General features: G+C 63.7%; 51 protein-coding genes and 2 tRNA genes (2 of these 53 running past the window's edge). 25 read left to right on the top strand and 28 right to left on the bottom strand.

Annotated features, from left to right (window positions below):
* On the top strand, positions 1 to 456 hold the 3' portion of the coding sequence (locus tag LDH74_RS18335; RefSeq protein WP_226040117.1) for a TraB domain-containing protein. It extends 303 nt beyond the left edge of the window; the window shows 456 of its 759 coding nt (coding positions 304–759); its start codon lies off the left edge, out of view; it ends in the stop codon at positions 454 to 456.
* Between the two features lie 21 nt (positions 457 to 477).
* Here LDH74_RS18335 and LDH74_RS18330 read toward each other — a convergent pair whose 3' ends face one another.
* Positions 478 to 2,163, bottom strand: coding sequence for an aldehyde ferredoxin oxidoreductase C-terminal domain-containing protein (locus LDH74_RS18330; protein ID WP_226040116.1), 1,686 nt, complete (start codon positions 2,161 to 2,163; stop codon positions 478 to 480).
* A gap of 155 nt (positions 2,164 to 2,318) precedes the next feature.
* Here LDH74_RS18330 and LDH74_RS18325 point away from each other — a divergent pair, with 155 nt between their 5' ends.
* The gene (locus tag LDH74_RS18325; protein WP_226040115.1) at positions 2,319 to 2,912 is read left to right on the top strand and encodes a DUF2391 family protein; all 594 of its coding nucleotides are present in this window, start codon (positions 2,319 to 2,321) and stop codon (positions 2,910 to 2,912) included.
* A gap of 75 nt (positions 2,913 to 2,987) precedes the next feature.
* Positions 2,988 to 3,401, top strand: a complete 414-nt coding sequence (locus tag LDH74_RS18320) for an EamA family transporter (protein WP_226040114.1) — start codon at positions 2,988 to 2,990, stop codon at positions 3,399 to 3,401.
* Positions 3,402 to 3,535: 134 nt separating this feature from the next.
* Here the strand turns inward: LDH74_RS18320 and LDH74_RS18315 are convergent, their stop codons facing one another.
* From LDH74_RS18315 to LDH74_RS18305, 3 genes are all read right to left on the bottom strand, one after another.
* On the bottom strand, positions 3,536 to 5,416 hold the full coding sequence (locus LDH74_RS18315) for a cation:proton antiporter (RefSeq protein ID WP_226040113.1): 1,881 nt from the start codon (positions 5,414 to 5,416) through the stop codon (positions 3,536 to 3,538).
* Between the two features lie 189 nt (positions 5,417 to 5,605).
* Positions 5,606 to 7,552, bottom strand: a complete 1,947-nt coding sequence (locus LDH74_RS18310; protein WP_226040112.1) for a long-chain fatty acid--CoA ligase — start codon at positions 7,550 to 7,552, stop codon at positions 5,606 to 5,608.
* 201 nt (positions 7,553 to 7,753) lie between these two features.
* Positions 7,754 to 8,674, bottom strand: coding sequence for an MBL fold metallo-hydrolase (locus tag LDH74_RS18305; protein WP_226040111.1), 921 nt, complete (start codon positions 8,672 to 8,674; stop codon positions 7,754 to 7,756).
* A gap of 157 nt (positions 8,675 to 8,831) precedes the next feature.
* On the opposite strand from LDH74_RS18305, the gene LDH74_RS18300 reads away from it, so the two are divergent.
* On the top strand, positions 8,832 to 9,986 hold the full coding sequence (locus LDH74_RS18300; RefSeq protein ID WP_226042561.1) for an ATP-binding protein: 1,155 nt from the start codon (positions 8,832 to 8,834) through the stop codon (positions 9,984 to 9,986).
* Here the strand turns inward: LDH74_RS18300 and LDH74_RS18295 are convergent.
* A complete protein-coding gene (locus tag LDH74_RS18295; RefSeq protein ID WP_226040110.1) occupies positions 9,983 to 10,906 on the bottom strand; it encodes a cation diffusion facilitator family transporter in 924 nt (307 codons plus the stop codon). The two genes, LDH74_RS18300 and LDH74_RS18295, sit on opposite strands and share 4 nt — an antisense overlap.
* Before the next feature lie 357 nt (positions 10,907 to 11,263).
* Between LDH74_RS18295 and LDH74_RS18290 the strand changes: the two genes are divergently transcribed.
* The 4 genes from LDH74_RS18290 (at position 11,264) to LDH74_RS18275 (ending at position 13,449) form a co-directional block, all read left to right on the top strand.
* Complete coding sequence (locus LDH74_RS18290) at positions 11,264 to 11,671, top strand: CrcB family protein (RefSeq protein ID WP_226040109.1); 408 nt, start codon at positions 11,264 to 11,266, stop codon at positions 11,669 to 11,671.
* A 5-nt stretch (positions 11,672 to 11,676) separates the two neighbouring features.
* On the top strand, positions 11,677 to 12,147 hold the full coding sequence (gene crcB / locus LDH74_RS18285; protein ID WP_226042560.1) for a fluoride efflux transporter CrcB: 471 nt from the start codon (positions 11,677 to 11,679) through the stop codon (positions 12,145 to 12,147).
* Positions 12,148 to 12,292: 145 nt separating this feature from the next.
* Positions 12,293 to 12,868 carry a magnesium transporter gene (locus LDH74_RS18280; RefSeq protein WP_226040108.1) on the top strand — a complete coding sequence of 192 codons (576 nt, stop codon included), beginning with the start codon at positions 12,293 to 12,295 and terminating at the stop codon, positions 12,866 to 12,868.
* The gene (locus tag LDH74_RS18275) at positions 12,868 to 13,449 is read left to right on the top strand and encodes a magnesium transporter (protein ID WP_226040107.1); all 582 of its coding nucleotides are present in this window, start codon (positions 12,868 to 12,870) and stop codon (positions 13,447 to 13,449) included. The genes LDH74_RS18280 and LDH74_RS18275 overlap by 1 nt, the downstream gene beginning before the upstream one ends.
* A gap of 176 nt (positions 13,450 to 13,625) precedes the next feature.
* On the opposite strand, the gene LDH74_RS18270 is transcribed toward LDH74_RS18275, so the two are convergent.
* Positions 13,626 to 14,834, bottom strand: a complete 1,209-nt coding sequence (locus LDH74_RS18270) for a potassium channel family protein (protein ID WP_226040106.1) — start codon at positions 14,832 to 14,834, stop codon at positions 13,626 to 13,628.
* 120 nt (positions 14,835 to 14,954) lie between these two features.
* On the opposite strand from LDH74_RS18270, the gene serS reads away from it, so the two are divergent.
* Positions 14,955 to 16,334, top strand: a complete 1,380-nt coding sequence (gene serS, locus LDH74_RS18265; protein ID WP_226040105.1) for a serine--tRNA ligase — start codon at positions 14,955 to 14,957, stop codon at positions 16,332 to 16,334.
* A gap of 345 nt (positions 16,335 to 16,679) precedes the next feature.
* Here the strand turns inward: serS and LDH74_RS18260 are convergent, their stop codons facing one another.
* Positions 16,680 to 18,866, bottom strand: coding sequence for an elongation factor EF-2 (locus LDH74_RS18260; protein ID WP_226040104.1), 2,187 nt, complete (start codon positions 18,864 to 18,866; stop codon positions 16,680 to 16,682).
* A 279-nt stretch (positions 18,867 to 19,145) separates the two neighbouring features.
* Between LDH74_RS18260 and LDH74_RS18255 the strand changes: the two genes are divergently transcribed.
* From LDH74_RS18255 to LDH74_RS18245, 3 genes are all read left to right on the top strand, one after another.
* A complete protein-coding gene (locus LDH74_RS18255; RefSeq protein WP_226040103.1) occupies positions 19,146 to 19,901 on the top strand; it encodes a DUF5781 family protein in 756 nt (251 codons plus the stop codon).
* A gap of 148 nt (positions 19,902 to 20,049) precedes the next feature.
* Positions 20,050 to 20,748, top strand: coding sequence for a hypothetical protein (locus tag LDH74_RS18250; protein WP_226040102.1), 699 nt, complete (start codon positions 20,050 to 20,052; stop codon positions 20,746 to 20,748).
* Positions 20,749 to 21,055: 307 nt separating this feature from the next.
* The gene (locus LDH74_RS18245; protein ID WP_226040101.1) at positions 21,056 to 22,924 is read left to right on the top strand and encodes a hypothetical protein; all 1,869 of its coding nucleotides are present in this window, start codon (positions 21,056 to 21,058) and stop codon (positions 22,922 to 22,924) included.
* Between the two features lie 3 nt (positions 22,925 to 22,927).
* Here LDH74_RS18245 and LDH74_RS26485 read toward each other — a convergent pair whose 3' ends face one another.
* From LDH74_RS26485 to LDH74_RS18205, 9 genes are all read right to left on the bottom strand, one after another.
* Positions 22,928 to 23,053 (bottom strand): hypothetical protein, encoded by a 126-nt coding sequence (locus LDH74_RS26485; protein WP_255680801.1) that lies wholly within the window; start codon positions 23,051 to 23,053, stop codon positions 22,928 to 22,930.
* Between the two features lie 302 nt (positions 23,054 to 23,355).
* The gene (locus LDH74_RS18240; protein WP_226040100.1) at positions 23,356 to 23,964 is read right to left on the bottom strand and encodes a 30S ribosomal protein S7; all 609 of its coding nucleotides are present in this window, start codon (positions 23,962 to 23,964) and stop codon (positions 23,356 to 23,358) included.
* 2 nt (positions 23,965 to 23,966) lie between these two features.
* Positions 23,967 to 24,395, bottom strand: a complete 429-nt coding sequence (locus tag LDH74_RS18235; protein ID WP_004267302.1) for a 30S ribosomal protein S12 — start codon at positions 24,393 to 24,395, stop codon at positions 23,967 to 23,969.
* A 253-nt stretch (positions 24,396 to 24,648) separates the two neighbouring features.
* Positions 24,649 to 25,074 (bottom strand): NusA-like transcription termination signal-binding factor, encoded by a 426-nt coding sequence (locus LDH74_RS18230; protein WP_226040099.1) that lies wholly within the window; start codon positions 25,072 to 25,074, stop codon positions 24,649 to 24,651.
* Positions 25,075 to 25,077: 3 nt separating this feature from the next.
* The gene (gene rpoA2, locus LDH74_RS18225; RefSeq protein WP_226040098.1) at positions 25,078 to 26,271 is read right to left on the bottom strand and encodes a DNA-directed RNA polymerase subunit A''; all 1,194 of its coding nucleotides are present in this window, start codon (positions 26,269 to 26,271) and stop codon (positions 25,078 to 25,080) included.
* Positions 26,264 to 29,191, bottom strand: a complete 2,928-nt coding sequence (locus LDH74_RS18220) for a DNA-directed RNA polymerase subunit A' (RefSeq protein ID WP_226040097.1) — start codon at positions 29,189 to 29,191, stop codon at positions 26,264 to 26,266. The genes rpoA2 and LDH74_RS18220 overlap by 8 nt, the downstream gene beginning before the upstream one ends.
* A 3-nt stretch (positions 29,192 to 29,194) precedes the next feature.
* Positions 29,195 to 31,024 (bottom strand): DNA-directed RNA polymerase subunit B, encoded by a 1,830-nt coding sequence (gene rpoB, locus LDH74_RS18215; RefSeq protein ID WP_226040096.1) that lies wholly within the window; start codon positions 31,022 to 31,024, stop codon positions 29,195 to 29,197.
* A 3-nt stretch (positions 31,025 to 31,027) separates the two neighbouring features.
* Entirely contained in the window at positions 31,028 to 32,608 is a 1,581-nt protein-coding gene (locus LDH74_RS18210) for a DNA-directed RNA polymerase subunit B'' (RefSeq protein ID WP_226040095.1), read from the bottom strand.
* Complete coding sequence (locus tag LDH74_RS18205; RefSeq protein WP_226040094.1) at positions 32,609 to 32,836, bottom strand: DNA-directed RNA polymerase subunit H; 228 nt, start codon at positions 32,834 to 32,836, stop codon at positions 32,609 to 32,611.
* A 327-nt stretch (positions 32,837 to 33,163) separates the two neighbouring features.
* On the opposite strand from LDH74_RS18205, the gene LDH74_RS18200 reads away from it, so the two are divergent.
* The 4 genes from LDH74_RS18200 to LDH74_RS18185 all read left to right on the top strand — a co-directional run bounded on the left by LDH74_RS18200 (position 33,164) and on the right by LDH74_RS18185 (position 36,474).
* Positions 33,164 to 33,236 (top strand) — tRNA-Asp (locus tag LDH74_RS18200).
* A 265-nt stretch (positions 33,237 to 33,501) separates the two neighbouring features.
* Positions 33,502 to 33,574 (top strand) — tRNA-Asp (locus LDH74_RS18195).
* A 161-nt stretch (positions 33,575 to 33,735) separates the two neighbouring features.
* Complete coding sequence (locus LDH74_RS18190; protein WP_226040093.1) at positions 33,736 to 34,149, top strand: group I intron-associated PD-(D/E)XK endonuclease; 414 nt, start codon at positions 33,736 to 33,738, stop codon at positions 34,147 to 34,149.
* Between the two features lie 201 nt (positions 34,150 to 34,350).
* Positions 34,351 to 36,474 carry a bacterio-opsin activator domain-containing protein gene (locus tag LDH74_RS18185; RefSeq protein ID WP_226040092.1) on the top strand — a complete coding sequence of 708 codons (2,124 nt, stop codon included), beginning with the start codon at positions 34,351 to 34,353 and terminating at the stop codon, positions 36,472 to 36,474.
* A gap of 598 nt (positions 36,475 to 37,072) precedes the next feature.
* Here LDH74_RS18185 and LDH74_RS18180 read toward each other — a convergent pair.
* From LDH74_RS18180 to LDH74_RS18160, 5 genes are all read right to left on the bottom strand, one after another.
* Positions 37,073 to 37,843, bottom strand: a complete 771-nt coding sequence (locus LDH74_RS18180; protein ID WP_226040091.1) for a protein-L-isoaspartate O-methyltransferase — start codon at positions 37,841 to 37,843, stop codon at positions 37,073 to 37,075.
* A 56-nt stretch (positions 37,844 to 37,899) separates the two neighbouring features.
* Entirely contained in the window at positions 37,900 to 38,535 is a 636-nt protein-coding gene (locus LDH74_RS18175) for a protein-L-isoaspartate(D-aspartate) O-methyltransferase (protein ID WP_226040090.1), read from the bottom strand.
* A gap of 144 nt (positions 38,536 to 38,679) precedes the next feature.
* Positions 38,680 to 39,333: an HVO_0476 family zinc finger protein gene (locus LDH74_RS18170; RefSeq protein WP_226040089.1), complete on the bottom strand. Its 654-nt coding sequence runs from the start codon at positions 39,331 to 39,333 to the stop codon at positions 38,680 to 38,682.
* A 163-nt stretch (positions 39,334 to 39,496) separates the two neighbouring features.
* The gene (locus LDH74_RS18165; protein ID WP_226040088.1) at positions 39,497 to 40,078 is read right to left on the bottom strand and encodes a hypothetical protein; all 582 of its coding nucleotides are present in this window, start codon (positions 40,076 to 40,078) and stop codon (positions 39,497 to 39,499) included.
* Positions 40,079 to 40,255: 177 nt separating this feature from the next.
* Positions 40,256 to 41,212: an aminopeptidase gene (locus LDH74_RS18160; RefSeq protein ID WP_226040087.1), complete on the bottom strand. Its 957-nt coding sequence runs from the start codon at positions 41,210 to 41,212 to the stop codon at positions 40,256 to 40,258.
* Between the two features lie 249 nt (positions 41,213 to 41,461).
* Between LDH74_RS18160 and LDH74_RS18155 the strand changes: the two genes are divergently transcribed.
* Both LDH74_RS18155 and LDH74_RS18150 read left to right on the top strand, forming a co-directional pair.
* Positions 41,462 to 42,475, top strand: a complete 1,014-nt coding sequence (locus LDH74_RS18155) for a type II glyceraldehyde-3-phosphate dehydrogenase (protein ID WP_226040086.1) — start codon at positions 41,462 to 41,464, stop codon at positions 42,473 to 42,475.
* Between the two features lie 74 nt (positions 42,476 to 42,549).
* A complete protein-coding gene (locus LDH74_RS18150) occupies positions 42,550 to 42,951 on the top strand; it encodes an Hsp20/alpha crystallin family protein (protein WP_226040085.1) in 402 nt (133 codons plus the stop codon).
* Between the two features lie 55 nt (positions 42,952 to 43,006).
* Here LDH74_RS18150 and LDH74_RS18145 read toward each other — a convergent pair whose 3' ends face one another.
* The 3 genes from LDH74_RS18145 to LDH74_RS18135 all read right to left on the bottom strand — a co-directional run bounded on the left by LDH74_RS18145 (position 43,007) and on the right by LDH74_RS18135 (position 45,174).
* A complete protein-coding gene (locus tag LDH74_RS18145) occupies positions 43,007 to 43,873 on the bottom strand; it encodes a RimK family alpha-L-glutamate ligase (protein WP_226040084.1) in 867 nt (288 codons plus the stop codon).
* 328 nt (positions 43,874 to 44,201) lie between these two features.
* Positions 44,202 to 44,732, bottom strand: a complete 531-nt coding sequence (locus tag LDH74_RS18140; protein ID WP_098724819.1) for a 50S ribosomal protein L16 — start codon at positions 44,730 to 44,732, stop codon at positions 44,202 to 44,204.
* A 208-nt stretch (positions 44,733 to 44,940) separates the two neighbouring features.
* Complete coding sequence (locus LDH74_RS18135; RefSeq protein ID WP_226040083.1) at positions 44,941 to 45,174, bottom strand: MarR family transcriptional regulator; 234 nt, start codon at positions 45,172 to 45,174, stop codon at positions 44,941 to 44,943.
* Between the two features lie 232 nt (positions 45,175 to 45,406).
* On the opposite strand from LDH74_RS18135, the gene LDH74_RS18130 reads away from it, so the two are divergent.
* The 3 genes from LDH74_RS18130 (at position 45,407) to LDH74_RS18120 (ending at position 48,494) form a co-directional block, all read left to right on the top strand.
* Positions 45,407 to 46,582: a CBS domain-containing protein gene (locus LDH74_RS18130; RefSeq protein WP_226040082.1), complete on the top strand. Its 1,176-nt coding sequence runs from the start codon at positions 45,407 to 45,409 to the stop codon at positions 46,580 to 46,582.
* A gap of 80 nt (positions 46,583 to 46,662) precedes the next feature.
* A complete protein-coding gene (locus LDH74_RS18125) occupies positions 46,663 to 47,691 on the top strand; it encodes an ABC transporter ATP-binding protein (RefSeq protein WP_226040081.1) in 1,029 nt (342 codons plus the stop codon).
* The gene (locus LDH74_RS18120) at positions 47,691 to 48,494 is read left to right on the top strand and encodes an ABC transporter permease (protein ID WP_226040080.1); all 804 of its coding nucleotides are present in this window, start codon (positions 47,691 to 47,693) and stop codon (positions 48,492 to 48,494) included. The genes LDH74_RS18125 and LDH74_RS18120 overlap by 1 nt, the downstream gene beginning before the upstream one ends.
* Positions 48,495 to 48,811: 317 nt before the next feature.
* Here LDH74_RS18120 and LDH74_RS18115 read toward each other — a convergent pair whose 3' ends face one another.
* Entirely contained in the window at positions 48,812 to 49,327 is a 516-nt protein-coding gene (locus LDH74_RS18115; protein WP_226040079.1) for a metallophosphoesterase, read from the bottom strand.
* 157 nt (positions 49,328 to 49,484) lie between these two features.
* On the opposite strand from LDH74_RS18115, the gene LDH74_RS18110 reads away from it, so the two are divergent.
* Positions 49,485 to 50,429, top strand: coding sequence for a cation diffusion facilitator family transporter (locus tag LDH74_RS18110; RefSeq protein ID WP_226040078.1), 945 nt, complete (start codon positions 49,485 to 49,487; stop codon positions 50,427 to 50,429).
* 35 nt (positions 50,430 to 50,464) lie between these two features.
* Here the strand turns inward: LDH74_RS18110 and LDH74_RS18105 are convergent, their stop codons facing one another.
* Complete coding sequence (locus tag LDH74_RS18105) at positions 50,465 to 50,884, bottom strand: hypothetical protein (RefSeq protein ID WP_226040077.1); 420 nt, start codon at positions 50,882 to 50,884, stop codon at positions 50,465 to 50,467.
* A gap of 169 nt (positions 50,885 to 51,053) precedes the next feature.
* Here LDH74_RS18105 and LDH74_RS18100 point away from each other — a divergent pair, with 169 nt between their 5' ends.
* Positions 51,054 to 53,204: an ATP-dependent DNA helicase gene (locus LDH74_RS18100; RefSeq protein WP_226042559.1), complete on the top strand. Its 2,151-nt coding sequence runs from the start codon at positions 51,054 to 51,056 to the stop codon at positions 53,202 to 53,204.
* A gap of 10 nt (positions 53,205 to 53,214) precedes the next feature.
* On the opposite strand, the gene LDH74_RS18095 is transcribed toward LDH74_RS18100, so the two are convergent.
* Entirely contained in the window at positions 53,215 to 53,715 is a 501-nt protein-coding gene (locus LDH74_RS18095) for a 2'-5' RNA ligase family protein (RefSeq protein WP_226042558.1), read from the bottom strand.
* A 68-nt stretch (positions 53,716 to 53,783) separates the two neighbouring features.
* Positions 53,784 to 53,978, bottom strand: a complete 195-nt coding sequence (locus LDH74_RS18090; RefSeq protein WP_226040076.1) for a hypothetical protein — start codon at positions 53,976 to 53,978, stop codon at positions 53,784 to 53,786.
* 85 nt (positions 53,979 to 54,063) lie between these two features.
* On the opposite strand from LDH74_RS18090, the gene LDH74_RS18085 reads away from it, so the two are divergent.
* Positions 54,064 to 55,227 carry a hypothetical protein gene (locus LDH74_RS18085; protein WP_226040075.1) on the top strand — a complete coding sequence of 388 codons (1,164 nt, stop codon included), beginning with the start codon at positions 54,064 to 54,066 and terminating at the stop codon, positions 55,225 to 55,227.
* Between the two features lie 773 nt (positions 55,228 to 56,000).
* Positions 56,001 to 56,871 carry the 5' portion of an argininosuccinate synthase gene (locus LDH74_RS18080; RefSeq protein WP_226040074.1) on the top strand. 362 nt of this gene lie beyond the right edge of the window, so 871 of the gene's 1,233 nt are visible here — the first part of the coding sequence; its start codon is at positions 56,001 to 56,003; its stop codon lies off the right edge, out of view.

The following is a 56,871-nucleotide window of genomic DNA, read 5'->3' as shown; positions in this document are numbered from 1 at the left end:
GAGCTCGAGACCGATATCGCGCTCATCGACGAACCGATCGACGAAATCATGCAGGCCCTCTCCCGTCGGCTCGGGCCGCTGACGATCCCGAAAACGATGCTCCGGATGCAGTCGATGGGACCCGAGGAGTACGCCGATCAGATGCAACTGCTATCGCTGCCGTTCGAGGAGATCACGAGCGGCGACGACGTCCAGCCGGCGATCGACCACCTGCGGCGGCTCCTCCCCGAAGTCGCGGCCGTGCTGATCGACCGGCGCGACCGCGCCATGGCGGAGCGACTCCACGCGCTCCGCAGGGAGGGAACCGACGTCGTCGCGGTTATCGGTGCCGGCCACCACAACGGTATCGAACGACGGCTCGAGGAACTCGAGTCGGCGAACGCGGACGGCGCGTCGGCCGCGACGGTTCCGATCAGAACGCCGGCTCGGTCGGTGACGCGAATTCCGATTCAGTGAGAACGCGATCGGACGGTCCGGTCAGTCGTCGGCCGGCGCGCCGTGGCCGCCCTCGAACGCCGCGTCGGGGACCGTCCCGTCGTCGTTCCAGCCCCGTTCGTCGTAGTACTCGGCCAGCCCCCGCTCGAAGTCCGGGATCTCGTAGGGCAGAGTATCGTCGCCCCGGTCGAAGCCGCGCTGGTTGTTGAAGTGACGCTCGAGCGTGACGACCTCGCCGCCGAGTGCGAGCAGTTCCTCGTAGTCGGCGTCGAGCAGCGTCTCGAGGCGCTCGTCGGTCACGAAGTCACGCGAGAACTTACAGAGGACGGCGCTGTCCTTGATCGCGTTGATGTTCTCGAGTTCGACGACCTTCGGCGGTTTGTCCTCGAGGCCCTCCTTGTCGAAGGCGTCGTCGGCGTCGACGAGCGGGTACTCGTAGGGGTAGAACTCGGCGTACATGTGGTCGGCACCGCGGTTCGACGTGGCGAAGGCCAGTCCCTGCCCGTTGAGGGTGCGGCCGTCGTGGGCGGCGAACTCCATGCCCTTGACCGACCAGTTCTCGACGCCCAGTTCGTCGTGGATGCGATCGACGCCCTCCGCGAGCGTGTCGCCGACGCCCTCGCGGTGGGCGATCTTCTCGACGAGGTCGTGGATGAGGTCGGCGTTGCCGAACTCGTCCTCGCTGGCGAGGTAGGCTGCGACGGTGTCGCCCGCCGAAATGGTGTCCAGCCCGTACACGTCGCACAGCTTGTTCGACTTCATCAGGTCGACGATATCGTCGATGCCCGAGTTCGAGCCGAAGGCCATCAGCGTCTCGTACTCCGGGCCCTCGGTCTCGAGGCCGGACTCCTCGTCTCGCGTCGGCAGTTTGCACGCGAACGCACACGACGAGCAGGTCCCCTTCTTGTACTTCTTCTCCTCGACGCGGTCGCCGCTGATCCCGTCGATCCCCTCGAAGGAGAGTTCGGAGAAGTAGTAGCTCGGCAGGGCCTCGACCATGTTCGCGTACTCCGCGACCGAGGTGGTCCCCTGCGCTTTCATCGGATGCTCGGCCTGGGCGGCCTCGCCGTGGATCTCCATCTGGAGCGGCGGGATCTCGACCTCGCGGGTCGAGTCGCCGTCGAAGGTGATCGCCTTGACGTTCTTCGACCCGAGGACGGCACCGAGGCCGCCGCGGCCGAAGGCCCGTTCCTCGGAAGTCATGATCGAAGCGTAGCGGACCCGATTCTCGCCCGCGGGGCCGATGACCGTCGTGTGCTCCGAGCCGAGGCCGTGTTCGTCCTCGATGTACTCGCAGGTCTCGGGGACGGTGGCCTCCTCGAGTTCCGGAACTGCCTCGAACTCCACGCCCTCGTCCGTAACGTGGACGATGACCAGTTCGTCGCTCGAGCCGATGATCTCGACGGCGCTGTAGCCGGTCCCGGTGAAGTTCCGCGAGAGGAAGCCGCCAGCGTTCGAAGAGAGCAATCCGTCAGTAAGCGGCGAGACGCCGGTCGCCGACATCCGTCCGGTGAAGCTCATCGTCGAGTGCTGGAGCGGCCCCGTCGCGAAGTACAGCCGGTTGTCGGCCCCCAGCGGATCGGCGTCGAACGGGATCCGATCGTGGGCGAGTTTCGTCCCGAGCGCACGCCCGCCGATAGCTGATTCGAGGACGTCGTCGATCTCCTCGGTCTCGGCCGTTCGCTCGCCGACGTCGATCGAACACAGCGGTCCTCGTACGTGTTTCATAGTACCATACTGGTAGGTACGGCCGCAAAACGGTGTCGGTTTTTCGGGCGTGTCCGACCGGTACGAGCGGATTCGAACGAGGTTCGAAGACCGGCTGTCGGCGGCATCGACAGCGGTGGACTGGCTTTATCTATTCGTGGCGTCTGGTCCCGTGCATGTCGCGGCCGGATCAGCCACTCGAGGAGACGACCATCGACGACGTGTACGAGCAACTCGAGACCCTCGAGGAGACGGTCGATACGGCCGACGAACGGACGGAGGTCCACCGGACGATGCGGCTGGTCAGCCGGCTCTCGCACAGTCCGACGGTGGAGAAAGTCATCACCGGATTCACCCGGAAGGACAAGGCCGAGGCGTTCGTGGGCAGCGTCATCATCGGGTTACCGATGCTGGTCGAGGACGGCGTCGCGAGCATCGGCGCGTTCCTCGCGACCCACCCGGCGCTGTTGCTGGTTAACCTCGTGTTTACGGCCGCGCTCGTCGTCGGCATCCTCTACGTCGCCGACTTCCGGGAGGTCCAGATCCACAATCCCTACTTCGGTCTGATCCCGCGCCGGCCCGTCTGGGTGTTGCTGATCGCGTTCGCGACCGCGTCGGGGTTGATGACGCTGTGGGGCCGGGTGTCGTGGGACGAGCCGTGGGTCAACCTCTGTCAGGTGTCGGTCGTCTTCACCGCGATGGCAATCGGCGGCTCGCTGGGCGACATCCTCCCCGGCGAAGCCGAGCACCGGCCGTCGAACGAAGCCTGAGCTGCGGTCGCGGCGGCGACGGGAGACGCTCCTCGCGAACGGAACGTTTTTCGGGATCACGAAGAAGCCGCACCCATGGTCAGCACGGCAATTCTGTTCGCACTCGCCGCGTTGCTCCTCTACGGGGGCTGGGCAGTGGCCGGTGGCGTCGCGACCCGATCGCTCTCGCCCGTCAACGCCGTCTTCCTCTCGTACGTCGCGAGTCTCGTCATCGCCGGCGGCTACGTGCTCTCGCTTCGCCGGCCGATCACCGGAACCCGGGTCGACGTCGGCTTCGCGCTCGTCTCCGGCACGTTCCTCGCGGCCGGCTCCATCTGCTTCTACACCGGGCTCGCCCGCGGAAACATGGCCATCGTCTCGGCGGTCGCCGCGCTCTACTTCGTGGTCCCGGCGATCGTCGGCGTCTTCTACTTCGACGCACAGCTCACCGCGACGAACGTGGCCGGGCTGGCGCTCGCGGTGGTCGCTGTCGGACTCGTCGCGACCTGAGCTCGACGCCGCCCGCTCGAGTCGTCGGAAACGGGCTCGAGCGTGCGTTACTGGACGAAAACTGTGGGGTTGCCGAGCCCTACGGACCGAACGTCGCGCCAGTGTCGACTGCGTAACGGAGAATTCGACGGCGACTACACCGGCGTTCCGCACTGTTCGATGGCCTCGCGAACCGCCTCGGTCCGGCCGATGAGCGTGATGTGATCGCCCTCTTGCAGTACGACATCGGCGGACGGAACTTCGTTGGTCCCGTTCCGACTCACGAGCGCGATGAGGACGCCACCCGGGAGTTCGCTGCCGACATCGACGACCGTCTTTCCGACGAGGGACTCGTCGGTGATCTCGACCTCCTGGACGTCCCCGGAGCGACCGAGTTCCGACATCCAGTTCGAGAGCGCGGGCCGTTCGATCACGTTGTCGATCGCCCACGCGGTCGATTCGGCGGCCGAGATCGTCTCGACGCCGAGATCCTCGAACGCCGACGCGTTCGACGGGTTGTTCGCGCGGGCGATCACCGTCTGAACGTCGAAGTTCGACTGCGCGAGCTGTGCCACGAGGAGGTTCACGTCGTCGTCGCCGGTTGCCGCGACGACGATCCGAGCGTTCTCCGCGCCGGCCTCGCGCAACACCTCGACATCGGTCCCGTCGCCCTGACGGGCGGTGAACCCGTCGTTGCGAAGGTCCTCGAGGGCCGCAAGGTCCTCCTCGATCAGGACCACGTTTTCGCCGCGCGCTTCCAGTCGTTCTGCCAGCGAGCGGCCGACGCGGCCGCCGCCGATGATGAGTACACGCATAGGTATCACGTCGAGTTTCTCCGCGATCTGCCGGGCCAGGCCGCCCTCGAGGACGACCGTCACGAGGATAACGAGGAAGACGGTTCCGACGAGCAGGTCCGCACCGGCAGGGTTCGTCGGTGCCGCCTCGGTCTGCAGCCGGATGGCGAACAGGGTCGCGACCGACGCCGGAATGATCCCCCGCGGGCCGACGGCGCTCATGAAGAGCGTCTCGCTGAACGTAAATCGGCCGCCGCGTGCCGAGAGGAAGACCAGGAGCGGCCGCAGGACGAGCATGACGATCGCGACGACGGCCACGCCGCCGAGCCCGAGTGCGAGCAGCTGATCGAACTCGAGCAAGGCCGCGAGCGTGATGAAGACGAACGAGAGGACGAGCAGCGTAATGTCGCCCTTGAACGCCTCGATCTCGTCCTCGTAGGGGAGATTGGCGTTTCCGAGGATCAGCCCGGCCGTCGCCGCGGCCGCGACGCCCGCCTCGGCGAAGACGTAATCGGCCGCGCCGAAGGCGATGATCGCCCCCGCCAGGGTGAGCAATCGCGCGTTCTGCGGCGCGTTGTCGGGCGAGAGATCGACGTACTGGAGGAGGGCCCAGACGGCAGCCGCGACGACGACGCCGACGAGCAGCCCCGTCCCGAGTCGCTCGGCGAACAGTTGCAGATAAACGTCCGCGTTGATCTCCTGGATCGTCATCGACTTGAACAGTACGACCGCGAGGATCGCCGCCGTCACGTCGTTGACGATCCCCTCCGTCTCGAGGGTCGCCGCGACCCGGTCTCGGACGGGAACGACCTTCAGGATCGGCGTGACGACCGTCGGGCCGGTCGCGATCAGCAGCGCGCCGATCAACAGCGCGATGTCCCAGTCGGCCTCGAGAAAGAAGCGGACCGCACCGGCGGTACCCAGAAACGCGATCGCTGCCCCGATCGTCGTCAACCGAAACACGGCCGTTGGCGCTTCCTTTATTTTGCTGATCTTGAGGTGGAACGCCCCCTCGAAGACGATGATGGCGACCGAGAGCCCGACGATCGTCGAGAGGCCGCTCTCGCCGAAGGAGCCGATGGTCAACACGCCGAGTCCTTCCGGCCCGATCGCGACCCCGGACGCGATGAGAAAGAGGACGCTCGGAACGCGGAATCGGGCCGACAGCAGCTGCGAGATGACGCCGAGTCCGACAATCGCAGCGACCAGTATGAGTAGATCGCCGCCGCCACCCGCCGTCATAGTCGTCTCTGGCGACCCGGGGGCGATCGATGCCACGACGCTACTGCCATGTCCATTCGTCTCGACAGAATCACTCCAGTGGGTTAACTCCTCTGAGAAACGGCCACAACGTGGTCGATACGAGTCCCCAGCCGTCACTCCCGATCGGGTCCGCGAGGGAGCGACGGCCGGCCGTCATCGCACCGGAAATCAGTCGTCCTCGTAGATCCGATTCGCGCGGTCCTCGAACCGCTCGAGGATGACCCGGCGCTTCTTCTTCATCGTCGGGGTGAGCATGTCGTTTTCCTCGGTGAACTCCTGGGGCACGAGTTCGAATCGCTTGATCGTCTCGTGTTTCTCGAAGTTCTGGTTGACCCGGTCGACCTCCTGCTGGATGTGGTCGCGGACGCGCTCGTCGTCACACATCGCGTCGGGATCGTCGGGCAGGTCGATCCCCTCTTTCTCGGCCCACTCACGGACGTGCGCCGTGTTGGGGACCAGCAACGCGCCGATGAACTTCTCGCCGTCACCGACGACCATCGCCTGCTCGACGACCTCGCTCGCGGCGAAGGCGTCCTCAAGCGGACCGGGCGCGACGTTCTTCCCCGTCGAGAGAACGATGATCTGTTTGATTCGGTCGCGGAACTCGAGGTAACCGTCGGGCCGCAGGTGGATGATGTCGCCGGTGCGGAACCACCCCTCCTCCGTGAACGCGCCCTGCGTCGCGCCGGGCTTGTCCCAGTAGCCCTGCGTAACGTTCGGTCCCTTCACGAGGAGTTCGCCGACCTCGCCGGGGTCGTCGGCGAAGGCCTCCTGATCGGCGACGGTCTCGTCGACTGTCACGTCGACGTTGACCAGCGGCGCGCCGATCGTGCCGATCTTCACGGCGTCCGTCGGATTCGTCGAGACGACCGGCGAGGTCTCGGTCAGGCCGTACCCCTCGTAGATGGGGAGTCCCATCGCGTGGTAGAGCCGACAGAGTTCCGGCGAGAGGCTCCCGCCGCCGCTGATGAGCAGTTCGATCTCGCCGCCCAGCGCCTCGCGGACCGTCGAGAAGACGAGTTTGTCCGCCAGCGCCTGTTTGGCCGTCAGGATCGGCCCCGGGGAGTCGGCCTGCTGATACTTGACGCCGACGTCCGTGGCCCACTCGAAGATCCGCTCTTTCGCGCCCGACTCGCTGGCCTGCTCGCGGATGCCGTCGTAGATCTTCTCGTAGACGCGAGGCACGCTCGTCGCCGTCGTCGGGCTGACGGTACTGAAGTCCTCCTGCAGCGTGTCCGGACTCTCGGCGTAGGCGACGCAGGCACCGCTCGCGAACAGGACGAAGTGACCGGCCGTCCGCTCGAAGACGTGCGCCAGCGGCAGGTACGACATCGCCAGCGACTCCTCGTCCAACGTCGGGACGTCGTCTCCCTTGTCCGGGCGCGGCGCGAAGCGTTTCCGGATACCGTTGACGTTCGACCGGAAGTTCTTGTGAGTCAGCTGCACTCCCTTGGGCTGGCCCGTCGTCCCGCTGGTGTAGATCAGGCTCGCGAGGTCGTCCAGCTCCGTCTCCTCGATTCGCGCCTCGTAGGCCTCGAGGTCGAAGGTCTCCTCTCCGCTGGCGTAGACGTCGCCGAGAGTGAGGATATCGTCGCGGTCGTCGTAGCCGTCGATTTCGTCAATCGAGACGATGAACTCGAGATCGAGTTCGTCCTCGACCGCGAGAACGTTCTCGAGCAACTCCTCGTTCTCGACGACGACGCCGTCGGCGTCGGGATCGTCGAGCAGGTACTCGACCTGATCGGGCGAGGAGCTCGTGTAGACGGTGGTGATGACCGCGCCGGCGGAGAGCAGTGCGAAATCGCACTGGGCCCACTCCATCCGGGTGTTCGCGAAGAGACCGACCCGATCCCCCGTCTCGACCCCTAACTCGCGAAAGCCGGCCGAAAGCGTCCGGACGATATCGCGCATCTCCGCGTAGGAGATGGTCCGGAACTCGCCGGGCGTGGCGGCGGGCAGGACCGAGTCGGTCAGCGACCGCTCGTAGATTCCACCCTTGTACTTCTGGGCCGGCCGATTCGAATTCCGTTCGGCCGATTCCTCGAACATCCGGGCGAGCGTCGTCTCCCCGATGACCTCGTCCTCGTACTCTCGTTCGGCATCCCGCCAGTTCATATACGCGTGAGAGTAGCTCCCGTGCGATAAAACGTGATGAAACGGGTTTCATCTGTCGGCGGGTTTATCGCTTCCGTCCGATCCGCCGAAAACACCACGATGACGCCCGAAAACTGCATCTCAACGGAAAAGAACCGAACGTTGATTGTCGTCGGGACGACTGATCGGGATCCTCGCGACGGCGCGTCGGTCGGCCCGCGCTCACTCCCGGTGCTCGAGATAGCCCAGCACGCCGCGCGCGTTCAGTTTCGCCTCCTCGCTCGATTTCTCTGCTCCCCAGACGTCGGTCATCTCGGTCGCGTCGGCGAAGTGCTCGAGGACGGCCTCGTCGTCCGCGAGTTCCCGACGTTTGTCCGCGACCGCGTCGACCCACTCCTCGAGGACGGTCGCGTACTCCTCGAGGGCCCGATCGACGTCGTCGCCGACGTATCGCGGCCCGAAGTGGGGGTAGCAGAAGACGTCCGGATCGAGCGCTTTCAGCGTCTCGATGTCGTCGAGACACTGCTCGAGGTCGAAGTTCGAGGGCGGTGAGGTCTCCCTGATTTCCTCGATCTTCGGGACCCAGATGCCGGCGGCGTCGGCGACGAACACTGCATCGTTCGCGGGATCCTCGAAGACCACCTGATGGGGCGCGTGGCCGGGTGCCGCGTGAACGCGCAGTTCGTGCGTTCCGAGATCGATACCGTCGCCGTCCTCGATCTCGATGAGCCGGTCGCCGGGGATCGGCTCCGGTTCGACGTAGTGGGCCCACTGCTCGCCGACGGCATTTTTCGTCCCGGCGACCAGACGGGAGGGATCGATCAGGTGATCGGTCCCGATCGGATGGACGTAGACGTCGGCGTTCGGGTAGTCCGCCGCGAGAAAGCCCGCGCCGCCGGCGTGATCGAGGTGAATGTGGGTCAACGCGATGACCGCGAGTTCGTCCCGAGCGATGCCGACGTCCTCGAGGGCCTCGCGGAGCAGGTCGTAGTTGGTGCCGATACCGGTGTCGACGACGGCGGGGCGGTCGTCGTCGATGATGTAGACGGCCCCGTACTCGTCCGTACCGTACATCCCCGTGTCGAGATAGTAGAGATCCGAACAGTCTCCGGTCGTGACTTTGCGGACGTCTCCGACTTCCATATCGATAGCCCGTCATCGCGCAGGATAAAAGCTCGCGTCGCGGCCAGCCGACGCGAACGCGACGACTCGAGAGCCGTTACAGACATTACACCCCGTCCTCTTGCACACGGTAGATGAACCGAATCGGTCACGAACTGTCGTGGTCCTCGACGACGAGATGAGCCACGATGCGTCGGATCGAGTTCGCGTTTGCCCGGTCGTCCCCTGGCTCACGCAGAACTCGGTCCCCTGGATCATCAGCGGACTCGGCGGGCTCTCGGTCGTGTTCCTCGTCGGCTGGTTGATCGCGTTCGCGGGGCTACTCGAGATCGCCAATATCCTGCTCAGTATTACCGTCGTGGGTGGTCCAGCCCTCGGTCTCGTCTGGGGCGGCTATCTGCTCACCCGAAGCGACATCGACGAGAACCGGTACGCTCGCGTTTGCAAGTGGTGTCTCGGCGGTGCAGTCGGCTTTCTGGGGATCAATCTCCTGACCATGCTCGTCGTCCCCTCGACGCTCGCCGGGAACCTCAGCTGGGCGCAGTTCTCCGTCAACGCGGGCGGCGTCGCCGGATTCGCGGTCGGCTACGTCGAAGCGCGAGCGATCCAGCGGGAGGTCGAAGCGACGGCGGCCACCGTCCGCGCCGAACAGCTCGAGGACGAGCGGGCGCTCCTCATGTACCTGAACGACCTCCTCCGACACGAGGTGCTGAACTCCGCCCAGATTATCGGCGGTCACGCATCGCTGTTACGCGAGCAATACGAGGACGAACGGCTCCACGATCGTCTCGAGACGATCGAAGGCGAAAGCGGCGACCTCGTCGGCGTCATCGAGGACGTGCGGGCAATGTTGGACGCGAACCGCGGAGCCGAAACCGGCACCGTCGACCTCACCGCGTTACTCGAGGCGCAGCTGGACGAGTGTCGCGCCCGGTTCGACGACGCCGTACTCGAGGCGACGCTGCCCGACGGGGTCGCCGTCAGGGGAAATCAGGGACTGCAGTGGGTCTTCTCGAACCTCCTCGAGAACGCGATCGAACACAACGACGGCGACACGCCGCGCGTTCGCGTGACCGTCGACGCGGCGCCCGAGACCGTGACGGTCACGGTCGCCGATAACGGCCCGGGGATTCCCGAGACGACTCGGGAGACGCTGTTCGAACGCAAGTCGACTAACCACGGACTCGGCCTCTACCTCTCCAAGATCCTCGCAGGCAGGTACGGCGGCACCGTCGGCCTCGCCGATACCGGCCCGGACGGGAGCACCTTCGTCGTCACGTTGCCGCGCGCGTCGTCTCCCGCGAACGCCGTCGAAACCGTCGAAAACAACTAAGGCGATCCGAACTCGTCGGCCGACTCCTTCCACTCGCCGATTCCGGACGGATCGAGGTGGACGTGTGCGTCGCCGACGTTCTCGAGGCCTCGCAACTGATCGACCAGTTCCGATTCGATGTCGTGGGCATCGCGAAACGGCATGTCGCCGTCGACCTCGACGTGGACTTCGACCTCGAGGACGGTGCCGTCGTAGAAGACGGTCAGGTCGTGAACGCCCTCGACGGCCGGGTGGCTCCGCAGGCGGTCGGTGATCTCCCCGCGCTTTTCGGGACCGGGCGCGGCACCGATGAGGTAATCGACGTTCTCCCTGCCGATCTCCACGCCCTGATAGACGACCAGCAGGCTGACGAGGCCGCCGGCGGCGGGGTCGAGTATCGGATAGCCGACCAGGACGCCGAGAACGCCGACGATGGCGGCGACCGAGGTGTAGATGTCGTTCAGGCAGTCCTTCGCAAGCGCCGCGAGCGCCGTCGACTGCAGGCGTTCGTTGATCCGAACGGTGTAGCGGTAGACGAGGTACATGTCGACGATTGCGAAGCCAAGGGCCACGAGGAGCAGGACGCTGAACTCGATATCGGTGCCGGTGAGGAGTCCCTCGACGGACCGGTAGAGCAGATTCAGGCCGAGGAGCGCGATGACGGCACCGACGAACAGCGCCGTCAGGGGTTCGATCCGATCGTGGCCGTGCGGATGGGTCGTGTCGGGTTCGTCGAACGCGCTTCGGCCCCAGACGAGAACGACCACGCTGGCCACGAGGTCCGCGAGCGAGTGGGCCGCGTCCGCGAGCAGGGCGACGCTCCCGAAGGCGAGTCCCGCCGCCCCCTCGGCGACGATCTTCACGACGTTACCGAGGACGTTCGCCCACGACGCCCGCGCGAACCCGCCCCGCCCGCCGTCCCCGGCAGCGTCTCCGGTCATAGCTCGGTTTAGAGGCAGTCTAACCTTGGATCTTTTCCTTCCGCGACTCGAGGTGCTCGAGCACGATGCGGGGCCGCGGGGTTACTCCGAGAAGAACCAGGGACGACATCCGGAACCCTCATTGTATGCCCGCGAGAGGGGGCACACGATTAGGCGATGGGGGCCGCCTGACCTAACCGCCGGGCGAGACGTGCCGGTCCATTGCTGGCGTTGATCCCAGCGCTGGCACCGGCGAGCGTCGGTCGGCTGAGACGGGCTGCTGTCACTGCGTCCCGGCGCACCCGCATGGCGGGTCGCGGGTGCCCTGGAGCTGACTGGCAGGAGTTCGTCTGACGCCCCCTCTGTGACCACTCAGCCATGGCAGACGCACATCCGCTCGTTCGACTCGAGACGCTCGCGCTGATCGCCGTCGGCGGCTTCGCCGGCTCGAACCTCCGGTTTCTCGCGATGGAAGCGCTCCCGGACGTGCCCTCGATCGTCCTCGTCAACGCCGTCGGGAGCGCCCTCCTCGGCTTTCTGGTCTACGAGGCCGAGTACGCGGGTCACATCGGAACGCGGGCCCGCCTCGTCTTCACGACGGGGTTTCTCTCCTCGCTGACGACCTACAGCACGTTCGCGCTCCAGACTGCGCTCGCGTCGAATCCGCTCGCGCTGGGCGGCATCGTCGCCGCGAACTACGGACTCGGGCTGCTCGGCGTGCTCGCGGGACGGGCGCTCGCGCGCCGAATCGGGACGCCGCACCACGCCGGCGGTGAGACGGCGTGAGTGCGATGGTTCTCGAGGGAGCCGTCACTGTCCGGTTGCTCGCCCATGCGGCCGTCATTCTCGCCCAAACGGCCGTCACCGTCACCCACGCAGCCGTCACCGTCGACCTCGAGCCGGCCCACGTCGTCGGCACCGGCGGCGCGATCGGTGCGGTCCTCCGCTACTGGGTCGGTCAGCGCGTCTCAGCTCAGGCCTCGAGCGATCGATTCCCGCTGGCGACGTTCGCGGTCAACGTCGTCGGCAGTTTCGTCTTCGGACTCGCGGTCTTCGCGGGCGCTACCGAGTCGACGCTTCGACTGATCGGCACCGGAATCTGCGGTTCGTTCACGACCTTCTCGACGTTTTCGGTCGAGACGGTCCGGCTGTACGAGCGTGGGGATCGAGCTCTCGCGGTCGGCAACGCCGCGGCTACCCTCGCCTGTTCGCTCGCGGCGATCGGTCTCGCGTGGGTCCTCGTCACGGCGAGTCCGATCTGAGTGAGCCGGGACGGCCCTCCTCGAGCGAGCGCCGGCGAAACACGTTAGCGATTGGCCAGAAATGGTACCAGCCCACACGCCGTCGAGCGATGTGTTCGCGTTCGACCCGCGGTAGGTTTATGTCCGGACTACGTCATTCGCCGCTATGGAGGGTCGCCAAACCGCGTGGCGCATCTACCGCGAGTCGCTGCCGATTCTCGTGGTGAGTCTCGCCGGCGGGATCTTCGCGGGGTCGGTCCTCGGCTCCGAGGGGATGACGGCCGGGTTCGAACGGTTCCCCGGTATGCTGTTGTTGCTTCCCGCCTTTCTCGCGACCCGCGGGAACGTCTACGGCGCGCTGGGCGCGCGCATCTCGAGCGGCCTCCACCAGGGGATGATCGACCCGGAGTTCTCGTGGAACCGGCGACTCGTCAACGCGGTCGCCGCCTCCTTCATCAACGGAATCGGCATCTCGGTATTCATCGCGTTCCTCTCGTGGGGCATTCTGCAGGTGCTGGGGCGCGAGTCCGCGCGGCTCGTCGAACTCGTCGGAATTATGCTCGTCTCCGGCGTCCTGACCTCGTTCACCCTGATATTCGGGCTGCTGGGACTGGTGTTCGCGAGCTACAAGTACGGTCTCGATCCCGACAACCTGATCGGGCCGATCGTCACCACGCTCGGCGACGTCTTCGGCGTCGTCTTCCTCTTCGTCGCGCTCACCGTCATCGGGGTGGTGTTCTGATGGCGGCCGCGGACCCCGACGACCCGCTCGACACCTGGACGATCCGGCACATCGTCAGGACGATGTTTCCCATCCTGCTCGTCCTCTCGATGCTCGAGATGGGATCGGGCTACGTCCTCGAGGCACTCGAGGAGACCTACCTCGCGAACCCGACGCTGCTCGTGCTCGTCCCCGTGATGATCGGGATGGGCGGCAACCTCGGAGCGATCCTCTCCTCGCGGCTCTCGACCCGGCTGCATCTCGGGCTGCTCGAGTTCGACCCTCGAGACGAGGTGCTGTGGACGAACATCCTGGCGATTCTGGGGCTCGCAGTGACGATCTTCTCTGCGCTGGGGATCGCCGCCTGGATCGTCGGCCAGGTCATCGCCGAACCGATGGCGCTCGTCGACCTCATGGTCATCTCGATGGTCAGCGGCATGCTGCTGGCCGTCATCGCGGTCGCGCTCAGTCTCGGTGCGACCTACGTCTCCTACACACAGGGGCTGGATCCCGACGATACGACGATCCCGGTCGTCACGAACCTCTGTGACATTCTCGGCGTTATCGTCCTCTCGGCTGTCGCGATCGTGGTCCTAAACTGAGATCGAATGGACCCGCGCGAGGTGAAACGAACTCGGATGTTCCGGAGACTCGCGTCTCGGTGGTCAGTGAGTTCGCTCGAGAAGGACCGTTCTCCCGTCGTATCTATATCTTATGACCAGAGGCACTTAAAGAACGGACGGAAGCAGCGGTCCGTCGCGACGGAAACAAATCGGGGCTACGCGGACGCGAGTTCCCGAAAAGCCGCAGCAGCGGTTCGGGTCCCTTTCGAAATGAGCACGTCGCCGCCGCGTAACTCGGCGTCTGCGTCCGCGACCAGCAGCCACCCCTCGCTGGGTCTGCGGATGGCGATCACCGACATCGTCGACTCGGCGTCGGGAACGCCGGCGGTGACCGCAGTGCCGTCGAGTTCGCTTCCCGTCTCGACCACGACGCGAGTGATGATCTCGTCGCTCTCCTGGACGGCCAGCTGCACGACCGGGTGAACGTCGATATCCCGCAGAACGCCCTCGCTGATCTCGATCGCGGTGTCGCTGATCCGCTCCGTGCTGCTGCCCAGCTGGATCAGGCCCCGCAGGGCGACCGGGTCCCGCGCGTCGGCGGCCGCCCGTAGCGTCCACGCCTCGAATCGCGATTGCATCGCGTCGACTTCGACCTCGAGGTTGCGGACCTCCTCGGCGAGTTCCTCGCTGTCGAACAGCACGCTGCTGTAGGCCAGATCGACCGCGAGTTCGGAGAAATCCTTCATGTGTATGATGGTATCCACCGCCCGCTCCAGATCGTCGATGTCGGCCGTCTCGGCGGAGGGTGCCTCGTAGACCTCGCCGGTCAGCGTCTCGTAAACGCCGCCGATCGACGAATCGGGGCCCCGCAGAAACGCCACGTCGTCGGCCTCGACGCGCGTGTTCGGGCCGGGGTTGAGGAGCCACTCGTTTCCCCGCCGGAGCGCGATCACGCGCACGCCCGTCTCCGACTCGAGATCGATGTCTTTCAGCGCCCGCCCGGCGTAAGCGGAGTCGGGAGCGACGACGCCCCGAACGAGAGTGCCCGCCGCGTCCGGCAACGCGGCCCGCATCGCTTCGGGCAGCCCCACGTCGTCGAGGACGATCTTCGCGATGTCGCCGGCGGCGTCGCTGATCCCGTCGGCCGCGCCGACGATCCCGAGGACGGGCGCGAGCTGTTCCGCGTCCGCGGGCTTCCGTGCGGCCATCAGGAGGCTCATCCGCGCGCGCAACTCGAGGACGTCCATCCGCTCTTCCAGTCGAAGCACCTCCGTGGCGAGCGGCTCGCTCTGGTGGAGCACCGCCGAGTACGAAAGGTCGATCAACAGCTCCGCGGTGTCCTTCATCTCCACGAGCACGTCCTTGACGCTGACGGGCTCGTACTCGATCGACGTCGACGACAGCTCGCCCTCGAGCGGGTCCATACCGTGAGAGTCGGCCCGCCGGCGAAAAAAGCGTTTCCCGCCGACGGCTCGAACGAGCGAGGGAGAGGCGGCCTTCCGACACGGTTTTGCCCGGGCACAAAGAACGCATGGGCAAGACCAATGCTCGACCGGACCTATCTGCGCGAGAACCCCGACGAGGTACGCGACGCCCTCGAGAACCGCGGGGCGGACGTCGACCTCGACGAGTTACTCGAGCTCGACGAGCGGTGGCGAGAACTGAAGGCTCGCGGCGACGACCTGCGCCATCAGCGCAACCAGATCACCAAGAAGATCGGTGAACTCGTCGCCGAGGGCAAAGACGAGGAACGGGAGGACGCTATCGAGCGGTCCCGAGAACTCAAAGACGAGATCGAGGAGGTCGAGGAAGAGGGCGTCGAACTCGAGGACGAACTCAAAGAACGAATCCTCGAGATCCCACAGCTCCCCCACGAGAGCGTTCCGCTGGGGATCGACGAGCGACACAACGTCGAGGATCGGCGCTGGGGGTTCGACGACTCGCACGAGCTGCCCGACGAGGTTATCCCCCACTACGACCTCGGCGAGGAGCTCGACATCATCGACGAGGAACGCGCCGCCAAGACGACCGGCGCTGGCTTCTACTTCCTCAAGGGCGAGGGCGCACAGCTCGAGCACGCCCTGATCCAGTTCATGCTGGACATCCACCGCGAGCAGGACTACGTCGACGTGTTTCCGCCGATCCCGGTCAAGAGCGCCTCCATGCGCGGCACCGGCCAGCTCCCGAAGTTCGCCGACGATGCCTACCGCCTGGGCGGGAGCAACGAGGAGGCGTACGACGAGGAGGACCTCTGGCTCTGCCCCACCGCGGAGGTACCGGTCACCAACATGTACGCAAACGAGATCCTCCTCGACGACGACCTCCCGCTCAAACACCAGGCCTACACGCCCAACTTCCGACGCGAGGCCGGCGAGCACGGTACCGAAACGCGAGGCATCGTCCGCGTCCACCAGTTCAACAAGGTCGAACTCGTCAACTTCGTCGAACCCGAGGAGAGCTACGACCGCCTCGAGAACCTCCTCGAGGAAGCCGAGGAAGTCCTCAAACAACTCGGCCTCCCCTACCGCGTCCTCGAACTCTGTACCGGCGATCTGACCTTCGCCAGCGCCAAGACCTACGACATCGAGGTCTGGGCCCCCGGCGACGACATGGACGACGGCCCCGAGGAAGGCGGCCGCTGGCTCGAGGTCTCGAGCGCGTCGAACTTCGAGGATTTCCAGGCCCGCCGCGCCGGCCTGCGCTACCGGCCCGAGCGCCACGAATCGGCCGAATATCTCCACACCCTGAACGCCTCCGGGCTCGCGATCCCCCGGGTTATGGTGGCGCTCCTCGAGTACTACCAGAACGAGGACGGCACGGTGACGATCCCCGAGCCCCTGCAGCCGTACATGGGCGGAAAAGAGGTCATCGAGGGCCACGAGAAGGTCGGCGAGGCGGCGCTCGGTGCGGGCGAGCGAGAGTAGCGATCCGCCACACTGCAGCGACGTCCTTCTGCAAGGGGTTTGTGCCTGCAGTCATCGCTCTTCGTCACGACCAGCCGAACTACTCGAGCGTCGAACCGCTCGGCCGCGTTTCGTCCGTCTTCGATTTCGTCTGACGAGAGGATGTCCGCCAATCATCTGGCACCGGCTCTCGAGCCAGAGCTACGTTACGAATTCGGTTTTAAATTGAATAGTCAACGGCAGGCACGGCTGGCGGTCCAGTGATTGTACCGCGAGCGTCGAGGACGCTCGCGGCCTTTTTTGGTCGAGATTTTTTGCTCGAGTGGTGAACGAACGGAGTGAGTGAACCCGAGAGGAAAAAGGTCGTTAGAGGTAGTCGATCGCTGGCGGCAGCTCGAGCTTCATGCCCTTGCGCTCGCGGATCTCCATGATCTTCTCGCGCTGGAGGGAGTCGGCCATGACCTCGAAGCCGGCGTTCTCGGTGTTCCAGGAGGCACGACCCTCGGTCGCGGAGCGGATGTCGCTCGCGAACCCGATCATCTCGCCGACGGGCGCGATACCCTCGACGACCATGAGGTCTCCTTCCTGGTACATGTCGTCGACGCGGCCACGACGGCCCTGAATCTCGCCGGACGCAGCGCCCATGTGGTCGTTGGGAACGTCGATACGAGCGTCCTGCATCGGCTCGAGCATCTTGATGCGACCGTCGATCAGCGCCTTGTGGACGGCGTTCCGGGTCGCGGGAATGACCTGAGCCGGGCCGCGGTGGATGGTGTCCTCGTGGAGTCGAGCGTCGTGCAGACGGATGAGCGTCCCCTGCACCGGCTCGTTCGCCAGTGGGCCGTTGTCGAGGGCGTCCTCGAGTCCCTCGATGAACAGCTCCATCGTCTCATTCAGGTGCTGGATACCCTTCGTCTGGTCCAGCAGGATGTTCGAGCCGTGGATGTGCTCGACTTCCTGCGAGTCGTCCTTGTCCATGCCGGCGTCCTGCAGGGCCTCGCGGCGTTCCTGCTCGGGCATGTCCATCGACGCCTCGCCTTTCTTGACCGCATCGACGACGTCGTCCGGCAGCGGCTCGACGGAGATGTAAAAGCGGTTGTGACGGTTCGGGGAGATGCCTTCGACCTGGTCGCTCGCGCGCTGGATCGCCTCGCGGTAGACGACGATCGGTTCGCCGGTGTTGACCGGGATCCCCTGATTCTTCTCGATACGCTGGGTGATGACCTCGAGGTGGAGTTCACCCTGTCCGGAGATCAGGTGTTCGCCGGTATCCTCGTTGATCGTAATCTGGATCGTGGGGTCCTCCTTGGACACTTGTCGAAGGGTCTCGATGAGCTTCGGCAGGTCGTCCATCGTCTGGGCCTCCACGCTCTTGGTGATGACCGGTTCCGAGATGTGTTCGATCGTCTCGAACGGCGTCATCTCGACGCCGGAGACGGTCGACCCGGCGATGGCGTCTTTGAGGCCGGTGACGGCGGCGATGTTCCCCGCCGGAACGTGATCGACTTCCTCGCGTTCGCCGCCCATGTAGACGCCGACGGACTGGACGCGGTTCTTCCCCGCCGTCCCGGAGACGTAGAGTTCCTGGCCCTTCTCGAGCGTTCCGGAGAAGACGCGGCCGGATGCGACCTCACCGGCGTGGGGGTCCATCGCGATGTCGGTAACCATCAGGACGACCTCGCCGTCCTCGTCGACGAGGCGCATCGAGTCTGCGAGGTCGGAGTCGGCGTCGCCGCGCCAGATACGCGGGATACGACGGGGTTGGGCGTTAACCGGGTTCGGGAAGTGCTCACAGACCATGTCGAGCACGACGTCCGACAGCGGCGTCCGCTCGTGGAGTTCCTGGCGCTTGTCGTTGCGCTCGAGCTCCATGATTTCGCCGAAGTCCATCCCGGTGCGCTGCATCGAGGGCATGGAGACGCCCCACTTGTACAGTGCGGAGCCGAAGCCGACGGTCCCCTCTTCGACGGAGACGGTCCAGTCGTCGATGTCGTCCATCTCCTCGGTCATCCCACGGATAAGTTCGTTGACGTCGTGGATGACCGACAGAAGCCGGTTCTGCATCTCTTCGGGTCCTTCCTGCAGTTCGGAGATCAGACGGTCGACCTTGTTGATGAACAGGGTCGGCTTGACGCCCTCTCGGAGCGCCTGTCGCAGCACCGTCTCGGTCTGAGGCATCGCACCCTCAACGGCGTCGACGACGACGAGCGCACCGTCGACGGCACGCATCGCTCGGGTCACGTCGCCACCGAAGTCGACGTGGCCGGGCGTGTCGATGAGGTTGATCAGGTGGTTCTGATCCTCGTACTCGTGGGTCATCGAGACGTTTGCCGCGTCGATGGTGATCCCGCGTTCTTGCTCGTCTTCCTCGGTGTCCATCGCGAGTTGTTCACCCGCGGTCTCGTCGGAGATCATGCCGGCACCAGCCAGCAGATTGTCCGTAAGGGTTGTTTTCCCGTGGTCGACGTGAGCGGCGATGGCGATGTTCCGGATGTTCTCCGGGTCGTCCATCAGCCGTTCACACTCTTGGACGATCTTCTTGCGTCGGCCCATATATATCCCATTACCGCCAGCGGGGTCAAAAGGGTAGTGTTTCGTCGCCGCCGAAATCCGTCGTCTTTCCCGGTTCGAACGTTTGAATATCCAATTTAGGTGAGTGAATCCCTCTCATAATGTGTGGCCCCCGATCCACGATGACGCGACCGCACACTCCCGGAACACCGTGCTCCGAACTCACATCGACACCGTGGCCGTGTGGAGGACACGGCCCAATTCACCCGCGTGCAATCGCACACAAGAGTCAAATCCCGTCGGCTCTTGCTAGTATTACACATGGATATCCGCGTTCAGGGGCCGGGCCCGACTTCTCCATTCCTCAGCGCTCGCGACCTCTTCGAAACCGAACACGACCTCTCGCTGCCGGTCTACGTCCACCTCCGCGACGATCCGGACGAACGAACCTGGGCCGCCCACTACGACGATCGCCACGTGCTCAACATCTCGAGGCAGGCCGCCTCGTCGGCGATGGCCCGCGAACTCGCCCTTCACGAATTCGCACACATGGCTCGCCACGAGCAACGACACCCCTCCCACACGCAGTCGACCGAGGAAGTGCTCTATCTCGCGCTGGCCGGCAAGAGCGTCGAACGGCGCAAACTCTCTCACTGCTATCAGATCGCGAATCACATGAAAGACATCTACGCCGACGACATCACGCTCTCGGTCGGCCCCGGCGAGAAACTGCTCTCCTTTCTCGAGTCGAGCCTCGCCGCGGCGGTCGCCGACCGACCCGAGACGCCGCCCCGGCCCGGCCTCGAGCGCCTCTCCGCGAGCGCCGACCCGGAGATCACGGCCGTAAACGCCGCCTTCGCACTGGCGCTCGCGGAACGGCACGATCTCGTCGACAGGGACCACCGGCTCTACGACCTCGCGCACGCGGCCGCGATGGATGCACCGAAGGTCGACTTCGAGGCGTTCAAACAGCGGTTCCGAGAGCTCGCGCGGGAACCCGACACGAGCTCCTACCGACAGGTGCTCGTCGACGCGACCCGGGCGTACGTCGGCGGCGAGGGACCCGCAGCGGACTGAGTCTTCACGACCCGAATCGCGACGGTAACCGGCGTGATCGGCCGACTCGAGCGGATACCTGAGACGGCGGTTCATCGAAGCAGTGTCCGGTACACTTCAACCCGAACATTTATTGTTTGAGGAGATAAAACTGTGGAACATACTAGTGATGCTCTCGGAAACGGACTGTGGGGGGACGAACGGGGACGGCTTCTCCGACGAGCTAACGCGATTGAAACGCGAGGGGGCGAGCGTTCTCGTCGTGGGCACCGTTCAGCCCGACCAGCGTCGAGATACCTGCCAACGGCTGCTAGGTTGTGGGGCCAGCCGTGTTCGGCGACGCGTCCTGGTCTCGACGACTGGCGAACCACACCCCGTCTCACACTTCGTCGACGACAGTAGTTCGGAGACGCTGTCGGTCATCACCTACAACGCGCAGGCGCGCAGTGCCGCGGCGACCGCTCCGAGTGTGTCGCCGTCGATCGAACCGTCGACGACCGATGTCGATACCCTCGCCGACCTCGGCATCGCCATCTCGAGTGCGATCGAATCCTTCGAAGCCACCGCCGACGTGCTCGAGCCGTCCGAGATCAGGGTCGGAATCGATTCGTTGCTTCCCCTCCTCGAGGAGTACGGCAGACAGCGAATGTTCAAGTTTCTGCACTTGATCAACGGCCGAACGAGGGACATCGACGGAATGGTGCACTATCACCTCCCGGTCGAACGGGACGCACAGGTCGTTCCAGTCTTCTCGCCGCTTTTCGACGTGGTCGTCGAGCTTCGGGAGCAAAACGGCGACTACCAGGAGCGGTGGGATATCGACGACGGATCCTACAGCTCCGGCTGGCTGCCGGTCGATTCGGAGTAACGGTTGATCGCTATAAACGGTCTACGCATCCGGTCTCGAGAACTGCCACGATCGATCGCACAGAAGCCGTATGACTCACACACCCGACTCAATAACGCCGAAGTTCGAGCCGACAGCTGACGGGCTCGAGATAATCGATCCGATCGAACGACACCGGTATCGGCTGACGACGAACGAGCCGGTTTCGCTCGAGTCGGCTGCTACGAATCAAATCAAATTTCCTATTGATGCAGCGGTAGCGGTTACAACTAGTTCGATTACGCTGCCAACTACCGACCATGTCCTCATTCGTGATTCGGACAAGACCATGGTTGCAAAAGTCCCTCCAAGCGAGCAGGCGGACCTCCCGCACGGAGAATATACCCTAGATTTGTCGGGACCCATAAAGGTCTATGCCAAGGTCGAGAGTTCGGCCTACATTTACTCAGATAGTAAGCAAACATACATCAATCTCGGCGATTCGACTCAGGTGATCCTCGGTGCTCGATCATTCCACGAGCGACCAGCAGGGACGATTACAACGACAACTGACCCGGCAGACGTTATGGCAGCGGTGTCTGCCTTTGGTTCAGCACTAAAAACGACGACCCCAGAACGGACTTACCCGACACTTCGTGGGCACCCGCCCCGTCTCAAACTTGGTGACGAACTTCATATTCCCAATAAATTCAATCGAAAAGAAACAGGAATCCGTATAGAAATCCCTGCAACGCTACAAAACACATTCGTAGTTGCACCACTGGCATACTATCTTCGTGCAGATGTAGTTCCGGGTACCAACCCAGAACTAATTACTGAATCGGGCTATAGATACTCACTTGATTGCGAAAACGGTCTCGATACAGCGGTTAAACGGGTACTGCGACAAGTATTCTTTCTCGGCTGCGTCGTTCGCACAGAGGGAACAACTCCCCTTCCACTGCACGAACGCGAGATAGTCGAACCAGTCCTCGATTTTGATCCTAAGATTGCATATCATCAATCACTCGCTGAACGAGTGAAGACGTTTCTCAAGGTACCATATTCGACGCTACAACCGTATCTTCCGAACTGGCAACTCGAGACGAAATTTGAACCGACTGCAAAGTACATCAAATTTCTCCCGTTCGTCACTAATGATCTCGCTGTCGTCAAAATTCAAGAAGAATCCAACGATCCATCGTTAGCGGATCCAGTAGCTGAAAAAGCAATCAACGAATTTACACGTGATAGTAGCGATTTCGTTCGGAGTGCGAGTTCACACAACATCCGCGGAAACAAGACCATATCTACGCCAAGCAATCCACCACACCTGCCGACAATTCAACAATCGTGGACCGGAATCGAGAATGCGGAAATTACGAGTACAGCACCGTTGGTAGCATACGAAAACAGTATCGGACGGACACCGAAAGATGGCCCTATCGAGATCAAGGTGGTCTGCAACGACCCCGATATGAGAGAGGAACTCAAGAGCGTTAATGGAACGTACGGAACCCGCAAAGAGCTACCGTTTGAAACAACGATTCACTACGAACTTACTACATCTGCTCTTACAGAGGTACTGGCGAAGGAGAGTGATTTCTTCCATTATATCGGTCATATCGATGCAGAGGGATTCCAGTGCTCAGATGGAAAGCTAAATGCTGCGACGGTTGATACGGTCGGTGCAAAGGCGTTTCTTCTCAATGCGTGCCAGTCTCAAGAACAAGGGTTACACCTGGTCAAAGCCGGCAGTATCGGTGGAATAGTAACTCTTGGTAACGTTGTTAATAGTGGTGCAGTGAGTATAGGTAGCCTCATTGCCCGGTTGTTGAACCTCGGATTTCCGCTATACGGAGCACTTGATATTACCCGGCAAGAAAATATCGTTGGACAACAGTACCGAATGGTTGGCGATGCACGAACGACGATAGCACAATCAGAAACACGGATACCAAACGTATGCTTAGTAAATGATGGAAAAGAAGAAATTAGAGCGGATGTAGTACCTTATATATCGGCTGAAATTAGAAGGGGTGGTGTTTTCTTTCCCTACTTAGAACCAGTTGATCTGTATAGTGTGATTCCCCATAGGATAGAGGATATCATAGTTACTAATTCACAACTGGAAGATTTTTATAACGAGGGAGAATTTCCGGTACTACTTAATGGGGGAGTTCAATGGAGCGACGAACTTCTTTCTGATAACGTCTAATTCTTACGGTCCCAAGAAGATCGAACTGTTTGCTGCGACTGTCCCAGCCTGTGCCAGCAACAGCAGAATCGTGAACAGGGCGCCGATCATTCGCGGGTGGTTCTTCAAGTACTGTGTAATGTCCGTCATGGTACACTCGGAGTATAGTACCATGAAGTAATGAATTTATTTTAATATCTCTTTCAAAGGATAGATAATACCAATATAATAGATTACTGGTTGAAACGTTTTGAACGGATTAGTATAACATTGAACACGACTTACCCTACTAGTGGTATTCGAAGTCCAACCTCGAGTCGCTATAACAGAACTCGAGCACTGATCACCACACTATTCCAGCGTAAAAGACCGACGAGAAAGCGGTCCGAGACCGACTCGAGATGGGACTATTCCGAGTGGAAGAAGACCGAAAGTCGAAACGACGAATCGCGTTAGCGGGCGGCTGCCGCGACGCGCTCTTTCTCCTCTTTCTGACTGACGGCGTAGGTCTGGACATCGTAGTTGGCCGCGCCGATGAGTTGGTCGGCGATGGCCTCTTCGACATCCGTCGTCGTCTTGAACGATGCGTTGTAGACACCCTCTGCGAGGAACTTCAGGGCCTGGTCGACTCGACGCTGCGGCGCGACGTCGACGGCCTTCGGGACCGAAATGCCGCCGTACTTCAGGCGGACGGTCTCCTCCCGCGGGGCCGCGTTCTCGACGGCCGTTACGAGCACCTGAATGGGATTCTCCTCGGTGCGCTCGTGAATGAGCTCGAACGCGTCACGGACGTGGTTGAGTGACTGCTGTTTCTTGCCCGTGTTCTCCTCGGTCTGCATCAAGCGGTTGATGAAGCGCTCGACGATCGAGATCTGGGACTTCTTGAACTGCTTGCCGGCGTGCCGACCCGCGGTGTGAGCGACGGGAGTCACCGTGATGTAGCGCTCGGTCGAGGGATCGGCGTACTCGATCTCGACGAGGTCCCACGTGCCGAAGAGCTTCGCCGAAACGTCTGCACCACCGGCCGGCGCGTCCGGATCCGGTTGATCTTCTGCGGCCATGATTATCGCACCGGTTTTTCCGCGTTCCCGCGAACGAGTTCTTTCAGTGCGACGCCGTTGACCTTGTCGACCTTGTAGTTGACACCGGAGAGGTCACCCATCGCACGACCCTTCGCCCCACCGATCCCGGCGATGGTGACTTCGTCGTGTTCGTCGATGAACGAGATGGCACCGTCACCGGGACAGAACGCGGTGACCTGCTTGCCGTTCTTGATCAGCTGCACTCGGACGCACTTCCGGATCGCCGAGTTGGGCTGTTTGGCCTCGATGCCAACCTTTTCGAGTACGATACCGCGAGCCTGCGGTGCGCCCTCGAGGGGGTCGGACTTCTCGCGAAGTCCACGGGCGCGGCGCGCGTAGTCAGAGTCGGACCACCGCTGATTCTGGCGGTCCTTCTTGAGCTTCCGCGCGGCATATTTGCCGTTTGCCATGGAGGTCGCTATCCGACGAAGGCACTTAAGCGACCCGTTTCGGCTCCGCGTGACGGCTCGAGATCGCTTTAGGAACATCGCTCGCCGAATCTGCGGGCGTTTCGCCGACTCGAGTTACGCCCGGAGCGCGGGTTAGCGACGTTCGGCGGGCAAGAGGTTCCCGAACGGAAGATCGACTGCGAGCGGTCGATCGATTTCGGAGACTGTCGCCTCGAGAGTTACGTATCGGCCAAAAATCGCAGCGAGGCCCAAATCAGATGAGCTGGACGTCGTCGATCCCGAAGTGGCGATCCGCGAGCGTCCGGGCGGCGTCGATCGTCCGACCGTTCGTTCCGATCGCGACGCCGTGGTCGTCTTCGGCGACCTCGACGTAGGCGACGGTATCGTCGTTTTCGCTGATGGTGACGTTGTAGACGGCCGCTGGCGCAAGGACGTTTGCGACGAACGCCTCGGGGTCGTCCGCGCCTTCGACGAGACGAACCTGTGCATCGACCCGGTCCTCGAATCGCTGGACCGTTCGACCACCGGGGCCGATTGCCTCGCTCATTCCGCCGCGTTCGACGACGATCAAGAGCCTGTTACCGCTCTCGGTGACGAGACAGTCCCGACCGTCGACGCCGGTCACGTCCTCGAATGCACCGAGGTACTGGCGGGCGTCGTCGTCGAGGGTAACACCCATCGATCAGTCGGCCTGACCGCTCCCGGAGGTGGTCGATCCCATCCGGAGATCGACGTCGCCGGTCCCGAGCTTGATCGGCTTGCCGACGATAACGTTCTCCGTGACGCCGTCGAGATCGTCGATCTCGCCGTGGATCGCGGCGTTGAGCAGGTGGTTGACCGTCACCTCGAACGCCGCGCGTGCCAGCACCGAATCCTTCGAGCCCGAGATGCCGTGGCGGCCGATCGACTCGACCTCGCCGCGATTGGTCATCATGTCCGCGACGAGCATCAGGTGCCGGACGTTCACGTCGTCCAGTCCCTGCTCGGCGAGCGTGTTGTTCGTCTCCTCGATGATCGCCTCGCGAGCAGCCTCGATGCCGAGGTTGCGGTGGATCTCGTGGATGTTGTTACACGTCGTCCGCGAGGCATCGACGCCCTCGATATCGAGGGCGTCGCCGAAGGCCGATCCCTCGGTGTAGAGGACGAACTCCTCGCCGTCCTCGAGTTCCTCGCGCCGGATGACGACGCGGGAGACCTCTTCGATCCCCTTGAACGTGATTTCGCGGAGCTCTTCGACCAGCTGGAGGAGATCGCGGTAGGACGGTTCTTCGGGGCCGAACTCGATGCTGGCACCCTGCTGGACCGTCTTGACACCAAGGGAGTCCTCGATGATCTCGGCGACTTCCTCGGCCGTGATCAGCCGCTCTTGCAGCGTGTCCTCGTTGAGCGAGATCTGAACGCGCATGTCCGCGACGTTCGTCGAGACATCGCCCAGTGCGAGAATCTTGGTCGCCTCGATGCTCCAGACGACCTCGTGGGCCTTCTCGCGTTCGGTCGCGTACTCGTCCTCGAGGTAGACGGTCATCATCGGCGTGTCCGGGGTCTTCCGGGCGTCGACCAGCTCGATCAGCCGAGGCAGCCCCTGGGTTACGTCGATCTCTGCGACACCCGCGTAGTGGAACGTGTTCATCGTCAGCTGGGTGCCGGGTTCGCCGATCGACTGGGCCGAGACCGTCCCGACGGGGTCGAGCGGGGGAACTCGCGTGTTCAGATAACGGGTCTCGACGGCCTTCGAGAGTTCGTCGGCTTCCTCGACGGTCGCGCCCTCGCGGCTTTCGAGCGTGTCGTAAACCTCGTCTTTGAGTCGCCGTGGGAGGTCGGTGTCCTCGACGACCGCGATCGTGTCGTCGTCGACGTTGTAGTCGGCGCTAGTCATCCGAGCTCACCCCCACGTCCTCGGCGAGGCGATCGTCGGCGTGTTCGGAGAGGTTCGTCGGCTGTGGTCTGGAGCCGAGGAACTCGTCTCGTTCCTCCTCGGAGGCGAACTCGGAGTCGAGTACCTGACTGGCGATGTGTTCGACGTCGATGTCGTTATCGTCGCCGGAGGAGACTTTGACCGGCGACGTGCCGTCCTCGCCGAACTCGAACTGGACGATCGTGTCCGAGGTGTCTCGAACGGTACCGTCGTACTGGGATTCGAGTTCGGAGAGGGCGTTGATCAGCCGGCGCTGCAGGTAACCGGACTTGGAGGTACGGACTGCGGTGTCGACCAGGCCCTCGCGACCACCCATCGCGTGGAAGAAGAACTCCCGCGGAGTGAGCCCGCTCGTGTAGGAGTTCTCGACGAAGCCGTGTGCTTCGGCGGAGAGGTCGTTTGGCTCGTAGTGGCTGAGGGTCCGATCCTCGTACCCACGGTTGATCCGCTCGCCCCGAACCGCCTGCTGGCCGACCGCGCCGGCCATCTGGGTCAGGTTGAGCATCGATCCGCGGGCACCGGAGTTGGCCATGACAACGGCGGGGTTGTCGTCTTGGAAGTGCTCGTCGGCGATGTTCCCGGCGTTGTCACGCGCACGCGAGAGCGTCTGCATGATCTTCATCTCGAGGGTCTCGTCGATCGTCCGGCCGGGGAGACTCTCGAGTTCGTTGTTCTCGTAGGCCTCGATCAGCTCTTCGACGCGGTCGTTGGCGTCGTCGATCGTCTCGTCGATGCGAGACTGGGCTTCCCCGGGGATGGTCTCGTCGTCGATCCCGATCGAGAACCCGAAGTGCATGATCGCGCGCATCGCCAGCGTCGAAACTTCGTTGATGAAGATCCGCGCGCGGGTGTTGCCGTAGACTTTCGTGATCGTGTCGACGATCTCGCCGCCGAACTCGCCGACCTCGTCCTCGGCGATGGTGCCCTGGAGCAACTGGCCGTCTTCGATGACGACCTCGTCGCCGACGGTGCCGGTGAATTCGAGGTTCAGGTCGTCGGGCAGCAGTTCGGAGAAGACGTCGTAGCCGGTCCAGAACGGCGTTCCCTCGTCGTCGATCCCGCTCGGTTCGGGCAGTTCGTCGATCCGAGTGGCACGAAGCAGGTCCAGCGCCTGCGTCTCGTTGAATCGGGGGTTGTCGTGGGTCAGGAGGTACATCCCGGAGATGTGGTCCTGAATGGCCCCGATGATGTTCTCGCCGAAGCGAGGCGAGAGGATCTGTTCCTGGACGCGCATGAGGACGCGGGCCTCCGCGCGGGCCTCCTCGTTCTGGAGGGCGTGCATGTTCATCTCGTCGCCGTCGAAGTCGGCGTTGTACGGCGGACAGACGACGGTGTTCAGCCGGAACGTCTTGTACGGCATGACCACGACCTCGTGGGCCATGATCGACATCCGGTGGAGCGACGGCTGGCGATTGAAGATGACGATGTCGCCGTCGATGAGGTGCCGATTCACTTCCCACCCGGCCTCGACCTTCTCGGCGAGCTGTTCGCAGTTCTTCTCGGTCACCTTGAGCCGGCGGCCGTCCGGTCGACGGACGTAGTTCGCGCCGGGGTGGCCCTCGGGGCCGTTCGAGACGAATCGACGGGCGTCCTCGAGGTTGCGCTCGGTGACGTTCATCGTCTGAGTCATCTCCTTGGCGACGCGGTCCGGGACACCGACTTCGTTCAGCGAGAGGGTCGGGTCCGGCGAGATGACGGTCCGGGCGGAGAAGTTCACGCGCTTCCCGGACAGCGAGCCGCGGAAGCGACCCTCCTTGCCCTTGAGTCGCTGGGAAAGGGTCTTCAGGGGGCGGCCGGAGCGGTGTCGAGCCGGCGGCGTGCCCGAGATCTCGTTGTCCATGAACGTCGTGACGTGGTACTGGAGCAGTTCCCAGAGGTCCTCGATGATCAGTTGGGGTGCGCCGGCCTCGCGGTTCTCCATGAACCGCTGGTTGATCCGGATGATGTCGACGAGCTTGTGTGTGAGATCGTCCTCGGAGCGCTGGCCGTTGTCCAGCGTGATCGACGGCCGTGCGGTGACCGGCGGGACGGGGAGGACGGTGAGGATCATCCATTCGGGCCGGGACTTCTCGGGGTTGATTCCCAGCACCTCGATATCCTCGTCCGGAATGTTCTCGAACCAGTCCCGGATGTCGCTGGGCATCAGCTTGTTCGTGTCCTCCTCGGTCAGGTCGATATCCAGCGCCTTCTCGATCGCCTTGCGCTGGCTTTCGCGCGGCCGGAAGGAGCCGGAGAGGATCTCGTTGATCCGGGTGAGCTCGATTTCGGTTTTTTCGGCGAGTTCGTCCGGCGTCGTCCGCTCGACGCCCTCTTCCTCGTCGCCCTGCATCGCACCGGCGATGCGCTGGGAGTACTCACTGGTGAGGACCTGCTGGACCTCGTAGTAAGTGGTCGGCTTCTCGTGGTCGATATCGTACTGGATTTCGCCACAGAACGGACAGCGGTCTTTCTTGCGGGCCTGCCGAATCGCGGCCTTCGTCACGTCGTTGAGATCCCGACTCAGTTTCCGGGACTCGTCGAGTTGGCCGCGGAACTCGTCGCGTTCGTCCTCGGTAAGGAGGAGTTTCGAACACTCCCGGCAGGTCCCCCGCAGGAGCCGTCGGATGAGTTTCGTAAAGCCGACGTGGATGACCGGCGCAGCCAGTTCGATGTGACCGAAGTGGCCGTTACACGAGCCCGAGTGCTTCCCGCAGGTCTTGCACTCGAGGCCGGGGTCGATCACGCCGAGTCGAGGGTCCATCAACCCCATGTCGATGGGGAACCCGTCGTCGTCGTACGTGTCGGCGGTGATGATCTTCGTCGCGCTCATCTCTCGATACTCCTCGGGCTCCATGAGCCCGAAGGAGATCGCTCCGATGTCTTTTGGTGTCGTATCTTGCATGGGTTAGACGGCGTCCTCCAGTTCGAGTCGCGGTGCGATACCCAGCGCCTTCATCTCGTCGAGCAGAAGCTTGAACGCGTAGCTCATCTCGATCTCGTGGATATCGGTCTCCTCGTCGCAGTTCGGACAGTAGACACGCCGTTGTTCGACGTTTTCGACCGCGCTCATCCCGCAGTTCGCACAGATGTGGATGAACTCGCGGTCAGACTCGTCGAGCAGTCGTTCCTTTAGCGTCATAGCCGCCCCGTGACCGATGAACACGTCGCGTTCCATCTCCCCGATACGGAGGCCACCTTCGCGGGCGCGGCCCTCCGTCGGCTGGCGAGTCAGCACCTGCACCGGCCCGCGAGAGCGGGCGTGCAGCTTGTTCGAGACCATGTGGTAGAGCTTCTGATAGAAGATGACCCCGACGAAGATCTCGGCGTCGATCTTCTCGCCGGAGATCCCGGAGTACATGGTCTCCTTGCCGGCCGAATCGAAGCCGGCCTCCTCGAGCCCCTCTCGGAGCGCGTCCTTGTCCTCGCCGAGGAACGGCGTCCCGTCGACGCGCCGCCCCTCCATCGCGCCGAGTTTGCCGCCGATCATCTCGAGAATGTGGCCGACGGTCATCCGAGAGGGCAGCGCGTGCGGATTGAGCACGAGGTCCGGCACCACGCCCTCCTCGGTGAACGGCATGTCCTCCTGGGGCGCGAGGTGGCCGACGACCCCCTTCTGGCCGTGGCGGCTGGCGAACTTGTCCCCGAGTTCGGGGATCCGCTCGTCGCGCACCGAGACCTTCGAGAGCTTCGAGCCGTCTTCCCCCTCCATGAGGGTGACGGTGTCGACGATCCCCGACTCGCCCGAACGCATGGTGACGGAGGTCTCCCGGCGCTTCTGTGGCGAGAGGCCGCCCATGTCGTCGGGTTCCTCGAGGAATCGCGGCGGGCTCGTCTTCCCGAGCAGGACGGAGTTCTCGTCGACCGTCGTCTCGGGGTTGACGAGGCCGTCCTCGTCAAGGTGAGTGTACGCCTCCTCGCCGCGAGCACCGCGGACGTCCTGGCTCGGAATCTCGAAGCGGTCCTCCTGGCCACCGGGGTAGCGGCGCTCCTCGCCCTCGTAGGTGCGGAAGAAGTGCGAGCGAGCGAGCGCGCGTTCGACGCTGGCCTTGTTCATGACCAGTGCGTCCTCGATGTTGAACCCCTCGTAGCTCATCACGGCGACGACGAAGTTCTGGGCTGCCGGCCGCTCGTCGTAGCCGATCTGTTCGGTCGTCTGGGTCTTCACCATCGAGAGCTGCGGATAGTGAAGCAGGTGCTGGCGCGTGTCCGGCCGAATCCGGTAGTTCGCGCTCGGCAGCCCCAGCGACTGCTTAATCATCCCTGCCCCCATCGTAATGCGGGGCGAGGCGTTGTGCTCGGGGTAGGGAATCATCCCCGCACCGATCGAGAAGATCAGCGACGGGTCGATCTCGAGGTGCGTGTGCTTCTCGGTCAGATCGTCTTCGTCGACGCCGACGAGGATGTCCTCTTCCTCCTCGGCGTCGATGAATTCGATGTAGCCGTGATCGACGAGATCCTCGAATTCGAGGTCGCCGTCCTGGAGCGCCTCGATCTCCTGCTGGGAGATGCGGGGCTCGCCGTCTTCGACGACCAGCAGCGGCCGCCGCGCGCGGCCGGCGTCGGCGTTGACGATCACTTCGCGGGTGCGATCTTTGACCGAGACGTTGACCATCTCGCTGACGTCGCCGATGCGTCGCGCTTCGCGGATCTGTTCTGCGAGTTCGTGCGGATCGGGATGCGTCCCCACCAGCGACCCGTTGACGTAGACTTTCGCCTCTCGTTGTTGGCTGCTCATAATTTAATCGTCCCCTGACGCTGTCGTCCGTTCGATGCCTTCGAGGCCGGGAATGCCCTCGACCCCCATGGATGCGAGTTCGCGTTTGAGTTCCTGTTCGTCGTCGACGTTCTGGGAGAGCTCCATCGATTGGGCGAAGTTCTTCACCAGCCCACAGTTCGGTCCCTCCGGCGTCTCCGATGGCCCGATGCGACCCCACTGGGTCGCGTGCAGGTCCCGCGCTTCGAAGTGAGGTTGCGAGCGCGAGAGCGGGCTGCGAAGGCGGCGCAGGTGCGAGAGTACGCCCATAAAGTCGGTCCGATCAACCAGCTGACTCACGCCGGATCGGCCGCCCACCCAGTTGCCCGTCGCGATCGGGTGCTCGAGCCGTTCAGTGAGCACGTCGGATCGGACGACCGTGTTCACCGAGAGCTGCCGGTTTCGCATGTTCGCGCGCTCGAGCTGGTATTTGACGTCCCGTGCCAGCTTGTTCAGCGCGGTCCGGAACAGGTCCTTCATCAGGTCGCCGCTGACCTTCAGCCGCTTGTTCGCGTAGTGGTCCTTGTCGTCGGACTCGCGCCGTCCGAGCGCGAGTTCGAAACAGGCCTCGGCCATCCGACAGAGGTAGTGGGCCTTGTTGATCCGGACGTCTTCCTCCTCGACGCCCTCCTCGTGAAGGTGGGGCAGGAGGTAGCGATCGATGACGTAGTTGGCCCGCTTGAGCTGGTAGTTCTTCCCCTGGCCGGAGGCGACGCGCTTCCCGAGTTCCTCAATGGCCCCCTCCTCGGTCTGGACCTCCGCTTCCTCGAGGTTCTCGAGCATGTACTTGACGACCTCGGGGTCGTTCGAGACCTTGTGGACGATCTCCTCGTCCGATTCGAGGCCGAGCGCTCGTACGAGCGTCACGAAGTTGATCGAGCCAGACACCGAGGGGAAGGAGACCTCGAGCAGCCCCTCGCGGTTGCGTTCGCACAGCACCAGCGCGCGGTAGCCGCGGCGCTGGGAGAAGGTCTTGGCGACCTGAATCTCGTCGCCGTACTTGCTGTCGTACTCCGCGAGGATCTTGTTCGGTGCGAGGTCCTCGCTGGTCATCAGCACCCGCTCGGAGCCGTTGACGATGAAGTAGCCGCCGGGGTCGGCGGGGTCCTCGCCGATCTCGATCAGTTCCTCGTCGGAGAAGCCGGCGATGTTACACTTGTCGGAGCCGACCATGATCGGCATCCGGCCGATCTTCGTTTCGGTCGAGTCGACGACCCGCTCGTCGCCTTCCTCGCCCTTGACGATGGACATCTCCATGAACACCGGCGCGGAGTAGGTGATGTTTCGGAGGCGGGCCTCCTGCGGATAGAGGAGCTCTTCCGAGCCGTCCGCCTCTCGGACGCGCGGCGTGACGACGCGGACGTCACCCAGTTCGACGTGGACCGGCTCCTCGCCTTCCTTGTCGCCGATGTCCGTGTCGATCGTCTCCTTCTCGTCGACGACCCGCTGCATTCCCCGGTTGAGGAAGGCGTTGAACGAGCGGTAGTGGTGTTCGGCGATCCGTTCCTTCGCGAAATATTCACGCGAGATTTCTCGTCGGTCGTCGCGGTTCAGTTCAATTGCCATTTATTCCACCACGAGTCGATAGATGACTGCCTGCTCGGTCGTCCGCGAGTCACGGACGATCTTGATAACGTCGCCGATCTCCGCGTCGTCCGGCAATGCGGGATCGCTGCGCTTTATTTTCGGTAAATCTGTACGATCGATGTTGTATTCCTCGAGCACCTCCTCGAGCGTGTCTTCCTCGAGGACGGTGTGCTCCGGAACCAGTTCGTGTTGGCTTACGTCTACCATGTGTTGGTGTGAGTGTGGGTGTGCGTGTCGGCTATTGGGAGAGAAGCGGCTGTCACGAGATACTACAGGCAGGTAGCGGCGGGAGGCATTTAACGGTTACTAACTCGAGGCACAAGCGGGGCTACCCGGCCGGGCAAAGCTGACCGGAACCGTCGATCACACTCGAGAGTATCCGGTTCTCAGTTATATTCCTTGTGGGTCGTGCGGTGTTGTAGCATGATGTAGTGTGGAAACGGGCTCGAGGCGGCTATCGTGGCGCGATTGACCGTACCACACGGTGTTCGATTGAAAAGCCTTAATACCAGCAGCGGGTAATTATGTGTTGAAGCCCGGGTGGTGTAGTGGCCCATCATACAACCCTGTCACGGTTGTGACGCGGGTTCAAATCCCGCCTCGGGCGCTTTTTGAGGAACGAACCGACGAGCGAAGCGAGTCGCGATAGTAGCCGTCGGAAACCAATATGGGATGTGTCTACGGAACGATCGAGCAATGCGGTTGTGATCTTTCGATTCAAATAAAATTGCAAATATTATCCACCTCTATGGGCTAATTGCCGGACTTCGGTGCGTCTCGAGTTTCCTTGAGTTGATATCATGTCACCGCACCGTCCAAACAGATCCGGAGCAAAACCCTTAATACTGTTAGCCGGAAACGAAGAGTTGCGAGCCCGGGTGGTGTAGTGGCCCATCATACAACCCTGTCACGGTTGTGACGCGGGTTCAAATCCCGCCTCGGGCGTCTTCTTTCGCAGCCAATTTCGACGAGTGCCACATAGCGTGTACTCGTCACTCACGAACGGAAAAGACGGAATGTGGGATTTGAACCAGTGAGCGATGAACTTCGACGCAGATCGATAGACTCACCCATCGTTTTTATCAAAGAAGGCGGCACAGCATGCTGTGCGAAATTCGAAAGCGGTCGGCGACGAGACCGAAGCGAGAGCACTGTCCAAGCTTATAGCCAGTGATTACAGCGTCTCGGTTCCCTTCGGAGACAACGACAAGTACGATCTCATCGTGGACGACGGGACCGACCTCCATCAGATCCAGTGCAAGACCGGCTGGTCGAACAAGGCGGAAACGATGCGATTCAATACCCACTCGCAAACCACGAAAGATGGTGATTATCACGAGGACACCTATCAGGACTTGATCGACGCGTTTCTCGTCTACTACCCCGACAATGGGCAGTTTTACTGGATCGATGCAGCCGATGCAACTGAACAAAAGATGGAGCTTCGGTTCGAGTCCGAGATCGATCATCCCTCGATAAACTGGGCGAGAGAGTACGAATTCGACGGTACTATTCCGTGATCTCACCCATCAAGCCGAACGACGATACTTGGGCGATAACTGGATCTATTTGTACCCCAATCGCACTGCCATCGTACAAGTGAGTGTCCACTGACGTTCAGCGGCTACTAGAGATAGTTCGAACGAACGATATCTAAATGCTAATTGTTTAGTCTTTCCTCGACAAGGCGTCAGCAACCGAGGGCATCAATCTCCAGATCAATGACGAAATCGATCACCGTACTCGTCGTCGACAACGAACCCGGCTTCGCGGCGCTCGCCGGAGAGATGCTCGAGCGCGAGCGCGAATCGATCACCACAGAGGCAGCGACGGACGGCGCGGAAGCGCTGGAGATTCTCGAGCGCCGCGGGGTCGACTGTATCGTCAGCGATTACGAGATGCCGGAGATGACGGGCCTGGAGCTGTTAGAGCGGGTCCGAGAGACGGACCCCGACCTCCCGTTTATCCTCTTTACGGGGCGGGGGTCGGAGGAGATCGCCAGCGAGGCGATCGCGGCGGGCGTGACCCAGTATCTCCAGAAGGAGTCCGGCGAGGAGCAGTACGCGCTGCTGGCGAACCAGATCACGAACGCGGTCGCTCAGTACCGTACCGAAACGGAGCTTCGCGAGAGCGAGCGCCGCTACGAGCGGACGCTGACAACGTTACACGAGACGACGCGGGATCTGATGCGAGCCGAGACCAAAGCGGAGATCTACCGGGCGGCGGTCGAGACGGCTCGCGAGATTCTGGACGTGGCGGTCGCGGCGGCCTACGCGTTCGATCCGACGGCGGGAGCCCTCGAGCACGCGGCGTCGACGCGGCGCTCGCCCGAGTTGGGCGATCTCGCGGAGACGTTCGAACGGGGCGAGGGGCTGATCTGGGAGGCGTTCTCCGAGGGAGAGAGCGCCTATTATGAGGACGTCAGGCGCGAAGACGGGGCCGATACCGCGGAAACGGTAGGTCGAAGCGAACTGATCGTGCCGCTGGGGACGCACGGCGTCCTGGTCGCGGGGACGGAGGACGTCGACGGATTCGACGAGACGATGACGGAGCTGTTGCACATTCTGGCGGCCAACACCGAGGCGGCGTTGGATCGGGCCGAACGCGAGCAGCTGCTTCGCGATCACGATCGGACGCTCACGCAGCAAAACGAGGAGCTGACGCGGCTCAATCATACGAACGAGATCGTCCGCGAGATCAACCACGGCGTCGCGCAGGCGTCGACGCGCGCGGAGATCGAGGAGACGGTATGCGATCGTCTCGCCGGAACGGACCGGTATCGGTTCGCCTGGATCGCCGCGAGCGACGACGAACCGCCCGCACCGACCGCCTGGGCCGGGATCGACGCGGCATACATCGACGGAATCCGCAACTGCGACGACTGCGCACCGGAAATCGAACTCGTCCGAGACATTCTCGAGTCGGGGCAGGTGCGGACGGTGCGCGACGTGCTCGAGAACGACCGGTGGACGATGCGACGGAAGGAGGCGCTGACGTACGGGTTTCAGACGGTTCTGGGCGTCCCGCTCGCTGCGGACGAACGGCGCTACGGCGTCCTGATGGTCCACGTCGCGGGAGCCGACGCGGTCGGCGAGCGCGAGCGCGAGGTGCTCGCCGAGCTCGGGGAGACGATCGGACACGCGATTCAGTCGGTCGAACGGACGCGGGCGATGCTGACCGACAGTCGCCTCGAGCTCGAACTGGCCGTGGGGGGCTCGCGATTGCTGCTCAACCGGCTGTCGACCCACGTCGACGGGACGGAACCGATCACGCTCGAGGGCGTCGTTGACCGCGGCGAGGACGGGATCGTCTTGTTCGTCAGCGCGCCGGCGGCGGCGGATCTCACGCCGCTGGAAGCATCGTGGGCGTCGATCGAGACGCTCTCGGTCGTCTCGGAAGGCGAGGACAAGACGCTGTTCGAGTTGACGGTGATGGCGACGCCGTTCCTCGACGTGCTTCGAACGTACGACGTACAGATCCGGATGGCGACGGCCGAGGACGGGACGTCGACGCTCGTTCTCGACGTTCCACAGCGGGTCGAGACGCGGGCGCTGGTCGAGGCGATCAGAGAGGAGTATCCCGAGACGGAACTGGTCGCCAAACGGGAGACGACAACCACGCAGTCGGCGCGACAGCTCGATACCCACCTCGCGGAGCAACTCACCGACAAGCAGTTCGAAGCGTTGCAGGCGGCTCACTACAGCGGCTTCTTCGAGTGGCCGCGGGAGAGCACCGGTGAAGACCTCGCCGACGCGCTCGACGTCTCGCCGCCGACGTATCACTACCACCTGCGGGCGGCCGAACGAAAACTCGTCACCATGGCGTTCGACGGATATTCTAATTGATTAGTATATCCTGAGAAGACACGCAAACAGTTAGGAAGTATTCTTACCCAGTATCGGTTCGTATCGGTAATTGGCGATCCGAGGCACATTATCGCCACCCCCAATCCCCCCACCCCTTTCCCCACCCCCTTTCCCGAATCACTCGTTCGATAGCGACGCCGTTCTTCGAACGGACACCGGCAACTGGTTTCGATGAGAGTACTCCATCGCAGCGCATTCCGACGAGAGAGGTCCCCGCAGCGCAACGCGTGAACGAGTCCGATCAGTCGAGGCAGTCAGAGAGAGGAATGTCACCTCCGCCAAACCCATCAGTTATGGCAACCAGCGGTCGCCGATCGTAATGCCACAGTGAGACACTAACTAATTAAATCTCACTACATCGAGATGGTAAACAGTTAGAGAGTATAGTTAACCCCCGCCAGTTCGTACGAGTAGTTGGCGATCTGAGACAGACTGTCGCCACCCCCATTCCCCCCACCCTTTCTACCTACCCTCGAGAGGCATCTCGCGGTCGGACGACTGAAGTCGTTCGAAAGCGGTACTGATTGTGCCAGCAACACCGGAGTGATACCGTCCGTTGAGAGACGAGAGTTCCGTGCTACCGGGATCGGCGACGCTGTGACTGCCGGTCTGCGGCCTCGTCCCACTCGATCCAGTCCTGTTCCCAGCCGCGACGGGACTCGGCGCGTCGCTGTGCCCGTTCGCGGTCCTCGCGAGTCATCCGGTTTCGCTCGACTGCCCCCGATTGCTCGCCCTCGATCAGCAGCGGATCGAACGAGACGGGATCGAACCGGTCGACCACGCCGTCGGTCGAGACCGCCTCGAGTCGCTGTCGCTGCGTGCCACGCGGGAAGACCAGTCGTCCGCCCTCGGCGAGTTGCTCGAGCAGGGCGCGGGGTGGTTCGACGGCGGCAGCCTCGAGCAGAATCCGATCGAAGGGGGCGTACTCGGGGAAGCCCTTCGCGCCGTCGCGACGGTCGACGAGGACGCCGTCGTAGCCCGCGTCGGCGAGGTTCTCCCGCGCTTCGACGACCAGCGGCCGGGAGATATCGACGGCGTGAACGTTCGTCTCGCCGACGACCTCGGCCGCGACGGCGGCGGTGTAACCGACGCCGACGCCGACGATCAACACCGTCTCGTCGTCCTCGAGTGCGAGCACCTGGAGCAGTCTGGCGGCCGTGCTCGGGGCGAGGACGCGGGTACCGAGGGCGACGTGTTCGCGATCGGCGTAGGCCGTCCGTTCGTCGTCGAGAAACGCGTGCCTGGGCACGTCGCGCATCGCGACGGCGACGGTCTCGTCCGAGAGGACGTTCTTGGGCGCGGCCTCGAGGCCGTCGACCATGTCCTCTCGCAGTACCGCGAGGTCCATGCGCCAGCTATCGCACCGGCCGTTATGAATGGCGCGCTTGCTCGTCCGCTCGTCGATTACCCTCGCATCCGGACGAATCGAACGCCGCCGTTCTTGGTCCGGTCGAGCGAGCCGTCGGGGCGTTTCGTCGCGTCGACGAGCGTCTGGCGACCGGTCCCGATCGGCGCGAGCAGTTGGCCGCCCGGTTGAACTTGTTCGACGACGGAATCAGGAACGTCGGCCGCTGCGCAGGTGAAGTAGACGGCGTCGTAGGGTGCGTGCCGGGACCAGCCCTCGCGTCCGTCGCCGACCCTGATCGAGACATCGTCGTAGCCTAGATTTGCGAGTCGATCGCGGGCCCGCTCGGCCAGCTCCCCGCTGTACTCGACGGTGTAGACGTTCTCGTCGCCGACGAGCTCGGCCGTCACCGCCGCGTGGTAGCCACAGCCGGTGCCGATCTCGAGGACGGCGTCGCCGGGGTCGGCCTCGAGGAGGTCGGCCATGATCGCTACCATGTGTGGCGCGCTAATGGTCTGGCCGTCACCGATCGGCAGGGGTCGGTCGGCGTAGGCGCGGTCCCGACGGCCGGGCGGGACGAACTCGTGGCGCGGGACCGCTTCGAGGGCCGCGAGGACGCGGTCGTCGTCCACGCGCGGCGCGACGGTCTCGACCATCCGCTGACGTGGAGCCTCGTAACTGTCGGTGTCGGACATGGGTCGGCGTCGGATACGCGCTCGAGAACGGTAGGAAGTCGGGTGGCGAATACCGGGGGAGGTCGCGGTGGATCAGCGTGGCGCTGGGGTGTAGACAGCAGGAGAGAGGCAGCGGGCGTGGGCAGTGATCGGGATGTCGCCTGCCTACCAGGCCGACCAGGCGCTGCTCTGCTCGTCGTAGGCGTAGACACGTTTGATATCCTTTGCGAAGCCCGTATCGCCGCCCTCCTCGAAGCGGTCCCGTCGGTAGCCGTCGGCGTCGCCGCGGATGACGAAGGCGTCGATCTCGAACTCGTCGTCGCCGAAGGACTCGACTGCACCGACCTCGAACTCGTAGTCGCCAGGGACGTGGACCGTGATACTGTGGCTGTCGTCCCTCGAGCCGTCCTGCGGGTGGACCGTAACGTTGACCGCCACGTTGTCGACCTCGCGGGTCCAGACGGTCTCGATCTCCTCGGCGGGGGCCGCCTCGACTCGTTTCTGGCCGTCGAGTTCGACGCTCGTCACGCGAACGGTCGAGAGCACTTCGTCGGTCTCGAGGATGAACTCGTCGCCGACTTCGATGCGCTCGTCTTCGGGCGTCGTGACGTTCGCCGTGAACGATTCGCCGCCCTGGGAGATGACGACATCGAGGGTGACCTCCGTCTCGGTGTCGGGCTGAATCTTGTGGACGTGACTACACTCGCTGCATCGAACGGTCAGGGTACCGCCGCCCTCCGTGAGTACTTCGTGGACCGTCTCGAGGTCCGGCGAGCACGAAGGACAGGGCGTCGGAACCCGGTCCGGTATTTCGCTCATAGACAACCTAACGGCTACGCACCTAAAAGGCGATTGAACCGGTCTTCGTCACCTCTTACGCATCGACGAGCCGTCGAACCGGTCGCCCGCACCGGCTCAGTCGAGTGGTCAGGCCTGCAGAGGACGGTCCGGCTCGAGACGAGTAATCCGGCTCGAGACGACTCTAGTTCCCCTGGATCGCGTCGATGACCATCGCCGCGGCGATGATGGGTTCCTTCGGGACGCTGCTGGCGTCGTCGATGACGATGTCGTAGCGGTCGCGCAACGAGAACTGGCCGCTGATGGAGCCGACGTGTGCGCCCTCCTGATCGGAGATCTCGTACTTGTGTGGAATCCACCCGCCGAACGGGACGATATCCCGGGCCAGCGTCACCATCGCGCCGCGGGAGTTGATCTCGGCCAACTTCTCCTCGGTGGTCGCGTCGCGGATCCGCCACGTGTCCTGCAGCAGCGAGTAGTCGTTGTCCAGAACGACGACGTTCTCGCCGGTCCGGGCGTCCGAGAGCACGTAGTTCCCCGCGACGTCGATGATGCCGCCGGCTTTCACCGTGAACACCTCGTTCCCGTCGGCGTCGACGAAGGGAAACTCCTCTTTCATCTTCAGCATCTTCTGCTTGCTCCGGAGGACGACGTTCCCGTCCGCGTCGAGCGCCCTGTACTTGTTTCGGACGAGCCCCTGCTCGACCGTATAGCGGTCGTCAGTGAGCTCGATTCCCTCGATATCGTACGCTCGAGTGTCGCTCATCGGTCCCCACCTCACACTAGCCGAACTTGAAACCACTAGATACTCACATATCGACCGGAGTTCGAGCCGTCCCTGCGGACGGATCCGACTCGAGCGTGTGGCAGTCGCGCCCGAGCGCGGGATCGCGAACGGTGACCGCCGAGACCGAGCGCGGGGCCTCGAGCGTCGGTCACCCGGTCAGTCACCGTCGGCCATCGGAAGCTCGACGGGCGAGCCGTCAGCGAAGACGCTCGGCTCCCGGATGATGCCGTCGAGGTGAATCGGCGCTTCAGTGTCGCCGCCGATCCCCGCGTCGTCACCGATCGCGATGTGGACGGTACCGCCGGCCTTCTCGTCCAGGAGGACCGAGCCGACGAGGTCGGAGACGGCGACGTTGGTGCCGATTCCCAGCTCCGCGAGGTTGTACGCGGCGTCACCGACCGTCTCCGCGGCGTCCTCGACCGCCTCGCGAATATCGTCGTCCGAGATGCGGGTGACGAACCCGTCTTCGACCGCGAACGAGAGAGTCCGGCCGTCCTCGAGGAGGCCGTGGGGCATCATCGTCCCGTCGACGACGAAGGTCCCGTCGGCGGTTTCGGGGCTGATGAACACTTCGCCGGCCGGGAGGTTCGACATTTCGCCGGGATCGTGGACGATGCCGGTGTCGGCGAGCCACTCGCGGTCGCCAACGCCGAACGTGATGTCGGTGCCGGCCTCGGTCGTGACGCGGACCTCGTCGGCCCCCGCGACCTGCTCGCGGACCGCCTCACAGTGAGCCGCGATCGACTCGTAGTCGGCCGCCAGCCCCGTCGTGAAGACGTCCTCGGTGATCCCCGGAAGCGTCGCGACCCGCGCCCCGGCCTCGTTCGCGTCCGTGCGGGCGCGAGTGTGACTCAGGCTCTTGGTCGTCGGCGCGAGGACGACGTCGGCCCCGGCCATCGCCGCCGCCACCGGAGCGGGGGGCTCGCCGCCGTGGGTCTCGCCCGGCGGATAGCGGACGATCACGGCGTCGTCGGTGATCTCGCTGGCGACCTCGTAGATCGCCTCCCCGATCGGAACCCGGGCGTCGTCGGTGACGACCGCACACGACTCTCCCGCCTCGAGACCCAGACACTGGCGGACCGCCGTCTCCGCCGCGGCTCGAAGTGCTGTCATACGCGAGTGTGCGGCGAGCGGGCCGATATGTCTTGTCCTCGATCGCGCTGCGTGCGCAGGTTCTCGAACGGGCTCGGAGGCGAGCCCGGACCGCTAGATCGGGTCGGACGGACGGGGTAGACCGGCTCGAGTACCGTGCGAATCGATACCGAGATCGGCCTCGAGAGCGATCGAGAACTCCGATTCGAGTAAGAATCGGCTGCGAGTCCTCGAAACGATTATCCCGCTCGGTGGTTCACTCCCGGGTACATGCAACAGGTCGCAATCAACGGCTACGGAACGATCGGCAAGCGCGTCGCGGACGCCGTCCGGCAACAGCCCGACATGGAGGTGCTGGGCGTCGCGAAGACGCGTCCGAACTTCGAGGCCGAGACAGCGATCCAGAAGGGGTTCCCGCTCTACGCGGCGATCGAAGAGCGCGAGGAACTGTTCGCCGAGGCCGGCCTCGAGATCGCGGGTCCGGTCGAGGACCTCGTGGCCGAGGCCGACATCGTCGTCGACGCCACGCCGTCGGGAATCGGGGCCCAGAACAAGGAACTCTACGAGGAGTACGGCACGCCCGCGCTCTACCAGGGTGGCGAGGACGCCGAACTCACCGACGTGAGCTTCAACGCGCGCTCGAACTTCGAGAACGCCGTCGACGCCGATCACGTACGCGTCGTCTCCTGTAACACGACCGGCCTCTCTCGAGTCATCGCACCGCTCCGAGAGGCCTACGGCGTCGAGAAGGTCCGTGCGACGCTCGTTCGTCGCGGCGGCGACCCCGGCCAGTCCGACCGCGGCCCGATCAACGACATCCTCCCGAACCCGGTGACGATCCCCTCTCACCACGGTCCCGACGTCGAGACCATCTTCCCCGACCTCGACATCGACACGCTCGGGATGAAGGTGCCCGCGACGCTGATGCACATGCACAGCCTCAACGTCACCCTCGAGGAAGAGGTCGACGCGACCGAGGTCCGCGAGCTGTTCGCCGACGAGTCGCGTCTGTTCCTGATCCCCGAGCGGATGGACATCGACGGCAGCGGGACGCTCAAGGAGTACGCGCTGGACGCGGGCCGACCGCGCGGCGACATCTGGGAGAACTGCATCTGGGAGGAGTCGGTCTCGACCGTCGGACGCGATCTCTACCTCTTCCAGGGCATTCACCAGGAGAGCGACGTCGTGCCGGAGAACGTCGACGCGATCCGGGCCGTGACCGGCAGCGCCGACGCTGCGGAGAGCATCGAGACGACAAACGAGACGCTGGGAATCGGACTGTAAGGGACCGCCGATCCGATCCGCAATCGTATAGCGACGACAGAAAGTTTTTGCCGCCCGGTGGCTTACTGTCTGTCATGCGCCGAGACGACCGCGACGAACCCTTCGACGACCTGTTCCGCGAGATCGAGCGAATGATGAACGAGATGATGAACGGCGCGGACGCCAACGTGGATTTCAACTCCTCGAACACCGTCGACAGCGGCTTCGGTATGGACACCCACGTCGATATCCACGAGACCGACGAGGAGGTCCGCGTCGTCGCGGATCTCCCCGGCGTCGAGAAGGACAACATCGAACTCGAGTGCGACGGCAAAACGCTGACCATCTCCGCCGAGAGCGAACACCGCCAGTACGACGAACGCGTCTCGCTGCCGACCCGCGTCAACGAGCACACCGCGTCCGCGACCTACAACAACGGCATTCTCGAGGTCGTCTTCGATCGCGCCGAACAGTCGTCGGACATCAGCCTCGAGTAATCGGGCTGCTCGCGGTCGAATCGACTCGTTTTCGGTCTCTTCAGTCGCAGCGTCTTCAGTTCGCAGCGGCGCGTATCGCGTCGGCAAGCCGATCGTAGAACTCCGGTTCGTACTTCGTCTCCTCGTCGATCGTCGGTCGCGCGTTCGTCTCGTTGACTACCAGTTTCTCGCCGGTCTCGAGCAGATCGACGCCCAGGAAGGGAATCTCGAGTTCGGCCGCGACCGATTCGGCGAGGTCGCGCCACGGTTCGGGGAGGTCGATCCCGGTCGCTTCCGCGCCGCGGTGGACGTTGTGTTTCCACTGGCCCTCGCGCACCGCGTCGTCGGGGAGTCGGCGCTCGACCGCGCCGACGTACTCCCCCTCGAGCACCATCACCCGGTAATCGGTCGCGTTCGGGAGGTACTCTTGGACCAGAAACGACTGGTCGCCGGTCGCCTTGTAGTCGTGGACCAGCGAGAGGTAATCGCAGATCCCGAGAAAGGAGTCGAGATCGTGGGCTTTCGCGACGCCGACGCCCCGCGTCGTCGAGTTCGGTTTGACCACGACCGGCGGCTCGAACCGCTCGAAGACGTCGACCAGTTCGGCCTCGCCGACATCGTTGGAGACGTAGACGGAGTCCGGTACCGGAAGGGCGGCCCGCTCGAGTCGCGCCAGTACCTCGGCCTTGTTCCGCGAGGTCAACACCGTCTCGTGATCGTTGAGCCACGGGATCTCGAGCAGGGCGTCCGCGACGCCGCCCTCCATCAGCCGGCCGGGGTAGACGAAGCCGACATCGTAATCGTCGGGGTCCCACGGCGGGTCGCCGAGGGCGACCGTGCGCTCGCGTACGGGCACGTGATGTACCTGTATACCGCGCTCGGCCAGCGGTTCCTGCATCCGCCGGAACGTCTGTTTCTCGTTGGCGACCGCGAGATCGATCATAGTCGGAAGTCGGGAGTAGAGAGGTAAAAAGGTGCTCGAGACGGGATTCTCGAGAGCAAGACGCGCGGTGGCCGGGAGTGCGTCTCGAGCGAATGCGAGAGACGCACGACCCGGGGAAGGGCAGGCAGTTCACCGATACTCACCGCGAGTGAGTGCCGAAGGCACGAACGAGCGGGCCGACGACCGATGTGAACGATCGACTGCGCGGCGCGAAGCGCCGCTCAGGAGGAAGTGGACGGAGGGAGGAGTGCTTTTGATCGAAATTTTACCGAGGGACATCGCGGTCGCAGCGGTTTGCGACCGCGATAGACCGCAGAGTAAAATTTCGTTATGCGATAAGCTCTTCCTCGCCGCGCTCGATGACGATGCGACACGGCGGCGAGATCTTGTTGTAGGAGCGACGGAGCGCGTCCTTGGCGAACTCGGCGTCGTCGACGTCACACCAGATGGTGAAGATACGCTCGCCGGCGCCCATTCGGGCGGCGGTGCCGACGATCTTCCCGAACGCCTGGCGCATCCCGTCGGAGACACGGTCCGCCCCGGCACCCGTCGCCTGCTTGTTCTCCCGAATGACCTGGTGGGGGAACTTTCGCAGGATCATCTTGTAGTTGTTCTCGCCGGCGTTTTTCAGCATGTGACGGTTCGCCGAGAGGCGCGAGGCCTCGAGGCTGCCGTGACGGAGCTGGACCTCTTCTTCCGTGATGAGGCTCATCTGGACGGGGTAGTCGTCGGGATCCGCTTTGACGTCGCCCATCTTGTGCTGTGCGATCTTCGAGCCAGGGATACCAGTAATGTATTCGCGGCGCGTGTAGGCCGGCTTACTGATCTCCCGGTACATGGAGGCAGGCTTGTCTGACATGGTTGTGATTACTTAGAAAAACGGAGGCCCACCGGGCGGATAAAGGCTTCGAAGCGCCGCGTCGGACAGCGCCGCGGTCGATCACCGCGAGCGAACCGGGGGTCGTCGATACCGACGGCCGGTGTCCCGGCTGGTGACAGCGGTGTCGACTCGAGACCGGAGCGGCGTCCCCGGCGCGGTCGATCGGTCGAAACGGCGGTTTCCGAACTCAGTTCGCGACGACGTACGCCGACCCGGTCTCCTCGATCAGGCCCTGACTCGAGAGCGACGAGAGCACGCTCAGGATGGTGAGCTTCTGCATGTTCAGGAGTCGGCTCAGATCTTCGGTCGTCGCTCCGTCGGTGGCCTCGAGGGTGACGTACACGAGTTTGCTCTGTGCGGAGTCGAGTTCGGTCGGGAGCGGGCTGAGTCGGTCGGTCGATTTCGCGTCTTGCATCAGCATACTAACAGTATCCACGAACTCCTGTATAAGTCTATGGTGCAGAGGATATAGATTACCTAGTGGGTATTATTGCGACTATATCACATAGAGAAGTCGAGAAACCAGCGCGATCGGAAAACGAGCTAAGACGGATTGCTGTAACGGGCTCCCACCACGATTGCGCGACCCGTCAGCTAGTCCGACCTCGGACCCCGGCAGCGTATTTAAGTTCCCACCGCCAAAACCACTCTACATGAGGAGCTTCCGGATCGGATCCCTGTTCGGTATCCCGATCAAACTGGATCTGACGTTCCTGTTGGTGCTCCCGCTGTTCGCGTATCTCATCGGGGCACAGATCGAGGCCGTCGCCAGAATACTGAACAACGGGTTAGCGGCGGGAATCGACGTCGGAGCCATCACCGGCGGCCCGCTTCCGTGGCTGCTCGGGCTGGCCGCAGCGATCGGCCTGTTCGTCGGCGTCGTGCTCCACGAACTCGGCCACTCGCTGACCGCTCGACGATATGGGTTTCCGATCGAGTCGATCACCCTCTGGCTGTTCGGCGGCATCGCCGCCTTCTCCGAGATGCCCGAAGACTGGCGACAGGAACTCAACATCGCCGTCGCCGGACCAATCGTCAGCATTCTGGTCGGCGTCGGCTCCTACGCGCTCTTCGTCGTCACCCCCGAAAGTCTCGACGGCGCGCGGTTCGTCCTGGGCTATCTCGCCGTCCTGAACGTCGCGCTCGCCTTTTTCAACATGCTCCCCGCGTTCCCGATGGACGGCGGGCGGGTGCTGCGAGCGCTGCTCGCTCGCAGTCAACCGTACGCGCAGGCGACCCAGCAGGCCGCCAGCATCGGGAAGCTGTTCGCGGTCCTGATGGGACTGTTCGGCCTCTTTTCGGGGAACATCCTCCTCATCGGCGTCGCCTTCTTCATCTACATCGCCGCCTCGAGCGAGGCCCAGCAGGTGACGATGAAGGCGGCCTTCCAGGACGTCACCGTCGGCGACATTATGACACCCGCGGACGACCTCCACACCGTCGAGCCCGAGACGACGGTCGCGGAGTTGATCCGGCGGATGTTCACCGAGCGCCACACCGGCTATCCGGTCGTCGATACGAACGCATTCGAGGGGGAGCGACTCATCGGTCTCGTGACGCTGACCGACGCCCGCGAGATCGAACCGGTCGAGCGCGACGCCTACACCGTCGAAGACGTGATGACGACGGAGCTGAAGACGATCGGCCCCGATTCCGACGCGATGACCGCCATCGATCGAATGCGGGAGCACGATATCGGACGGCTGCTCGTGGTGGACGACGACGACCTCGTCGGACTGATCTCTCGAACCGACGTGATGACTGCGTTCGACATCGTCCAGCAAAGCGGCGCGGTCGCTCCCTCGAGTCGACCGCGGACGGCGGACTGAGGGACGTTCACAGGCCGGTTTTGGAGCGACGTGTTCCCCGAACAAACGGTTTAACCGTAGCCGGGGCTGACGCTGTACCGATGCCACCGGCCATCGAGACCGTCGATCTCGTGAAGGAGTACGGCGATCTGCGCGCCCTGCAGGAGCTATCGCTGACCGTCGAGGAGGGCGAGTTCTTCGGCTTGCTCGGCCCCAACGGGGCGGGCAAGACGACGTTCATCAACACGCTGGTCGGCCTGGTCCGCAAGACCGGCGGCGAGGCGCGCGTCTTCGGCCACGACGTCGAGGAGGACTACCGAGAGGCCCGCGACGCGATCGGCCTCGCACCGCAGGAGTTCAACGTCGACCGATTCTTCTCGATCAGAGAAGTGTTGAAACACAAGGCGGGATACCACGGCGTTCCGGACGCCGAAGCCGCCGACCGGGCCGACGAGGTTCTCAAACGCGTCGGGATTTACGACAAGCGCGACGAGCGCTTCGACTGGCTCTCCGGCGGGATGAAACGCCGACTCCTGCTCGCTCGAGCCCTTGTCACCGAGCCAGACCTGCTCATCCTGGACGAGCCGACCGCCGGCGTCGACGTCCAGCTCCGCCACGACCTCTGGGAACTCGTCACCGAACTCAACGAGGAGGGGACGACGATCCTGCTGACGACCCACTACATCGAGGAGGCCGAACGCCTCTGCGACCGCGTCGCGATCATGAACGAGGGCCGGAAGGTGACGGTCGCGACCCCGGACGAACTCAAGGCGCGCGGCACCGATACCATCGCCGTCCGCCTCGAGTCACCGCCCGCGAGCGCACCCGACCTCGGCGCGTACGCACACGAAACGACGGTCTCCGGCGACCTGCTCGAGGTCCGCGTCGACGACGGGGGCTCGACCGCGCCGCAGTTGCTCAACGATCTCGAGGCGATGGGCCACGAGATCGCCGATCTCGAGATCACCCGAACCTCGCTCGAGGAGATTTTCGTCGACCTGACCCGGAGCGAGGATCGGACGGTGACCCGATCCGGAGCCAGTGAGGGGGGCGACGATACCGGCGATGGCGAGGCGAACCCGTCGAAGACCGAACGAGATCGGGAACGAGAACAGGAGGGGGTCGCCTGATGCTGTCGGTCGGCTTCCGCGCGCTCTTCCGGCGCGAGATTCTGCGATTCGTCCGCCGGCCCAAGAACACGTTCATGCCGCCGGCGATCACGAACGTGCTCTACTTCGCCGTTTTCGGCGTCATCCTGGGCAATCGGATCGACAAGATCGCGGGCTTCGACTACATCCTCTTCATCGTGCCCGGGCTCATCGTCCTCGGTGCGATCTCGAACGCCTTCGAGAACGCCTCGTTCTCGATCTTTCACGGCAGATGGAACGAGTACATTCACGAAACGCTGACCTCGCCGCTGTCGTACGTCGAGATGGTCGTCGCCTACGTCGGTGCCAGCGCGGTGCGCGGCCTCATCGTCGGCGTCATCATCGCCGCCGTCGGGCGACTGTTCGTCCCGATCAGTTTCGAACACGGGCTCTATCTCGTCGCCACGATGGTCGTCATCACGGCGCTGTTCGCCGGCTTCGGTATCATCGGCGGCCTCGTCGCTCGAGACTTCGACGATCTGACCGTGATGAACCAGTTCATCCTCCGGCCGCTGGTGTTCTTCGGCGCCGTCTTCTACTCGCTCGAGACGTTCGACCACGCCTGGCAGGTGGGCCTCTCGCTGGTGAACCCGATGGTCTACATGGTCGACAGCGTCCGGTACGGACTGCTGGGCCACTCGGACCTGATCGGCGTCGGCATCCTGCCCGCGCCCTACACCGGCTTCGCGCCGCTGGTCTCGCTCGCGGTGCTCACTGCGGTCACCGTCCTCGTCTTGGCGCTCGACGTCTACCTGTTCACAATCGGCTACGGGCTGACCGACTGAGAGCGGCCGATCGGCGGCCCTCGAGTTCGACTTGACCAAACGACGTGCGGTGGCGCGTGCTGTGCCGCGGTTCGCGCCAGCGAACTGCGGCTCAAACGCACGCGAGGGATGAGCGAGAGAACGAAGTGAACGAGCGAATCGGCTGGGGAGGGTGTGGCGATTCCGTGTTGCCACGATAGCAGGACGCTTTGTTTCACTCAGTCATTAGCAGAGTCCGCTGTTCCATTCACACGTCTACTGTCACCGAACCCGAAACGACTCCGACGAATCGATGCCGGTGAGAGAGCCTCTACTGCCTTAAATATCGCCACGAGAAGTCACGCCGGTCGGATCTCGAGCGACTCGAGCACCGTCCCGTCCGGGTCCCGAATCGAGCCCTCGAGGCCGCCGTCATCGCGCTCCTCGAGGGTAGCGAACCCCGGCTGATTCCCGCGCGGATCGGCGTGACTACCGGGGTTCAACAGGGTGAGATCGTCGGTTTCGACGACCGTCGGCCGGTGGCTGTGCCCGAAGACGACGACGTCGGCCCCCCTCGATCGACCAAACATGGCGAGCCCCGTCTCGCCGCCGTCCCGTCGGTGCGTGACGGCGAATCGAACGCCGCCCGCCTCGACGACGCGGGCCGTCGGCAGTCGGTCACACACCGCCGGCTCGTCGGCGTTTCCGTGAACCGCGAACAGCCGGTCGCACTCGTTCTGGAACGCCTCGAGGGCTGTTTCGGTCGTAAAATCACCGGCGTGGATGACGGTATCGGCCTCGCGGGCCGCAATTAGGGCCTCGCCCTCGAGTTCGTGGCCGCGGCGGCTGTGCGTGTCCGAGAGGATCGCGATCATGGCCGTGCTTCGGTCACCGCTGACAGGTCCCTTTCGGATGCGACCGATCGGACCGTCCCGATCGCGCGCAGAGACGGTGCCACCGGACGTGGTAGCGAGGAACAACCGGCTCTAGAACGGCTTACACTTTTGGGGGACCCTCCCGTAGTCGTCGCCGATGGCCAGTAGCACCTCCGTCGTGCTCGCCGCACTGTTCGCGAACGGCGCGATCGCGATTCTGAAGTTCGGCGGATATCTGTTGACCGGGAGTCCCGCGATGCTATCGGAGACGTATCACTCGATCTCGGACACGGGCAACCAGATCTTCCTGCTGGTCGGAATCAAGTACGGCGCGCAGGAAGCCAATCGGTCCCATCCGTTCGGCCACGGCAAAGCGCAGTTCTTCTACAGCCTGCTCGTCAGCGTCATGCTCTTCGGTATCGCCGGCTGGGAGAGCGCCAGACACGGCTACAGCGCGCTGCAGGAGGGCGGCGTCCACCGGGCCAGCGAGGACGTTACGCTGCTCGGAACGCAGATCGACCCGATCTTCGTCAACTACGCCGTGTTGATCGGGGCAATCGCCTTCGAGTCCTACGCGCTCTGGAAGGCTTATCAGGGAATGAGCCGCCAGATGGACGAGTACGGCTGGTCGAGCTTCCGCGAGGCGTTCAGCAAGACCAGCGACGTGACGACGCTGACCGCGCTCACCGAGGACTCCATCGCGCTCGCCGGCGCGGGGATCGCCCTCTTCGGGATCTACCTCGCTCGAGCCACCGGCAATCCGATGTACGACGCCGGCGCGGCGCTCGTCATCGGGATCATGCTCATGGGCTTTGCCGTCGCGCTGGCCTGGGAGAACAAGCGACTCATCATCGGCGAGAGCCTCTCGGAAGACGCCGAGGATGACCTCCGGCGGATCATCGCCGATTGGGAGGGCGTGACCGAACTGGTCGACCTCCGGACGGTCTACTTCGGTGCCGAGGAACTGCTCGTCACCGCCGACGTCGCGTTCGAGCCCGATCTGGACGCCGAGACGATCAACGAGCGCATCACGGAGATCGAACTCGCACTGATGGATCACGACGGTCAGGTGCAGAAAGTCTACATCGAACCCGAAACCTGACCGGAACCCGAGCGCTCGTCGTTTTTCCGGTCGCGCTATCCAGTCGGTTCAGCGTTCGCCTCGTCTCTATCGTCGTAGCCCGCCACCACCGTCGAACCCGGCGGCCGGTCGTTCAACACCGCCGTCACCGTCGTCTCCTCCAAGTCCACCGTCGCCTCGAGTGGCTCCCACCCGTCCGCCGTTTCGACGGCGACCGCGACGTCGGTCGGACTCGCGCCGGGTGGCAGTCTCGAGGGGTCGTAGACGAGCGCGATTCGGACGGCTTCGACCGCCTTCAGTTCGTCGAGCGCCACGAGATCGACGGGATCGGCAAGCGCGTCCACCGGCGGCTCGCGGCCGCTCTTCGCGAGGTCGAACTCGTCGGGAACGACGCCCGCGACGACGGCGACGCGGGCACCCGCACTGTCGAGCGTGTAGTCGTTGACGCTGCTGGCATCGTATCCGGGAATCGCCATACCGGAGGCAGGCACTCGAGACACATGTCCCTGTACCGCGCGTTCGCCGGCCGGTGGTCGCGCGAGCTGCACGCGGTCGCCAAGAATAGTTTAAAGGGGCCGACCGAATCGAGACGAATCCTTTTATCGCAGCGCGAACCTATCACGTACTGTGTCCGAGACCGGGTACATGCGCTTTTTCCCGTACGATCGGCCGTACGAGAATCAGCGCGAGGCGATGGACCGCATCCACAACACCCTGGGGCGGGGGCAAAACGTCCTCTTCGAGGGTGCCTGCGGGACCGGCAAGACCCTCTCGTCGCTCGTTCCGGCCCTCGAAGTGGCCCGCGAGCAGGATAAGACGGTCGTCATCACGACGAACGTCCACCAGCAGATGCGCCAGTTCGTCGCCGAAGCCCGCGCGATCACGCGCGAAGAGCAGATTCGAGCAGTCGTTTTCAAGGGAAAATCGTCGATGTGCCACATCGACGTCGGCTACGAGGAGTGTCAGGCCCTGCGGGACAACACCCGCGCCGTCGTCGACGCCGAACGCGACCGCGAGCAACTCGAGCGCCGGCAGCGCGAACTGCTCGCCGAGAGCCAGGACGGCGACGGGTCGGCGGCCGACGCCCGCAGCGCCGTCATGGACGAACTCGAGGACATCGAGGAGCGACTCGAGGATCTCGAGGACCAGAACGTCTGTGACTACTACCGGAACAACCTGACCGAGGATACGGACGACTTCTTCGGCTGGCTCTTCGAGGACGTTCGCACGCCCGACGAGATTTACGAACACGCCGAAGGGCAGCAGTTCTGCGGCTACGAGCTGCTGAAAGAGGGGATCGAGGGCGTCGATCTGGTCGTCTGTAACTACCACCACCTGCTGGATTCGACCATTCGCGAGCAGTTCTTCCGGTGGTTGGGCCGCGACCCCGAGGACGTGATCGCCGTCTTCGACGAGGCGCACAACGTCGAGGACGCCGCCCGCGAGCACGCGACCCGGACCTGCTCCGAGCGGACCTTCGACTCGGCGCTGGATGAGTTGGCCGACGCCGACGACCCACGCTCGGAAGACGCCGCCAACGTCCTCTCGGCGTTTCACCGCGCGCTCGTCGAGACCTACGAGGACTCCTTCGGCTTCGGCGACCGCGAGGGGATCGGCGAGAACTGGGAAGACGTCCCCATCGCCAACGAGGACCGGAAGGACGATCTCACGCTCGAGTTCCTCCAGCGCTACTCCGGGCGGGGAATCGACGACGACCTCGAGGCCGCGATGAAACTCGGCCAGGAACTGGACGAACAGTACGAGGAGGCCTACCGCGAGGGCGAGACGGCCACGCGGACGGAGTGTCAGACGCTGGGGGCCGCGGCCTTCGTCAGCGCGTGGATGTCGGAGAGTTCGACGCAGGGGCTCTACCCGGTCGTTTCCGTCACCCGCGACGCCGGCACGGACGAGGTCTACGGCCGGGCGGAACTGTACTCCTGTCTCCCGCGGCAGGTGACCGGCCAACTGTTCGACGAGATCCACGCGACCGTCCTGATGAGCGCGACCCTCCAGCCGTTCGACGTCACCGAGAACGTGCTGGGCCTCGAGGACGCGGTGACGATGGCCTACGGGCTGCAGTTCCCCGAGAAGAACCGTCGAACGTACGCCGTCGAGACGCCGCCGCTGTTCTCCTCGGATCGCGACGACCCCGCGGTTCAGGAGACGGTGACGGAGACGATCCACGACGCCATCCGGATGACGCCCGGCAACACGCTCGCCTTCTTCCCCAACTACGGCGAGGCAGGGCGATACGCCGACCGGCTCGAGCGCCGCAGCGATCGGACGGTCTACCTGGACGAGCCCGGCGAGTCCGTCGAGGCGCTCCGCACGCAGTTCGTCGCGAACGACGACGGGGTGCTCTGTACCTCGCTGTGGGGCACCCTCGCGGAGGGGGTGAGCTTCGACGGCGACGACGCCAACACGGTGCTGGTCGTCGGCGTTCCCTACCCGCATCTGGACGATCGCGCCGAGGCGGTTCAGGAGGCCTACGACGTGGCCTTCGACGGCACCGATACGGGCTGGCGCTACGCCGTCGAGATTCCGACGGTCCGCAAGACCAGACAGGCGCTCGGCCGGGTCATTCGATCGCCCGAGGAGGTCGGCGTCCGCGCGCTGCTCGATCGGCGCTACTCGCGCTCGGCGAAGTCGGATCTTGGCAAGTACAGCGTCAACGGAACCTTCCCGCACGAGGAACGCGAGGAACTGATCGACATCGGCCCGGACAAGCTCAAGTTCGCGATGCGAAACTTCTACGGCGACCACGAGGCGTACGACGGCGAGCCGCCGGCACCCTGACCGACTCGAGTCAGGCGGGAAGCGAGATCCGACTCACCGGCAGCTTGTAGGTTCCGTCCCAGAACTCGAGTCCGCTGACTGTCCACCGGATCGGGTCGATCTCGCGGTCGGCCAACCGCTGTGCGGTCTCGAGGTCGCCGCCGCGGGCGAGCGTCACGTGCGGGACGTAATCCCTCCCTTCGAGTCCGTCGACCGTCTCGAAAGCCTCGGTGAGGTCGGCGTGAATGGTCTCGAGGCCGGGACTCTCGACGGCCAGATAGACGACCGGTGCCGACCCCAGCGGCGGGTCCGCGAAGTAGTCGATGGCCGTGATTTCGGCTTCGACTGCGGGGGCACCCTCGAGCGTGCGGTGGGCGCGGTGCTGGAGCTGGGCGACGTGGTCGGCCTCGCCGAGGCGCTTGAGGAGACACGAGTGGTCCTCGCGGATGGTCTCGAATCCGACGAGGTCCGGGTGGAGCCGGTTCGCGAGCTGGCGGACGCGACCGGGAACCGGAACGTTGACGCTGTACACTTCGGTGGATAGTAGGCCGGTGTGGCTATCAGTCTGATGGTCTCGCAAGCGACCGTCGCGTCGCCGGTTTAGATTCGATCGAGCAACCAGAGGACGATCAGGACCGCGATCCCGAGCTGAACGAGTATAAAGAACGGACCGAGCAGCCCTGCGATACTACCGATCACCGCCCCGAGAATCTCGAGGACGAGCAAAACGGCGATCAGTCCGAGGACGATCTTCAGGAGCGTTTCGACCTCGAGTTCACCGCGTGAGTCGATCATACACTCACGTTCGGCTGACTGTGTGAAAAACCATCGCTCCCGCGGTCGGAAAGACCTATTTAGACGGCCACGGCATGTTCCCATAATGGACGTGAGGGGGCTACGAGCCCTGATTTGCGTGCTCGTGGTGGTCGCGTGTTCGCTCGCGCTCGTCTCGGTGCCGTTCGCTGTGGCGGCTGACACCGGGGCACAACGAGCGGCGCTACAGGACGGACCGGACGGCACCGAGACGGACTCGAACGAGAGCGTGCAACTCGAGGACGCCGATCGGATCCATATCGACGTTTTCATCGCCGAAAACGGCTCCGCGCGGGTGATCGCCGACTACCAGTTCGATCTCTACGGCGAGAACAATTCGACGGCGGATTGGGAGACGCTGAACGAGAGTGTCTCGAACGACACGGAGCGGTACGTCGAGGAGGAGCGAGACAGTTGGAACGACACCCTCGAGAAGGGACAGAACCGGACGAACCGGGAGATGAACATTTCGGGCCTGTCCGTTACCACTGAGGAGGACGCTCAACCGCGGGAGATCGGCCACGTGAAAGTCTCCTTCGAGTGGTCGGACTTCGCGCTCGTCGAGATTAACCGGATCAAGGCGGGTACCGCACTGTCCGGATTCACGCTGGATGACGGAACGACGTTGCAGTTCCACTGGCCGGACGAGTACACCGTCTACGAGAGCGAGGGCGAACCCCAGATCGACCCGTCACCGAGCGAGCCGGCGGAGGGATCCGTCTCGTGGCAGGGTGACTCGTTCACCGACGACCAACCCCGGGTCGTACTCGCCAAGAACAGCGACTCGAACTCGAGCGCGGAGCAGCCCCCGTCCGACGAGGGACCGGCGATGCCGTGGGTGATCGTCCTCCTCGCGCTGGCGCTGCTGGCGACCGTCGGCGTCGTTGGCTGGCTGGTCGGGCGAAACAGCCCCGGCGGTGAAGGGACCGACGCCGGCTCCGACAAGGCGTGGCGAACCGACGGCTCGACCGATGTCGACTCGAGTCCGTCCGACGATGGCTCGCCGGACGGGCCCCCGCCGGAACTACTGAGTAACGAGGAGCGGGTCCTGCTCCTGCTCGAGCGACGCGGCGGCCGGGTGAAACAACAGGAGGTCGTCTCGGAACTGGAGTGGACCGAGGCCAAGACGAGCCAGGTCGTCGGCGACCTGCGCGAGGACGACGAGATCGACGTGTTCCGGATCGGCCGGGAGAACGTGCTTGCGCTGCCCGAAGACGAGTCGGGTCGGTAGCCGCCGCATCTATCGTCTTCTCGCTCTCTCGAGGAGACCGCTGCCTCACTCCGGACCCGATCAACCGGCATGCGGTGGCGCGCGCTGTGCCGCGGTGAACTGCGAGGCCTGAACGAAGTGACGGCCTCGATGGTGTGAGCGGTGTCCGGAGGGAGCCGCGAACCACCGTAAACCGCGGCACGACGCTGCGCGAGGGATGAGTGAGCGACCGAAGGGAGCGAGCGTTAGCGCGGAACCGGAGGTTCCGCGAACCATGCGAACGGGCGCTTCGCGCCCGTGAGCAGAAATCGGCTGGGGAGGGCGTGGCGATTCCCTGCTGCCACGGTAGCAGGACACTCTACTCTGCAATTAACACCCCCACAAACCGGTCGTTCCGTCCACAACGATACTGATCCCAGTCGTTGGTCTCGCGAGCGTGACAGCTGTTTTCCCATTTTATCTAACGTCATTTCCCGCTTCGAGATCGGCCGCGTGTCGTGGTACTGACCGGTGGGAGCGCGATGTAGTAGGATTTAAGGCTGTGGATCTACAGTGTTCGACCGATGAGCCACTCCGTCGGCACGACGTTCGCCGTTCTCGGTACCGACGGGACCCTCGCTCGGCGGCGACCGCGACGGGCCCTTTGAGCCCACTCTTTATTTCACCCCACGTCCCCGGATCGTTCCACCGTTCCCGAAACTGCAGAATTTTCGGTTAGCAGCGCCTCTCTCATTTATTTTCGGAATTGAAACCAACGGGCTTAAGTCCGTCCTGTGGGTTTACTCGAGTACGATATGACACGCGTGGCACTTGCGTTTTCGGGCGGCCTGGACACGACTGTCTGTGTCCCGCTGCTCGAGGAAGAATACGGATACGACGACGTGATCGGCGTCACGGTCGACGTCGGCCAGCCGGCCGAAGAGTTCGACGAAGCCGAAGAAACCGCCGAAGCGCTCGGCCTGGACCATTACGTCGTCGACGCGCGAGAGGAATTCGCGCAACTCTGTCTCGAGAGCGTTCGCGCGAACGCGACCTATCAGGGCTACCCGCTGGGAACGGCGCTCGCCCGTCCGGTGATCGCGGAGGCGATCCTCGAGGTCGCGGAGGAACAGAACTGTACCGGCATCGCCCACGGCTGTACGGGCAAGGGCAACGACCAACTCCGCTTCGAGGCCGTCTGGCGCAGTTCGGACCTCGAAGTCATCGCCCCCGTTCGCGAACTCGGACTCACCCGCGAGTGGGAGCAGGAGTACGCTGCGGAGCGAGACCTGCCCGTCGAGGGCGGCAGCGGCGGCGACTGGTCGATCGACACCAACATCTGGAGCCGCTCCGTCGAGGGCGACGACCTCGAGGACCCCAACTACGTCCCGCCGCGGGACATCTACGAGTGGACCGACGAGCCCGGTAGCGAGACCGAGGAGATCGAGATCACCTTCGAGGAAGGCTACCCCGTCGCCGTCGATGGCGAGGAACACGAGCCGGTCGCACTCATCGAGTCCCTGAACGAACTCGCCGGGAGCTACGGCGTCGGACGCACGGACACGATGGAAGACCGCATGCTCGGGTTAAAGGTTCGCGAGAACTACGAGCACCCGGCCGCGACGACGCTGCTCAACGCCCACGAGGCCCTCGAGGGGCTCGTCCTCACGCAGGAGGAGCGTCAGT

The organism is Natrinema sp. DC36 (genome assembly GCF_020405225.1).
Taxonomy (GTDB): domain Archaea; phylum Halobacteriota; class Halobacteria; order Halobacteriales; family Natrialbaceae; genus Natrinema.
The sequence above is the reverse complement of the archived record's forward strand: the minus strand, read 5'-3'. Positions and strand labels throughout refer to the sequence as shown.

Coding starts and splice junctions, on each gene's coding strand:
- LDH74_RS18330 (WP_226040116.1), bottom strand. CDS start 2,163: ATGAAACACGTACGAGGACCGCTGTGTTCGATCGACGTCGGCGAGCGA.
- LDH74_RS18325 (WP_226040115.1), top strand. CDS start 2,319: ATGTCGCGGCCGGATCAGCCACTCGAGGAGACGACCATCGACGACGTG.
- LDH74_RS18320 (WP_226040114.1), top strand. CDS start 2,988: ATGGTCAGCACGGCAATTCTGTTCGCACTCGCCGCGTTGCTCCTCTAC.
- LDH74_RS18315 (WP_226040113.1), bottom strand. CDS start 5,416: ATGACGGCGGGTGGCGGCGGCGATCTACTCATACTGGTCGCTGCGATT.
- LDH74_RS18310 (WP_226040112.1), bottom strand. CDS start 7,552: ATGAACTGGCGGGATGCCGAACGAGAGTACGAGGACGAGGTCATCGGG.
- LDH74_RS18305 (WP_226040111.1), bottom strand. CDS start 8,674: ATGGAAGTCGGAGACGTCCGCAAAGTCACGACCGGAGACTGTTCGGAT.
- LDH74_RS18300 (WP_226042561.1), top strand. CDS start 8,832: ATGAGCCACGATGCGTCGGATCGAGTTCGCGTTTGCCCGGTCGTCCCC.
- LDH74_RS18295 (WP_226040110.1), bottom strand. CDS start 10,906: ATGACCGGAGACGCTGCCGGGGACGGCGGGCGGGGCGGGTTCGCGCGG.
- LDH74_RS18290 (WP_226040109.1), top strand. CDS start 11,264: ATGGCAGACGCACATCCGCTCGTTCGACTCGAGACGCTCGCGCTGATC.
- crcB (WP_226042560.1), top strand. CDS start 11,677: ATGGTTCTCGAGGGAGCCGTCACTGTCCGGTTGCTCGCCCATGCGGCC.
- LDH74_RS18280 (WP_226040108.1), top strand. CDS start 12,293: ATGGAGGGTCGCCAAACCGCGTGGCGCATCTACCGCGAGTCGCTGCCG.
- LDH74_RS18275 (WP_226040107.1), top strand. CDS start 12,868: ATGGCGGCCGCGGACCCCGACGACCCGCTCGACACCTGGACGATCCGG.
- LDH74_RS18270 (WP_226040106.1), bottom strand. CDS start 14,834: ATGGACCCGCTCGAGGGCGAGCTGTCGTCGACGTCGATCGAGTACGAG.
- serS (WP_226040105.1), top strand. CDS start 14,955: ATGCTCGACCGGACCTATCTGCGCGAGAACCCCGACGAGGTACGCGAC.
- LDH74_RS18260 (WP_226040104.1), bottom strand. CDS start 18,866: ATGGGCCGACGCAAGAAGATCGTCCAAGAGTGTGAACGGCTGATGGAC.
- LDH74_RS18255 (WP_226040103.1), top strand. CDS start 19,146: ATGGATATCCGCGTTCAGGGGCCGGGCCCGACTTCTCCATTCCTCAGC.
- LDH74_RS18250 (WP_226040102.1), top strand. CDS start 20,050: ATGCTCTCGGAAACGGACTGTGGGGGGACGAACGGGGACGGCTTCTCC.
- LDH74_RS18245 (WP_226040101.1), top strand. CDS start 21,056: ATGGTTGCAAAAGTCCCTCCAAGCGAGCAGGCGGACCTCCCGCACGGA.
- LDH74_RS26485 (WP_255680801.1), bottom strand. CDS start 23,053: ATGACGGACATTACACAGTACTTGAAGAACCACCCGCGAATGATCGGC.
- LDH74_RS18240 (WP_226040100.1), bottom strand. CDS start 23,964: ATGGCCGCAGAAGATCAACCGGATCCGGACGCGCCGGCCGGTGGTGCA.
- LDH74_RS18235 (WP_004267302.1), bottom strand. CDS start 24,395: ATGGCAAACGGCAAATATGCCGCGCGGAAGCTCAAGAAGGACCGCCAG.
- LDH74_RS18230 (WP_226040099.1), bottom strand. CDS start 25,074: ATGGGTGTTACCCTCGACGACGACGCCCGCCAGTACCTCGGTGCATTC.
- rpoA2 (WP_226040098.1), bottom strand. CDS start 26,271: ATGACTAGCGCCGACTACAACGTCGACGACGACACGATCGCGGTCGTC.
- LDH74_RS18220 (WP_226040097.1), bottom strand. CDS start 29,191: ATGCAAGATACGACACCAAAAGACATCGGAGCGATCTCCTTCGGGCTC.
- rpoB (WP_226040096.1), bottom strand. CDS start 31,024: ATGAGCAGCCAACAACGAGAGGCGAAAGTCTACGTCAACGGGTCGCTG.
- LDH74_RS18210 (WP_226040095.1), bottom strand. CDS start 32,608: ATGGCAATTGAACTGAACCGCGACGACCGACGAGAAATCTCGCGTGAA.
- LDH74_RS18205 (WP_226040094.1), bottom strand. CDS start 32,836: ATGGTAGACGTAAGCCAACACGAACTGGTTCCGGAGCACACCGTCCTC.
- LDH74_RS18185 (WP_226040092.1), top strand. CDS start 34,351: ATGACGAAATCGATCACCGTACTCGTCGTCGACAACGAACCCGGCTTC.
- LDH74_RS18180 (WP_226040091.1), bottom strand. CDS start 37,843: ATGGACCTCGCGGTACTGCGAGAGGACATGGTCGACGGCCTCGAGGCC.
- LDH74_RS18175 (WP_226040090.1), bottom strand. CDS start 38,535: ATGTCCGACACCGACAGTTACGAGGCTCCACGTCAGCGGATGGTCGAG.
- LDH74_RS18170 (WP_226040089.1), bottom strand. CDS start 39,333: ATGAGCGAAATACCGGACCGGGTTCCGACGCCCTGTCCTTCGTGCTCG.
- LDH74_RS18165 (WP_226040088.1), bottom strand. CDS start 40,078: ATGAGCGACACTCGAGCGTACGATATCGAGGGAATCGAGCTCACTGAC.
- LDH74_RS18160 (WP_226040087.1), bottom strand. CDS start 41,212: ATGACAGCACTTCGAGCCGCGGCGGAGACGGCGGTCCGCCAGTGTCTG.
- LDH74_RS18155 (WP_226040086.1), top strand. CDS start 41,462: ATGCAACAGGTCGCAATCAACGGCTACGGAACGATCGGCAAGCGCGTC.
- LDH74_RS18150 (WP_226040085.1), top strand. CDS start 42,550: ATGCGCCGAGACGACCGCGACGAACCCTTCGACGACCTGTTCCGCGAG.
- LDH74_RS18145 (WP_226040084.1), bottom strand. CDS start 43,873: ATGATCGATCTCGCGGTCGCCAACGAGAAACAGACGTTCCGGCGGATG.
- LDH74_RS18140 (WP_098724819.1), bottom strand. CDS start 44,732: ATGTCAGACAAGCCTGCCTCCATGTACCGGGAGATCAGTAAGCCGGCC.
- LDH74_RS18135 (WP_226040083.1), bottom strand. CDS start 45,174: ATGCTGATGCAAGACGCGAAATCGACCGACCGACTCAGCCCGCTCCCG.
- LDH74_RS18130 (WP_226040082.1), top strand. CDS start 45,407: ATGAGGAGCTTCCGGATCGGATCCCTGTTCGGTATCCCGATCAAACTG.
- LDH74_RS18125 (WP_226040081.1), top strand. CDS start 46,663: ATGCCACCGGCCATCGAGACCGTCGATCTCGTGAAGGAGTACGGCGAT.
- LDH74_RS18120 (WP_226040080.1), top strand. CDS start 47,691: ATGCTGTCGGTCGGCTTCCGCGCGCTCTTCCGGCGCGAGATTCTGCGA.
- LDH74_RS18115 (WP_226040079.1), bottom strand. CDS start 49,327: ATGATCGCGATCCTCTCGGACACGCACAGCCGCCGCGGCCACGAACTC.
- LDH74_RS18110 (WP_226040078.1), top strand. CDS start 49,485: ATGGCCAGTAGCACCTCCGTCGTGCTCGCCGCACTGTTCGCGAACGGC.
- LDH74_RS18105 (WP_226040077.1), bottom strand. CDS start 50,884: ATGGCGATTCCCGGATACGATGCCAGCAGCGTCAACGACTACACGCTC.
- LDH74_RS18100 (WP_226042559.1), top strand. CDS start 51,054: ATGCGCTTTTTCCCGTACGATCGGCCGTACGAGAATCAGCGCGAGGCG.
- LDH74_RS18090 (WP_226040076.1), bottom strand. CDS start 53,978: ATGATCGACTCACGCGGTGAACTCGAGGTCGAAACGCTCCTGAAGATC.
- LDH74_RS18085 (WP_226040075.1), top strand. CDS start 54,064: ATGGACGTGAGGGGGCTACGAGCCCTGATTTGCGTGCTCGTGGTGGTC.